Source organism: Pseudomonas sp. S60 (assembly GCF_016647865.1).
Lineage (GTDB): Bacteria > Pseudomonadota > Gammaproteobacteria > Pseudomonadales > Pseudomonadaceae > Aquipseudomonas > Aquipseudomonas parafulva.
On sequence record NZ_JACVVH010000018.1, the window covers coordinates 56,802 to 106,447 of the forward strand.

Below are 49,646 nucleotides of genomic sequence, written 5' to 3' on the forward strand. Positions count from 1 at the left end.
GCTCAGGCAGACCTGTACCAGTCCACATCCCGCTGCTCGATTGCCAGCCTGAGCGTGCACCGGTCAGCCGCCGCGTGGCACATGGCATAGCCACCAACCGGGAATAGGGACTGGAGCCCGAGCGGGTTATCGGTGCTCACAAGTGAGATATCGATTTCGTCCGTCTCGGTTGTGATGACATCCAAATGTTCGCCGGTAGCGGCAGCAATGACTGACCAGAGGGTGGGATCTTTCTGTTCGATAGGCTTGACCGCCACCAGCCCTTCCTCCGTGACGAAAACGCCCTGGCCAAAATGCGGGCCACTGCGAATGTAAAGGCGATAACCCTCGTCACTGTGGCGGAAGTACAACAACAATGGGGCCGGCGCAGCCGCTCGCTCAAAGGTAATCAGCCCCAGGTCCTGGCCGTGTTGCCAGTCCTCATCCGAGCAATTGAGCATGCCAAGCACCGATGCGCCGTCCAGGGCATGTGCAGGGCTAGCCAGTGGACTCTCCAGCACCACCTGACCACGGGTCATGCTGTCGAAAGTATTCACTGGGCAACCATTTACTTGCAGGGTTGCAATAAAGGAACGGGCTTTGTGTGTCATCAGGGGGCGCCTCCAATGTGTTCAACGGAGGCAGGAGGCTAAGGTGAACCCTGGCTGGGGCCTATCTGGAACCGATTCCGGGATGCCTGCAGGCACAAAAAAGCCCGGCATCAAACCGGGCTTCTTCAGCTCAACGCTGCGATCAGTTGCCGTAAACCGGCAGCTTCTTGCAGATGGCCTTGACCTTCTCGCGAACGGCGTCGATCACCGCGTCGTTGTTCAGGTCAGCCAGGATGTCGCAGATCCAGCCGGCCAGTTCACGGCATTCGGCTTCCTTGAAACCACGGGTGGTAACGGCCGGGGTGCCGAAACGCAGGCCCGAGGTGACGAACGGCGAGCGTGGGTCGTTCGGTACCGAGTTCTTGTTGACGGTGATGAAGGCTTTGCCCAGGGCGGCGTCTGCATCCTTGCCCGAGATATCCTGTTTGATCAGCGACAGCAGGAACAGGTGGTTCTTGGTACCGCCAGACACCACGTCGAAGCCGCGCTCGATGAACACGCTGGCCATGGCCTGGGCGTTCTTCACCACTTGCTCCTGGTAGGCCTTGAACTCAGGCTGCAGGGCTTCCTTGAAGCAGATGGCCTTGGCAGCGATGACGTGCTCCAGCGGGCCACCTTGGGCGCCCGGGAATACGGCAGAGTTGAGCTTCTTCTCGATCTCTTCGTTCTTGCGCGCGAGGATCAGGCCGCCGCGCGGGCCGCGCAGGGTTTTGTGGGTGGTAGTGGTGACCACGTCTGCGAACGGCACCGGGTTCGGGTAAACACCCGCAGCCACCAGGCCGGCCACGTGGGCCATGTCGACGAACAGGTAGGCACCGACCTTGTCGGCGATGGCGCGGAAGCGGGCGAAGTCCAGCACCTGTGAGTAGGCCGAGAAGCCGGCAACGATCATTTTCGGCTTGTGCTCGACCGCCAGGCGCTCGACTTCGTCGTAGTCGATCAGGCCGTTGCCGTCGATGCCGTACTGGATGGCGTTGTACAGCTTGCCCGAGGAGCTGACGGAAGCACCGTGGGTGAGGTGGCCGCCGTGGGCCAGGCTCATGCCCAGAATGGTGTCACCGGCCGACAGCAGCGCCAGGTAGACCGCAGCGTTGGCCTGGGAACCTGCGTGTGGCTGAACGTTGGCGTAGTCGGCGCCGAACAGCTGCTTGGCACGGTCGATGGCCAGTTGCTCGACCACGTCGACATACTCGCAACCGCCGTAGTAGCGCTTGCCTGGGTAGCCTTCGGCGTACTTGTTGGTCAGCACCGAGCCCTGGGCTTCCATGACAGCCGGGCTGGTGTAGTTTTCCGAGGCGATCAGCTCGATATGCTCTTCCTGGCGCAGTTCTTCTTGCTGCATGGCTTCGAAGAGCTCGGCGTCGTACTTGGCAATGGTCAAATCACGGCTGAACATGGCGGTCCTCAAGGATCGGGGTGAATTGGGGGGGCATTCTAACCGATTGCTCTGCAGCTGGCATATGAAGTGGCATCAAGTCGCGGACCAAAGGGCCTCATGTTGCAGGCCGCGCCGTTTGTGGGCTGGAGGTGGGCGGTAGTTGACTTGAAAGTCCGGTTTCAAGCGGTGCAGAGCATCGCGTGCCGCGCACTGGAAACGTCAGTCGAACATGAACAGCGTTTCGTTGGCGAACTGGGCTTCGAACTGGTGGGCCGGCATGGGCCGCCCGAACAGGTAACCCTGCACTTCGTCGCAACCATGCTCACGCAGAAACTCCAGCTGCTCATGGGTTTCGACACCTTCGGCGATCACTGCCAGGTTCAGGCTGTGGGCCATGGCGATGATGGCCCTGGCGATCTGCGCGTCCTGCTCGCCAGCCGGCAGGCCATCGACGAAGGTACGGTCGATCTTGAGCACGTCGATGGGGAACTGCTTGAGGTAGTTGAGCGATGAATAACCGGTACCAAAATCATCCACGGCAATGCTCAGCCCCAGGTTCTTCAGGCCGGCGAGAATCTGCAGCGCCTCGTTCACCTCGCGCATCAGGATGCTCTCGGTCAACTCCAGCTCCAGACACGCCGGTGGCAGGCCGGTTTCATCCAGGATGTTGGCGATGCGGGTGCCCAGTTGGCCGTCGGAAAACTGCCGCGCCGAGATGTTCACCGACACCTTGGGCACCCGCACCTTGGCCTTGTGCCAGGCCTTGAGCTGACGGCTGGCTTCGCGCAGCACCCAGTCGCCCACGTCCACCACCAGGCCCAGTTCCTCGATCACCGGGATAAAGTCGCCCGGCGGCACCAGGCCTCGGGTTGGGTGCCGCCAGCGCAGCAGCGCCTCGGCGCCGGTCAGGCGCTTGCCGTCGCCGCTGAACTGCGGCTGGTAGTAAAGAATGAACTCATTCTGCTCCAGCGCGTGGCGCAGGTCGCTTTCCAGCTCCAGGCGCTCCAGGGCGCTGGCGTTCATCTCGGCCTGGTAGAACTGGAAGTTGTTCTTGCCACGCTCCTTGGCGTGGTACATGGCTGTGTCGGCGTTCTTCATCAGTTGGCTAAGCTCGCTGCCATCTTGCGGGCTGAGGGCGATGCCGATACTGGCGGTAACGAAGAACTCGCGGTTTTCCAGCACGAACGGACGCACCAGGCTGCCAAGGATGTTCTCCGCCACATGAATGGCGCGGTTCAGGGCCAGTTGGCGGGTGGCCCGCGGTTGCAGCAACAAAGTGAACTCGTCGCCACCCATGCGCGCGACGGTGTCGTCGTCGTCCACGCAGGCCAGCAGGCGCTGGGCCATGTCCTTGAGCATGCGGTCGCCGGCGGCGTGGCCCAGGGAGTCGTTGATCGGCTTGAAGCGGTCCAGGTCGAGGAACATCAGCACCACCCATGCCTTCTGCCGCTCGGCTTGCTGCAGGGCGTTGTACAGGCGGTCCTGGAACAGCGTGCGGTTGGGCAGGTGGGTGAGGGCGTCGTAGTAGGCCAGGCGGTGAATGCGCTGTTCGCTGGCCTTGCGCTCGCTGATGTCGGTGAAGAAGCACACGTAGCTGGCCAGGTCGCCTTCGTCATCCAGCACGGCGGTGATGCCCACCCAGGCCGGGTAGTGATCGCCATCGCGGCGCTTGAGCCACACTTCGCCTTCCCAGCTGCCGCGCTGGTTCAGCTGCTTGAGGATGTAGCCCAGGTGCGCTTGCTGCTGCTCGTTCATCACCAGCATGCCCGGCAGTTGGTCCAGCACCTCGCTGACCGCATAGCCGCTGACGCGGCTGAACGCTTCATTGGCCTGCACGATGTAGCCAGCCGGGTCGGTGATCAGGATCGCCGACGTGGAGTGCTCGAATACCGTGGCGGCCATGCGCAGGTCTTTTTCGGCGCGGCGTTGCTGGCTGATGTCGCGGCCCACACCCAGCACCCCTTCGAAGCGCTGGTCGTCGTCCCACACCAGCACCAGGCGCAGTTCGATCGGGATCTTGCGGCCGTCGGCGCGCAGGCAGTCGAACAGGAACAGTTGCATTGGCAGATGGTTGCGCAACTCGGCCAGTTGGGCCGGGTCGTCCATGGCCTTGCTGACGCGCTCCATCAGGCCGTAAATACCCGTGAGCTGGGCCGGGTTGGCAATGATCGACTGCCAGCCGTTGGCGAAAATCCAGTCGGTCTGGTAGCCCAGCACGCTTTGCACCGAAGGGCTCACATAGTCCAGCTTGAGCTGGCTGTCCGTGGAGAAGATCACATCGCTGATGCTCTCGGCCAGCATGCGGTAGCGTTGTTCGCTGTCGCGCAGCGACTGGCTGGCTTCGATCTGCACGGTAACATCCTTGCCCACCCCGATGATGCGTGTCACCTGGCCGTCTGCGTCGCGGGCCAGCACCTGCTCACGGATGTCATAGCAGCGCCAGTTGCCGTCGCGGTGGCGGAAGCGCAACTGGCAGTGCAGCGGCTGGTCGTGCCCGGTTTCACGTTGCTGCTGGCGCAAGGCCTTGTAGTGGTCGGCATCTTCAGGGTGCAGCAGCAGTTCCCAGAAGCGGTCGCCCATCTGAGCCAGCTCGGTGCGGTCGTAACCCAGTGTCTGGCCCAGGTGACGGTTGCTGAAGATCATCCGCTGGCTGTGCACATCCTGCACGTACAGCTGGTCTGGTACGGTGCGGACCACGTCCGACCAGAAGCTTTCGCGCTCCAGCAGTGACAGTTCCACCTTCTTGCGGCTGGTGATGTCGCTGATGCTCAGGATCACGGCCTGGTAGTCCCGGCGCTGCTGCGGCAGGCGTGCCATCAGCCACAGGTGCAGCTCGCCACCGAGGGGGGAGGGCAGGCGCACTTCCAGCTCCAGCAAGGCGCGCTGCTCGATCAAGGCATCGATCAGTTGCATGCCGACGCTGTCGCGGCCATTGCCGCTTTCTTCGAACAGGCGCTGCCAGGCCCCTTCATGGCTGTCGATGTTCAGCAACTGGCGGGCCACTTGGTTGATCTCGGTGATCTTCAGTTGCTGCAGCAGAGCGCGGCGCAGGTTTGGCTCCAGGGCCAGGCTTTGCTTGAGCGCTGCGCGGTTACGCACGTGGTAGCGGTCCAGTTGCCCGGGAAGGCTGGACAGGTCCAGCACGCACAGCGCTACGCCAGTGCCTTCGAAAATTTCCTGGTAGCGCCGGCGGTCTTCCTGCAATGCGCGCTGGCGGCGGCGCATGTTGATCAGGGCCAGCAGCGGCAGCAGTGCGCAGATCAGCACCAGCACGCACTTGCCGATCAGCGCGGGCAGCAGCTTCTGCCGCGCCAGATGCGCGTCGAATTGCCCGCGCAACTGCCAGGTGCTGCTGTCGATGAACGCCAGCATCACGCTCTGCAACGGCGCCTGGCTGCTGTGTGAGGACAGGTGGCGTTGCAGTACATCGCCGCTGCGGCTGTTTTCCAGCAGCCATTGCGGGTGGCTGGCGCCGTTCAGGCGGTCGGTAAGGGTGCTGTAGTAGTCAGGTGACAGGCGCAGCAGCCAGTAGCCGCGGTCCTGCTCGGGCGCCTGGCGCAGCAGCAGGTAAAGCGTGCGGTTGTCGGCGGCGTTGGTGAAAAAGTACGGGCGGCCCTGGTTGAGCTTGAGCAATTCGTCGATCAAGGCGCGATCGCCCGCACCCGGCAGGCTGTCGATACGCGAACGGCCCGCGCTGTCCAGCCACGCCACGCTCTGCAATGCGGGTATCCGTTCGCGCAGCACGCCGACCAGCGCACTGACCGCAGCCGGGGCCGGCGCTTTGATATAGGGCTGCATCACATTGATGGCCTGCTGCGCCTTGAACGCCATGTTCAGGCTCAGGTGGTCGGCCAGTTCCGTGGTGGCATCCAGGCTCTTCTTGCGCAGCTCGGCCTGGGTATTGTTGAACTGGGCGAACAGCTGCCACAACAACAGGCCCAGCAGCAGCAAGGCCAGCAACGCCAACGCACCCTTGATCGACCCTCGCATGCTGGTAGCGGGCGCGTGGGGCGCGGAACGCGATGAAGGCGGTAGCGTGTGATTGGTCAAGCGTCGATCCTGCGATTGGGCTGGCGATGGCAGGTAGGGTCATGCGCGGCGGCTGCCGGTGCCTGGCTGCCATACCGCGGTGGCGCACTATAAGCCGGACACTCGAAACCGGCTAGCATGCCTAGCATTGTGGCAAAGTGCCAGCGCTGTTCGCCGTGTCCCGTGGGGCCCTGGTTCGGCAAGCCCCTGCAACCTGTGCGAGAATGCCGCCCGCTTCACATGACAACGCATCGGAGATGTTCGGTTTTGGTTACTCACTTTTCCACCAATGGCCTCGATTCCGCCTGTGGGCGCAGCAGTCAGACCCTTGTCAGCACTGCCGTGACCGAGGACGTATCCTGCAAGACTTGCCAGCGCTCGCTGGTAAAACCCGCCGCAGCCACCAAGGCCAAGGCGCCGTCGCTGGCCGAGTTGCGTACCAGCGCCAGGGCAGCTGCGCAACCGGCACCTGTAGCTGTGGCCAAGCCAGGCGCCAAGCCGGTCGCCACGCCTTCCGCCACGTCGGCACCTGTGGCCCCTGTACAGCCAGCGCGCAGCGGTGGTTTCAGCGTCAAGTCGGCCTGGGCTTCGCGCCTTGCCGAGCAAGGTGAGCGTTGCCGCTTGCCACGCGGCAAGGCCAGGCAGCGCCACGTCTGACCCCGCGCTGGCCGCAGCACCTGCAGGCCAGCGCCCCCTTTTTCTCGACCATTAGCCACGCCTATGCAACGCGGCGCGTTGGCGTAGAATGGTCCACTTTGTTCAACGACACCCGACCGTGACTCCCCTGGCCATCGCCGGGGCGCTCGTCGATGTCCTTACTTATCTGAATGAGAGGGCTTGGTTTTGGCTCAATACGTCTACACCATGCATCGGCTGAGCAAGGTCGTGCCGCCGAAGCGGGAAATTCTCAAGAACATTTCCCTGTCGTTCTTCCCGGGCGCCAAGATCGGTGTACTCGGCCTGAACGGCGCGGGTAAATCGACACTGCTGCGCATCATGGCGGGTGTCGACAAGGAGTTTGACGGCGAAGCCCGCCCGATGCCCGACATCAACGTGGGTTACCTGCCGCAGGAGCCGCAACTGGACCCCACCAAGTCGGTGCGCGAAGTGGTCGAAGAAGCGGTCAGCGTAATCAAGGACGCACAGGCCCGCCTGGACGAGGTCTACGCGGCCTACGCCGAGCCCGATGCCGACTTCGACAAGCTGGCCGCCGAACAGGCCAAGCTTGAAGCCATCCTGCAGGCCGCCGACGGCCATAACCTGGAGCGCCAGCTGGACGTGGCGGCCGATGCCCTGCGCCTGCCGGCCTGGGATGCGCGCATCGAACACCTGTCCGGCGGTGAAAAGCGCCGTGTAGCCCTGTGCCGCCTGCTGCTGTCGGCCCCCGACATGCTGCTGCTGGACGAACCGACCAACCACCTGGACGCCGATTCCGTCGCCTGGCTGGAGCGCTTCCTGCACGACTTCCCGGGCACCGTGGTAGCCATTACCCACGACCGGTACTTCCTCGACAACGTTGCCGGCTGGATCCTGGAACTGGACCGTGGTGCGGGTATCCCGTACGAAGGCAACTACTCTGGCTGGCTGGAAGCCAAGTCCGATCGCCTGGCGCAAGAGTCCAAGCAGCAGAGCGCCCACGAAAAGGCCATGAAGGAAGAACTGGAATGGGTGCGCAAAGGCGCCAAGGCCCGCCAGTCCAAGTCCAAGGCGCGCCTGCAGCGGTTCGAAGAAATGCAGTCGCAGGAATTCCAGAAACGCAGCGAAACCAACGAGATCTACATACCGGCTGGCCCGCGTCTGGGTGACAAGGTCATCGAGTTCAAGAACGTCACCAAGGGCTATGGTGACCGCGTACTCATCGACAACCTGTCGTTTGCCATGCCCAAGGGCGCCATTGTGGGTGTGATCGGCGGTAACGGTGCCGGTAAGTCGACCCTGTTCCGCATGCTGATGGGCAAGGAACAACCGGACTCGGGCAGCATCGAGATTGGCGAAACCGTGCAGCTGGCCTGCGTGGACCAGAGCCGCGAAGACCTGGACGGTGGCAAAACCGTGTTCCAGCAGGTTTCCGACGGCTCCGACCAGATCCGCATCGGCAACTACGAGATCCCGTCGCGTACCTATGTTGGTCGCTTCAACTTCAAGGGCGGTGACCAGCAGAAGTTCGTCAAGGACCTGTCCGGTGGTGAGCGTGGGCGCCTGCACCTGGCTCTCACCCTGAAAGAGGGCGGCAACGTGCTGCTGCTCGACGAACCGTCCAACGACCTCGACGTTGAAACCCTGCGTTCGCTGGAAGAAGCCTTGCTGGACTTCCCTGGCGCCGCCATCGTGATTTCCCACGACCGTTGGTTCCTGGACCGTGTAGCCACGCACATCCTGGCTTACGAAGACGATTCCAACGTGGTGTTCTTCGAAGGCAACTACACCGAGTACGAAGCCGACCGCAAGAAGCGCCTGGGTGATGCTGCTGCCCAGCCGCACCGTGTGCGCCACAAAAAGCTGGCCCAGTAAGCCGCTTTCAGCTGCACAACGATGGGGCCTTCAAGGCCCCATTTTTGTGCCTGTAATCGGCAAATAGCGTTTTATTTTGTATACATTTATATAAAACGCACCAAATAATTTCATTAAAACGACATCGCGCCCTGTTGCAGGGCGATTGCTTCTTGGTACATTCCAGAGAAAACCAATAAGTCCAATCCTCTTGGTGAGATGTCTACCATGATCGAATCCGTCGACGATTTCCTCGCACGCCTGCAGCAGCGTGACCCCGGCCAACCGGAATTCCACCAGGCCGTGGAAGAGGTGCTGCGCACCCTCTGGCCGTTCCTTGAAGCCAACCCCCATTACCTGCAGGCGGGCATTCTGGAGCGCATGGTGGAGCCTGAGCGCGCGGTGCTGTTCCGGGTTTCCTGGGTGGATGACCAGGGCAAGGTGCAGGTCAACCGCGGCTACCGCATCCAGATGAGCAGCGCCATCGGCCCGTACAAGGGCGGCCTGCGCTTCCACCGGTCGGTGAACCTCAGCGTGCTGAAGTTTCTGGCGTTCGAGCAGGTATTCAAGAACTCCCTGACCTCCCTGCCCATGGGCGGCGGCAAGGGCGGTTCGGACTTCGACCCCAAGGGCAAGAGCGACGCTGAAGTAATGCGCTTCTGCCAGGCGTTCATGAGTGAGCTGTATCGCCACATCGGCGCTGATTGCGATGTGCCGGCCGGCGACATTGGTGTGGGTGCCCGCGAGATTGGCTTTATGTTCGGCCAGTACAAACGCCTGGCCAACCACTTCACGTCGGTGCTCACCGGCAAGGGCATGACCTATGGCGGCAGCCTGATCCGCCCGGAGGCAACTGGCTACGGCTGCGTATATTTCGCCGAAGAGATGCTCAAGCGCCAGAACCAGCGTATTGATGGCCGTCGCGTGGCCATCTCGGGCTCGGGCAACGTTGCCCAATATGCGGCGCGCAAGGTCATGGACTTGGGCGGCAAGGTTATTTCGCTGTCTGACTCAGAAGGCACGCTGTACGCCGAAGCGGGCCTCACTGATGCCCAGTGGGATGCGCTGATGGAGCTGAAAAACGTCAAGCGTGGGCGCATCAGCGAATTGGCCGCGCAGTTTGGTCTGGAATTCCGCAAGGGCCAAACCCCGTGGAGCCTGGTGTGCGATATCGCGTTGCCTTGCGCCACCCAAAACGAGCTGGATGTGGACGATGCCAAGGCGCTGCTGGGCAATGGCTGCATCTGTGTAGCCGAGGGCGCCAACATGCCTACCACGCTTGCGGCTGTGGATATCTTCCTGGAGGCAGGCATTCTGTATGCCCCTGGCAAGGCCTCCAACGCCGGCGGTGTGGCTGTGTCGGGCCTGGAAATGTCACAGAACGCCATGCGCCTTCTGTGGACGGCCGGCGAAGTGGACAACAAGCTGCACGGCATCATGCAGTCGATTCACCATGCGTGCGTGCATTACGGCGAAGAGGCCGACGGCCGCGTCAATTACGTCAAGGGTGCAAACATCGCAGGCTTCGTGAAAGTAGCGGATGCGATGCTGGCCCAAGGCGTAGTCTGACCCGCCCGCTATCAGGGCCGCGTCGCGGCCCTAGTCTGCTTCACCGTCGATCCGCACAACCTCGATCACCCGATCACCCGCTGGTCGGTGCCACGCCACCTCGTCCCCGGGCTCAGCACCGAGCAGCGCCCGCCCCAGGGGCGAGCCCCAGTTGATCAGCCCGCGCCCCGCGTCGGCCTGGTCTTCACCCACCAACTGCACGGTCTGCTCCAGCCCATCTTCATCAGCAAACGTGACGCGGCTGCCGATGGCGACCTTGCTGGATGACTGGGCAGGGGGCATCACCTGGGCGCTCTGCACGCGCAGGGTGAAGTAACGCAGGTCACGCTCCGTGTCGGCCAACCGCTGCTTGTCACCGCGCTCACCCTGCGCCGCCAGCTCACTGCGCAAGGTGTTGAGGCTGGCCACGCGGGCCTGCAACTGGCGCAGGCCACTGGCGGTTACATAGTTGGGTTGTTCACTGACATGCCGCTCTACCGGTTGATCGGCCTGGGCAGCGGCTTGGTCTTCGTTGACGAATGCTCGGCTCATGGCGGCCTCCTTGTGCAGAAGACCATCATGGCAGGCTGAGGGTTTCAACGAATGCCCAGTAGCGACTCAGTCGGGGCGCCAGGCCCGGGCTGCGCCGCGGTCCTTTTCCTGCTGCCAGTCACGGTCGCGCTGGTCCCAGAAGCGCTGGTGGTATTGCTGCTGCTCGGCGCTGTCCTGCGTAGCCTTGCACTGGCGGAAACCATCGTCCCAGCCGGTTTCATACTGCGGCTCGTGCAGGTAGCGCGGCACGTTCTTGCGAAAGTCGCCCACCATCACACCGGCGGCCTGCCGGCCACTGCTGCACCCATCCTGAAAGCCGTCGGCATAGGCGGGGGGGTAGCCGCGCCCGACCATCTGCTCGTGGGTGCTTTCACACCCCGCCAGCAGCAACGCAACGCACAAGCCCAACCCGTACCGCCACATGGCCACCCACCCTCCAGCTGTTGATAACCAGTCTAGAGGGCGATTTGTCGCGGTGCTGTCAAAACAGTGTCAAAGAGTCGCGGGTTCTACAGCGAGAGCTAGTAGTGGTACCACTTCACTTCGAGCATCACCTCGTTCTGTGCCGTGGCCAGGTGGCTGAACCCGCGTGAGGCACTTAGACGCAGCCCCAGGTTCTGGCTGATCTCCCACTGCTGGTTCAGGCTCAGGCTGCGGCGTACTTCGCCGTTGGTGAAGTAGTCCCCCTTGGCTTCGAGCGTCATGTTGCCCAGCCCGTTGCGCCACAACAGCCCGCCGTTGAACCCCGCCGCCGGTGCAATGAACTGGGCAAAATCGTTGTGGTGCTCCACCCGCACTGTGCCCAGGGCAAAGCCCAGCAAACCGTCGGCCAGTTGCCAGGTGCCGCCGGCGCCGCCGTTCACGTGGCTGACCAGCACCTCGTCGTCATGCTTGCCCGGTACCCGCTCCAGGCCGCCGGCCACCTGCCATGACCAGGGTTTGAGCAGCTCGTTGCGCGGTGTCAGCGAGCGGATGGTGGCGAGGTCCAGGCGTTGCACCTGCCAGTCATTGCCTTCGTACTGGCGCACCTTCAACTGCAGGATCTCGATCTGGGCGCCGAGCGGGAAGCCATAGGCGTTGTCGTTGAGGTCGTGGTAGGCCATGCGCAGGCCGTACTCGGCGAAGGCGCGGTCTTCCCGGGTACCTACGCCAAGCTGCCAGGTACGCGAATCGTGGCCGTCTTCGGGGAGCCCCGGGCGTTCAATCTGCAAGGGTGGCGGCGGGTTGGTATTGATCGCGCGCAGCAGCTCGAAGCTGCGCTTGGCCTGGCCGGGGTCGCGCTCCTGGCCATTGGCCCGGTAACGCTCCAGGCGATAGGCGGCGTCCTGCACCAGTGCCTGACGCTCCCGGGGCAGTGCCTTGAACTCGGGGCTTTGCAGTTGCGCGGTGTCGGCACTCACGGCCAGCACCTGGCGTTTTTCGTCATGATCCAGCGGTGCTGCCCGCGCCAACAGTTCACGTTCGCGCGAGGGGCGGTAGATTTCGCTGGCCACCAGGCCGGACTGCTTTACCGCCTTGACCGTGTCGGTAGGGATGGCCGTAAGCGGGAACTGCGAGGTCAGGTCCAGGCCTGGGCGCGCCACCTGCAGCAATTCCAGCAGGCGGTAGGAGCAGTTCTCGTCGAAGAAGAAATAGTCGAACTGAATCTGCTTCAGTTCCCACACATGTTCCACCATGCGCCCGGTCTCTTCCGGGGTCAGGTCCAGCTGGTACTCCCACAGGTCGCGGTTTTCCAGGCTGCGGTATTCGGAGAGCTTTTCCTGGTAGGGCATCAGCGCGAACAGGCCAGGGTAGCCGCCCGCCAGGCCTTTCCAGGCATACAGGATGCTGTTGTCGCTGCCTTCGATGTACGCACCGAAGTTGATCGCGTAACTGAGCAGCGTGGTGTCGTCGCTGCGGGTGGTGGACTGGTCGATGCGCAGCAGGGTATGGCCGAACATGGACGAGGGGCTGTTCAGGTAAGCGGCCGGGAAGATCAGCGCCGCGCTGTGTGGGTCGATCGACTGGTACCAGGTCTTGAATTCCTGGCAGTCCGGCTCTGGCAGGCCTTGCAGGCCGAGCTGCTCACGCAGCCAGCGGGTGCGGGCCGGGAACACGCATTGAGCATGCTTGTCGCCAAGGCTTGCCGGTGCGTACAGGGCCTCTACGGTGGCCTTGAGTTCGCGGTCCGGGTGGTGCGCGCCGTCCTGCGCCAGGAAAAACGCATCGTCGTCCACATAGCTGCGCCAGCCACCCAGCTTGCCCGTTTCATAATGACCAAGGGCTATCCAGTAGGGGGTGTTTGCCAGTTGCTGAAGGCGAGCTTGGTCGATGTGCGGGGCGGCATGAACAGGGGCGCAGGCTAACAGCGCTAGGGAAGCGAGGCGTTTGAACATAGGGGGCAGCTACTTCCAGACGATGCCGAAGAGAAGGCGAAACCCGCCCCGGGGCCGGGGCGGGAAAAGCGGCAATTACGCCTCGGTAGCGTACTTGGCCAGGCGTGGGTCGTTCTTCAGAACGGCCAGGGTGTTGCTGTGTACGGTTTCAGCATTGACGTCGGCGCTGCTGAAGATCTGGTTGAAGTGGTCGTGGGTGACCGATGCGAAATAGCCGCGGTCTTCCGGTGCCACGCCCAGTACCACGGCGTAAGTGGTCAGAGCTTCACCCTGGCCCATGGCCATGTCTTCGGAAAGCTCGTTCATCATGCCGTTCATGGCGAACCAGGACTTGCCGCCGTAGGTCAGCGAAGCCTTGGTGGAGCAGCCGTTGGTGCCGGAGGTCATGCCGAAGGTGGCGTTACCGGAAGTGCCGTTGGTGGTGGAAGCCAGGAAGTGCGCAGGGGTGCCGCGCTGGCCTTCGAACAGCATGTTGCCCCAGCCGCAGTTCGGGCCGCCTGGCGCATCGGCCATTGCGTTGAGCGAGGCCACGGTGAACAGAGTACCCAGAAGAATCCGTTTCATAGCTTTATTCTCTATTTGACTTAAACCAAGGGTCAGGTTTCTGGCAACTCGATTGCCAGGTCGGGAAAGCATTTCACCCACCCGCGCAGCTTGGAGTTTAGGCGCGATCTAAAGGTTGCGTCACTGATTGCGAAAAATTTGCCTGCACAAGACACCGTCGCACCTGCGACATAAAGTTTTTATAGCCTTGCAACCCTCGCGCAGGCGGCGCCAGAATGCTGCCATCTGCCCCGCCGAAGTAAGGAAACCCAATGCCCGATCCTGTCGCTGCGCGCCTGCGTCTTGCGCCTGAAGCCCTGACCCGGCGTTTCTCCCCCGAGCAGTTTGCCTTTGCCAATACCGACGATCTGGAGCCGTTTCGCGGAGTCCTGGGCCAGGAACGTGCTGTCGAGGCCCTGCAGTTCGGCGTGGCCATGCCGCGCCCTGGTTACAACGTGTACGTCATGGGCGAGCCCGGTACCGGGCGTTTTTCGTTCGTCAAACGCTACCTCAAGGCCGAGGGCAAGCGTCAGCAGACGCCGGCCGACTGGGTGTACGTCAACCACTTCGACGATAACCGTGAGCCCCGCGCCCTTGAGCTGCCCTCGGGCACGGCCGGTGAATTCATCGCCGACATGGGCGGGTTGATCGACAACCTGCTGGCAACCTTCCCGGCAGTGTTCGAACACCCCTCCTACCAGCAGAAAAAAGGCGCCATCGACCGCGCCTTCAACCAGCGCTATGACCGCGCCCTGGATGTGATCGAGCGTGCATCGCTGGAAAAGGACGTGGCCCTGTACCGCGACGCCAGCAACGTCGCCTTCACCCCGATGGCCGACGGCAAGGCCCTGGACGAAGCTGAATTCGCCCAGTTGCCAGAAGAGGTGCGCGAGCAGTTCCACGAAGACATCGCCCTGCTCGAGGAGCAGCTGAACGAGGAGCTCGCCAGCTTGCCGCAGTGGAAGCGCGAGTCCAACAACCAGCTGCGCCAGCTCAACGAAGAAACCATCACCCTGGCGCTGCAGCCGCTGCTGGCGCCATTGTCGGAAAAATACGCCGAAAATGCGGCCGTGTGCGCTTACTTGCAGTCGGTGCAGCTGAACCTGCTGCGCACTGTGGTCGAGCAACTGGTCGATGACAGCAAGACCGACGCCGTGGCGCGCAAGCTCCTCGAGGAGCAATACGCGCCGAGCCTGATGGTTGGCCATCATGTCGATGGCGGTGCGCCGGTGGTGTTCGAACCGCACCCCACCTACGACAACCTGTTCGGCCGTATCGAATACAGCACCGACCAGGGCGCGCTGTACACCTCCTACCGCCAACTGCGCCCCGGCGCGTTGCACCGTGCCAATGGCGGCTTCCTGATTCTTGAAGCCGAGAAGATGTTCGGCGAGCCGTTTGTATGGGATGCCCTCAAGCGTGCCTTGCAGTCGCGCAAACTCAAGATGGAATCGCCGTTGGGCGAGCTGGGCCGTGTCGCCACCGTCAGCCTGACCCCGCAGATGATCCCGCTGAACGTGAAGCTGATCATCATCGGCTCGCGCCAGTTGTATTACGCGCTGCAAGACCACGACCCGGACTTCCAGGAGATGTTCCGGGTGCTGGTGGACTTCGACGAAGACATGCCCATGGTCGACGAAAACCTGGAGCAGTTCGCCCAGCTGTTGCGCACCCGCACCAACGAGGAGGGCATGGCCCCGCTGACCAGTGACGCCGTGGCGCGGCTGGCTACCTACAGCGCCCGGCTGGCGGAAAACCAGTCGCGCCTTTCTGCCCGTATCGGCGACCTGTTCCAGCTGGTGAGCGAAGCGGATTTCATCCGCCAGCTGGCCAGTGACGAGATGACCGATGCCGGCCACATCGAGCGTGCGCTCAAGGCCAAGGCCACGCGTACCGGGCGTGTTTCACAGCGGGTGCTGGATGACATGCTGGCCGGCATCATCCTGATCGACACACAGGGCGCAGCCATCGGCAAGTGCAACGGGCTGACCGTGCTGGAAGTGGGCGACTCGGCCTTCGGCATGCCGGCGCGTATCTCCGCCACCGTGTACCCGGGCGGCAGCGGTATCGTCGACATCGAGCGTGAGGTCAACCTGGGCCAGCCGATCCATTCCAAGGGGGTGATGATTCTCACCGGGTACCTGGGTAGCCGTTATGCCCAGGAGTTCCCACTGGCCATCTCTGCCAGTATTGCCCTGGAACAGTCTTACGGTTACGTGGACGGCGACAGCGCCTCGCTGGGCGAGGCTTGCACGCTGATTTCCGCCCTATCGCGCACGCCGCTCAAGCAATGCTTTGCCATCACCGGTTCCATCAACCAGTTTGGTGAGGTGCAGGCAGTGGGTGGGGTGAACGAGAAGATCGAAGGGTTCTTCCGCCTGTGCGAGGCACGTGGCCTGACGGGCGAGCAGGGTGTGATCATCCCGCGCGCCAACGTTGCCACGCTGATGCTCGACGAACGCGTGCTGCAGGCAGTGGAGAACGGCGTGTTCCACGTGTATGCGGTCAGCCAGGCAGACGAGGCTCTTAGCCTGCTGGTGGGCGAGGAGGCCGGGGCGCCCGACGAAAAAGGCCAGTTCACCGAAGGCAGTGTCAATGCGCGCGTGGTCGAACGGCTGCGGGAGATCGCCGAGATGATCAGCGAGGAAGACATCGAGAAGGCAGAAAAAGAACGCCTCGAAGAGGTGATCGCCCAAGCCAAGCCGGCTTGAGTCAATAAACCGGCGCTGGCGGCCATGTGCTACCGTTCGGCGCCGGTTTTCCATCTTTTCTCGCTGTTCCTCTATGCTGGAACTTAGGGACAGCATCAAGGTTCAGGATGGAAACGGCCTGGTGTTCAGGCCGATCTCGGCTCTAGGGGGACGCGGCCATGCGCAACCTCAGCCTCACTCGCCAGTGCCTGGGCCTGGTGACCCGAATTGAATGCAGCATTCGCCCGCTGGCCGGCGATACTGGTATGTGGACGTTGCTGTTCGCTGCCGGCATGGCCGGCGAGCAACCGTCGGCCATCAAGGCCCAGGGGCCGTTTCACGGGCCTGTGGTGGCAGAATCGGTGTTGAACGCCATTGTCGACAGCCTGACCTTGCACGGTTACCAGTTGAGCGAAGACCCGCAGATCTGGTGCCTGCATCTTCAGGCGCAGTTGCGGCGGATCAATGGCGAACGGTGCAGGAACCTGGGTGATTACCAGTTTCATCCTGAGAGTTGAGGCAAGGGCCTGGGCTTTTGCTGGAACAGGTGGCTGGCTATACTCGCCGTCGTTTTTCCAGTCACCTACGAGCCCCAACCCTCCATGGAACGTATTCTTGAAAATGCGATGTATGCCTCTCGCTGGCTGCTCGCTCCCATTTACTTCGGCCTGTCCCTGGGCCTGCTGGCGCTGGCGCTGAAGTTTTTCCAGGAAGTGGTTCACGTCCTGCCCAATGTCTTCGCCCTTAGCGAAGCCGACCTGATCCTGGTGATTCTGTCGCTGATCGACATGTCGCTGGTAGGCGGCCTGCTGGTGATGGTGATGATTTCCGGCTACGAGAACTTCGTCTCGCAGCTGGACATCGATGAGAGCAAGGAAAAGCTCAACTGGCTGGGCAAGATGGACTCCTCGTCGCTGAAGATGAAGGTCGCCGCCTCGATCGTGGCCATCTCGTCCATCCACCTGCTGCGCGTGTTCATGGACGCCCAGAACATCTCCACCGAATACCTGATGTGGTATGTGATCATTCACATGACCTTCGTGCTGTCGGCGTTCTGCATGGGTTACCTGGACAAGCTCACCAAGCACTGAGCCGCTTGCCGCTGGCAGCCAGCAGTGTGCTAGGCTGCTGGCCCTTTTCACCAAGGGCGCGGCTTCGCTGCGCCCTGCTGCGGAGCATGACAATGTCCGAACTCAACCTGTCTACCGACGAAACCCGCGTCAGCTACGGCATCGGCCGTCAGCTGGGTGGCCAGCTGCGTGACAACCCGCCACCGGGCGTCAGCCTGGAAGCCATTCTGGCCGGCCTGACCGACGCGTTCAACGGTGCAGACAGCCGCGTTAGCGAAGCCGATCTGTCGGCCAGCTTCAAGGTTATCCGCGAAGTGATGCAGGCCGAAGCGGCTGCCAAGGCTGAAGCCGCTGCTGGCGCTGGCAAGCAGTTCCTGGCCGACAATGCCAAACGTGATGGCATCACCACCCTGGCCTCTGGCCTGCAGTTCGAAGTGCTCACCGCAGGTGAAGGCGCCAAGCCGTCCCGCGAAGACAGCGTGCGCACCCACTACCATGGCACCCTGATCGACGGCACCGTGTTCGATAGCTCGTACGATCGTGGCCAGCCGGCTGAATTCCCGGTGGGTGGTGTGATTGCTGGCTGGACCGAAGCCTTGCAACTGATGAATGCCGGCAGCAAATGGCGCCTGTATGTACCGAGCGAGCTGGCCTACGGCGCGCAAGGTGTGGGCAGCATCCCGCCGCACAGCGTACTGGTGTTCGACGTCGAGCTGCTGGACGTTCTGTAATGCCCTGAGGGCCGCATTTGTGGGAGCGGGTTCACCCGCGAAGCAGGCAGCGCGGTGCATGGCACCGGCTTCGCCGGTATTCGCGGGTAAACCCGCTCCCACAGCGGTTGCGCCAACGCTCAGATTGTGTGGGCGACAGTGGCTCCACAGAGGTCAATTCCAGTCTGTTCCGCCTGGGCGCAAGGCCCGTGCATAACAGAACAGAAACAGGTTGCGCACCAGCTCCTTCAATACCCCGGGCTCGCTCGAGTTCAGGCCATTCATGTCCAGGTCGCCCTGGTCACGCAATTCGTCCAGTGCTTCTTCCTCGAGCACCGCGCACACCTCACCGGTTTCCCGATGAAGGATGCGCAGGTAGGGGTGAGGGCGGTCCAGCCAGGCGTCTATCAGATAAGTCATGACCATTCTCCTTGGATAGCTTTCCAATGAGAATAATTCTTATTATCAAAATAGCAAGAACCAATTGGCGGATTCTTGTGAAATCAGACCTTGCGCACGAACTCGGACTTCAGCTTCATGGCGCCGATGCCGTCGATCTTGCAGTCGATATCATGGTCGCCGTCGCACAGGCGAATGTTCTTGACCTTGGTACCCACCTTGACCACCAGGGAGGAACCCTTGACCTTGAGGTCTTTGATGACGGTGACGGTATCACCATCCTGCAGGATGTTGCCCACCGAATCCTTTTTCACCACCTCGTCGCTGGCCGCCTCGGCGTCGCCGCTGGCCGACCACTCGTGGGCGCACTCTGGGCAGATCAGCTGAGTGCCATCCTCGTAGGTGTATTCGGAGTTGCATTTCGGGCAGGGTGGCAAAGTACTCACTTCGGTTCCTCTAACAGGCGGGTGTCTAAAAACCCACATTGTAAAAGGTATTGCTGCAGAAGTGATTTTGTCCGGACAAATGCAGGCGCGGGCAAAACCCACTCCCACAACGGCACCGATGCAGGAGCGGGCTCGCCCGCGACAGAGGCGATGCGGCCTGTCAGTGAGTGCGCGCGACCGCGAACTCGCTCAGCTCCACCAGTGCGTCCCGGTACTCGCTGGCCGGCAGCACTTCGAGGCATTCGATGGCGCGTTTCACGTAGCTGCGCGCCATTTCAGCGGTGTATTTGAGGGCGCCGGATGCCTCCACCGCTGCGCGGATCTGCTCGAGGTCTTCCAGGCCGCCTTTCTGGATAGCCTTGCGCACCAGCGCAGCCTGCTCGGCGGTGCCTTCGCGCATGGTGTAGATCAGCGGCAGGGTCGGCTTGCCTTCGGCCAGGTCGTCGCCCACGTTCTTGCCCAGGGCCTCTGCATCGCCTTCGTAGTCGAGCAGGTCGTCCACCAGCTGGAAGGCCACGCCCAGGTGGTCACCGAAGGTGCGTAGCGCCTCGCGCTGGGCGTCGGTGGCCTGGGCCAGCGCGGCGGCGCTGTGGGTGGACGCTTCGAACAGCATGGCGGTCTTGCCACGGATGACGTCCATGTAGACGTCCTCGGTGGTGCTGGCATCGCGCACCCGCGACAGCTGCAGCACTTCGCCTTCGGCGATCACGCGGGTGGCCTTGGACAGGATCTGCATCACCGGCATGGAGTTCAGCTCGACCATCATTTCGAACGAGCGGGAATAAAGGAAGTCGCCTACCAGCACGCTGGGGGCGTTACCCCACAGTGCATTGGCGGTGGAGCGACCGCGGCGCATGCCGGACATGTCGACCACATCGTCGTGCAGCAGGGTGGCGGTGTGCAGAAATTCGATGGTGGCGGCCAGCAGGCGCAGGTCGTCGCCCTGGTGCCCAAAGGCCTTGCCACACAGCAGCACCAGCAGCGGGCGCAGACGCTTGCCACCGGCGGACGTGATATAGTCGCCGATCTTCGATACCAACGGCACGCGCGAGGTCAGCTGCTTCTTGATGATCTCGTCGACGGCGCTGAAATCGTCAGCCACCGCACGGTAGAAGGTTTGGGGTTGCATCGGCTGCTCCAGTGAGGTTGCGCGGCATGCTAGGTTGCGGGTCCCGGTGTGTCAAGGCACGGTGCCAGTCGGCCGGGGGCGGTACTTGCAAGCAAAACCCGGGTTGCGTACAATCGCGCACCCTAACTTCCTGGGCAGCACCTGCCTTACGCAATTGCGCCGGGCCGTTCCAGCCCTGTGCAGCCATGCCAGCCAATACTCATCATATAAAGCGCTGGGTGAGCAGGATTATCGGAGAAATACCATGTCTTACGCAGTAATCGTTACCGGCGGCAAGCAGTACAAAGTCGCTGAAGGTGAATTCCTCAAGATCGAAAAACTGGAAGTCGCCACTGGCGAATCCGTGACCTTCGATCGCGTCCTGCTGGTCGCCAACGGTGAAGAAGTCACCATCGGTGCTCCAGTTGTTGCTGGCGCTAAAGTAGTGGCCGAAGTCGTTTCGCAAGGCCGCCACGACAAGGTTCGCATCATCAAGTTCCGTCGTCGTAAGCACCACATGAAGCGTATGGGCCACCGCCAGTGGTTCACCGAGATCAAAATCACCGGCATCCAGGCTTAATCCCCTAGATCCCCTGAATTTATTTGGAGAATTGAACCATGGCTCACAAGAAGGCTGGTGGTAGTACTCGTAACGGTCGCGACTCAGAATCGAAACGCCTTGGCGTGAAGATGTATGGCGGCCAGGTTATCAAGCCCGGCAACATCATCGTCCGTCAGCGCGGCACCGAATTCCACGCTGGCTACGGCGTTGGCATGGGCAAGGACCACACCTTGTTCGCCAAGATCGAAGGCGTGATCAAGTTCGAGAAGAAAGGCGAGTTCATGCGCCGTTACGTGAGCATCGTCGCCGCTTAATCGCGACGTCGCTCCAGAAGCCCCGTCATGCGACGGGGCTTTTTCGTTTGTGGTGAGCCTCTTGCAAAGCTGTTTGTCTGGGTTGCCGGCGTTGGTTTCTACGGTCGTACGGGGCCGCCGCGCTCATTTTTGCAAGAGCCTCATGTTTTTGAGTCATTCAACTCGTCTAGCGACGAGAGGCGGTTTTAATGAAGTTTGTTGACGAAGTATCCATTCGGGTCAAGGCCGGCGACGGCGGCAACGGTTGCATGAGCTTCCGTCGCGAAAAATTCATCGAGAACGGTGGCCCCAACGGTGGTGACGGCGGTGACGGCGGCTCGGTGTACATGGTTGCCGACGAAAACCTCAACACCCTGGTCGACTATCGCTACACCCGTCACCACGAAGCCCAGCGCGGCTCCAATGGCGGCAGCACCGATTGCACCGGCAAGAAGGGTGAAGACCTGTTCCTGCGCGTGCCGGTGGGCACCACCGTGATCGACGCTTCCACCCAGGAGGTGATTGGTGACCTGGTTACCCCAGGCCAGAAACTGATGGTCGCCCAGGGCGGCTGGCACGGCCTGGGCAACACCCGCTTCAAGTCCAGCACCAACCGTGCGCCGCGCCAGACCACCCCAGGCAAGCCGGGCGACCAGCGCGACCTGAAGATGGAAATGAAAGTGCTCGCCGACGTCGGCCTGCTGGGCTTGCCCAACGCTGGCAAGAGCACCTTCATCCGCTCGGTATCGGCCGCCAAGCCGAAAGTGGCCGACTACCCGTTCACCACCCTGGTGCCAAACCTGGGTGTGGTCAGTGTCGACCGCTGGAAGAGCTTCGTCATCGCCGACATCCCCGGCCTGATCGAAGGCGCTTCCGAGGGGGCTGGCCTGGGTATTCGCTTCCTCAAGCACCTTGCGCGCACCCGTGTGCTGCTGCACCTAGTCGACATCGCGCCGCTGGACGAAAGCAGCCCGGCCGATGCCGCAGAAGTCATCGTCAACGAGTTGACCCGCTTCAGCCCGTCGCTGGCCGAACGTGAGCGTTGGCTGGTGCTGAACAAGTCGGACATGGTCATGGACGATGAGCGTGATGAACGTGTGCAGGAAGTGATCGACCGCCTGCAGTGGGAAGGCCCGGTCTACGTGATCTCGGCCATCTCCAAGCAAGGCACCGACAAGCTCAGCCACGACCTGATGCGCTACCTCGAAGACCGCGCCGACCGCCTGGCCAACGACCCGGCCTACGCCGAAGAACTGGCCGACCTCGACCAGCGCATCGAAGACGAAGCCCGTGCCCAGTTGCAGGCCCTGGACGATGCCCGCACCTTGCGCCGCACTGGCGTGAAGAGCGTGCACGATATCGGCGACGACGACGGCTGGGACGATGATTTCGAGGACGACGAAGACGGCCCGGAAATCATTTACGTGCGCGACTGACCGGTTGCAGTACACTAAACGCCGCTCTCTGGAGCGGCGTTTTTGTATCCACGGTATCTACAGATTCGACATAGGTTGGAAGAAGATGCGAAGCAAGGTGACGGGCGCCAGGCGCTGGGTCGTGAAGATTGGCAGTGCGCTGCTGACCGCCGATGGCAAAGGCCTCGACCGCGGTGCCATGGCCGTGTGGGTCGAGCAGATGGTCGCGCTGCGCGAGGCAGGGGTTGAGCTGGTACTGGTCTCTTCCGGGGCCGTGGCGGCTGGCATGAGCCAGCTGGGCTGGACGTCGCGACCGAGTGCGATGAACGAACTGCAGGCCGCCGCTTCCATTGGCCAGATGCGCTTGGTGCAGGCCTGGGAGTCCAGCTTCGGCGAGCATGGCAAGCACACCGCACAGATCCTGCTGACCCATGACGACCTGTCCGACCGCAAGCGTTACCTGAACGCCCGCAGCACCCTGCGCACCCTGGTTGAGCTGGGCGTGGTGCCGGTGATCAACGAGAACGACACCGTCGTCACCGACGAAATCCGCTTTGGCGACAACGATACCTTGGCGGCACTGGTGGCCAACCTGGTAGAGGCTGACCTGCTGGTGATCCTTACCGACCGTGACGGCATGTTCGACGCCGACCCGCGCAACAACCCAAATGCCCAGCTGATCAGCGAAGCCCGCGCCGATGACCCGGCGCTGGATGCGGTGGCGGGTGGAACCGGCGGTGCCCTAGGCCGTGGCGGCATGCAGACCAAGCTGCGCGCAGCGCGCCTGGCGGCGCGTTCCGGGGCCCATACCATCATCATCGGTGGGCGCATCGAGCGTGTGCTCGACCGCCTCAAGTCCGGCGAGCAGCTGGGTACACTGTTGTCGCCCGAGCGTGGCATGCTGGCCGCCCGCAAGCAGTGGCTGGCGGGGCATTTGCAAACCCGTGGCACCCTGGTGCTGGATGCCGGTGCCGTGCAGGCCCTGCGCCAGGCCAACAAGAGCCTGCTGCCGGTAGGCGTCAAGACCGTGCAGGGCAGCTTCCGCCGCGGCGAAATGGTGGTGTGCGTGGGCCCCGATGGCCTGGAGGTCGCACGCGGCCTGGCCAACTACAGTGCCCTGGAAGCGCAGAAAATTATTGGCCAGCCGTCCGATGCCATCGAGACGATACTGGGTTACAGCGCCGAGCCTGAGCTGGTGCATCGCGACAATCTGGTACTGGTATGACTATGCTGAAAAAGATCTTTGCCGTGGCGGCGCTGGCGCTGCCCATGCTGGCCGGCGCCGAGGAAATCGGCCAGGTATCCACTGTCTTCAAGTTCCTGGGGCCGAACGACCGCATTGTGGTCGAAGCGTTTGACGACCCCAAGGTCGAGGGCGTGACCTGCTACCTGTCTCGAGCCAAGACCGGCGGGGTGAAAGGTGGGCTGGGGTTGGCCGAGGACCGTGCGGAAGCGTCGATTGCCTGCCGTCAGGTTGGGCCGATCAGCTTCAAGGGCGACCTGAAGGATGGCGACGTGGTGTTCAAGGAGCGCACCTCGCTGGTGTTCAAGACCATGCAGGTGGTGCGCTTCCTGGACAAGAAGCGCAACACGCTGGTGTACCTGGTATACAGCGACCGCATTGTGGAAGGCAGCCCGCAAAACGCCGTGACCGCGATCCCGATTCTGCCTTGGGCACAGCAGTAACCCTGTAGCAGCACTAACCCTGCTGCTACAACATCAATCCTGTGGGAACAACTGTATTCCACAAAATCTGAATGCTGGCGCAATCCACCGTGTGGGAACGGCTTCAGCCGCGAACACCGGCGAAGCCGGTGCCATACACCGCGCTGCCTGCTTCGCGGGTGAACCCGCTCCCACAGGGAGTGGGGTTTGCTGGTTAAATCATCGCCCAGCGCGATAGCGTAGAAGCAACTGTGTGCCAAAAATCTGAATGCTGGCGCGATCCTTGTGGGAGCGGGTTCACCCGCGAATAATTGCAGCAGTGCATTATTCGCAGGTAACCCAACCCCCCAAGGTGTACCGTCAGGCCAACTCTTCGGCCTGCCCCTCGCGCACAACCGCCTTCACCTCGTCCAGCCGGCTGATGTACTTCCAGTCCGCCTCGTCGATGTAGATGCCATTGGGGCCGCTGCCCCCTTCCAGGTCAATCGCCACCCGTGCCGACACCTGCGGTTTCACGCTCGCCAGAATCGGCACGAAGCCCAGTTGCAGGCTGGTTTCCAGCAAGGCTGCCTGGTTGCGTTCATCGATGTCGGCAGCTTCGTCCAGGTAGTACGGCAGACGAATGCGGCCGGCCAGGTCGCGGTCCATCAGGTGCAGCAACAGGTACATGTTGGTCAGCGCCTTGATGGTCATGGTGGTGCCGTTGGACGCCGCGCCGTCGATGTCAGCGTGGATCACCGGCTGGCCATTGACCTTGGTGATCTCGAACGCCAGTTCGAACAGGTCCTTGAGCCCCAGTTGGTTGTGGTTGGCCGCCACCAGCCGCGCCAGGTATTCCTTGGCCTCTTCGTTCTTGTTGTCCTGCTCGGCGCTTTGCGTCAGGTCGAACACCGAGAGGGTCTCGCCTTCTTCGTACTGGCCGGCGCTGTGGATGATCTGGTCGATGTGCTTGAGGGCCTCCTTGTTGGGCGCCAGCACCACCCGGAAGCTTTCCAGGTTGGACACCTGGCGCCGGTTGATCTCGCGGTTGAACAAGGCCAGCTGGTGTTCCAGGCTGTCGTAGTCGCTGCGGATGTTGCGCAAGGTGCGGGCGATATCGGTAACCGCTGCGCGGCGAGCCTTGGCCAGGGTCAGCGCCTCGTCGGTGCGGTGGGCATAGGCGTTCACCAGCAGTTGCAGGCGGCGCTCCATGTCGTCCTCGCTGTCGAACTTGGCCACGCCCTTCAGGCGTACCTGGGCGTACAGCGCCTCGATCTGGTTGTCCACACGCTGTAAAGCCTGCCAGCTGTCCTGGTAGTCGTTGAGCAGCGGCAGCAGGTTGTCCATCGAGTCATCGACGGCTTCCATGAACGGCGTGCCGTAGGGCAGGTCGGCAGGCAGCAGCTGGCGGCGGCGCAGGGCGTCGTCGAGCGTGCGTTGCTGGGACTCCAGGTCGCCGATCTGGCGGCCGACCAGCTGCAGCTTGGCCGACAGCTGCTGGACGCGCTCGGTGAAGGCGTCGCTGGAGCGCTTGAGCTCATCCTGGGCGGCCTCCAGTTGCGACAGCTGCTCCAGCTTCTCGGGTTCCTCGGCGGCCAGGGTCTGGCTGCGGCGGAAGTCTTCCAGCGCCTTCTGGGCGTCGAGCACCTGCTGGTACAGGGCTTCTGTCTGCGCCTTGGAGGCGGAGCGGTCGGCGCTGACGGCCTGCTGGGTTTTCAGCTGCCGCAGCTCCTTGTCCAGGCGCTCTTTCTGGTCGCGCAATGCAGCGCGGTCGGCCAACGCCTGAAGCGCAGGCGGGTCGATGTGGGTGAGGTCGATGGAAAGGCCCGGGGCCTCGAAGCGCTCGCCCTTGAAACCGTCGAGTACCGCTTCCAGCGATTTGACCCACAGGTCGCTGTCGTCCAGCTCGATGCCGCGCTCGCCCAGCGGCAGGCTGAACAGGGCGCCGTTGAACAGGCGCATCAGGCGGTCGACGTCCTGCTGCGAAAACTCTTCGCGCAGGCGGGCATAGCTGTTGTTGTCGGCGTGGTCCAGCTGTTGCCTGACTTGTTTCAGGCGTTTTTCCAGGTCGCGTACGCGCTCGTCCAGGTCTTCGGCACTGAACTGGCGAGACTGGGCCAGGGCTCCGGCCAGCTCGTCGTGGGCGTCCTTGGCCGCCAGCAGTTGCTGTTCCAGCACCTTGACGTCGTCGACCAGGGCAAAGCGGTGGCGCAGCACCGACAGCTCACCCAGCCAGCGCTGGATGCCGGTGATTTCCCGCTCCAGGCGCATCAGCTCCTGGGTGCCGCCGCGCTGGTCGTTCTGCAGGCGGTCCTGCTCGCCGCGGTAGTGCTCGGCCTGGATGACCAGCTCTTCCTTGCGCGCCATGGCGTATTCCTGCCAGGTGCCCAGCAGGGTGTCGAGCACCGGCGAAATGCGGTGCAGCTTGCCGCGCAGGATGTCGCGCTGGGCCACGCCACCGGCCAGGGCTTCCACCAGGGGGCCGGCAGCGACCAGGGCGTTGTAGTCCTGCTCCATGCGGCGCACGTCGCGGAAGGCTTCCTCGCACGCGGCAATGTAGTCGACGCTGCCGGAGCGCAGGCTGTGTTCGAAGGCATCCAGGAACAGCTGCTTGAGCTTGGCGGCGGTAATCTCGCGCATGTGCAGCAGGTTGATGAACAGGGCGCGGAACGTTTTCAGGCTCTGCTCGCTGGTGGAGCGCAGCGGGATCAGGGTGAGGTCCAGCGGTATCGAGGTGTGGCCGCCGACCAGCAGCCGGCGCAGCTCGTCGGGCTTCACCTCGTAGGCCTTGATGCCCAAGCGTTCAAGGTTGGTGAACAGCTCTTTCTGGCGCAGGCAGGTGTCGTTCTTCTGGTAGTGGGCCAGGTCCAGCTCGCCTTTGTAGGCGAAGAACTGGTGACCGAAGCCGCCGCCCGGGCCACGGCCGACCACGCCGATCACGTGGGTGCCGTGGGGCAGGCTCAGCTCGCAAAGAATGTACGAGGTGTCGCTGGCGAAGTAGAAGCGGCGCGACTGCTCAAGGCTGTACTTGCCGAAGCTCATGTCCGACATGCGCGCCAGAATGGGGAACTGCAGGGCGTTGATCGACGCCGACTTGCCCAGGTTGTTGGCGCCATACACCGACAGCGGGTGTTCCAGCGGGAACAGGCCGAGGCTGTAGCCCGCCGTGTTGAGCAGTGCGAAGCGGCGGATACCGTAGCGTTCCTGGCTCATGCGTCAATCTCCTGTTGCTCTTCGCGAATGGCCCGCGCCAAGGCCTGCTCCTCGCTCTCTTCGCCCTCGAAGGGGCTGAGGTCCAGCGGGTCGTCGGTGCGGTTGAGTGCTTCGGGGCTTTCTTCCTCGACCAGGGTCGGGGTGGGCAGGGGCAGGTCGCTGTGCAGGGTGGCTGCCAGGTCACGGTCCTGCTGCACGGCCAGGCACACATCGAGAAAACGGTGCATGGGTGGCAGAAAGCGGTAGATGCCGCCTTCTTCGTGGGCAAAGCCGAGCTGGGTCATGCGCCGCAGGATCTTCTCCTCCAGCTCGTCCACCGTCTGTACTTCGGCCTGCAGAAACAGGTCGCGGTACTTGTCCAGCAGCGAGGGCAGTTCGTCACGGCCTATGCTGCCGCCGTCCAGCACGGCCATCGGGTCGCGGCCTTGGTCGGCCAGGTGCTCGACCAGGATGAAGGTGAACAGCGACAGGCGCTGGGCAGTCTTGTTCACCTGCGCCGCGGCCATGTCCGGCACGAAGTAGTAGAAGCCGCGGGTATCGCACACCAGCTCGAAGCCCAGGGCCTTGAACAGGGTGCGGTACTGGTCCTGGAAGTTCGACAATTGGGCGTACAGCTCGGGGTCGCGGCGGCTGACGTGAAAACCTTTGAACAGCTCGCGGAAGATCGGCGCGAGCTGGGACAGTTCGGAAAGATCAAGATGCATGGGCTGGGCTCGCGTTGGTGTCGGTAAGCGCTGTGGTGGCGTCTTCGCGGCTGGAGGTCAGGGCGAACGAGCGCAGGCTGACCCGGTGTTCCTGGGTGGTGTAGTCACGGCGGTCCAGGCGTTGGCGCCTGAAGCGCTTTTCCCGCGAGAGGCGCGAGAACCAGTACAGCAGCTCGTCGGTTGCGCCCTCGGGCTCCTGCTCCAGCAGCCACACCATCAGGTCGGGCAGTGGTAGCGCCTGTTCGCAGCGATCGGTCATTTCCTTGACCGTACGCGGTGCACGGGGCAGGGCGCCGGAGGAAGGCTTGTGGGCCTTGGGGAAACGCGCCGGTTTGGGCTCGAAGCGGGCCAGGGCATACACATAGGCCTCCACCTGGCTGGCACTGCCCAGGAAGGTGCTCTGCGGCCGGGTGAACAGTGGCATGGCAGCCTGCGGCAGGGCGTCCAGGCCCTTGCGGCGGATCACCGAGAGTGCCAGTGCCGCGCCCCGGGTCACGGCGTTGTGTCGGCGCGCCTCTTCACGCAGCGGCAGCAGCAGCTCGCGGGCGTGGCGCAGGGTGAGCTGGGCGCTGGTTTGCATTTCCAGGATGCGCGCGTGGGTGCGCAGCAGCATGTCGTCGTCAACCAGGTGCCCCAGGCGCGCCTGTTCGCCCAGCAGCTTCAGCAGCACGGTTTCTACCTTGCGCACGCCCTGCTCGAAGGCGCCGTCGGCGTTCACCAGCTGGATCATGGGCTCGACGTATTCGTCCCAGGTAGCCAGTACTTCGGCGTAGCGCTGACGCAGGGGGATCTGGCGGTTGCTGGTTTTGGCCCGCTCGGCCACGGCCACCAGGGCCTGCTCGTCATTGTCGAGCTTCTTCAGCACATCGCGCACTCGCATGTCGAGCAGGCGCAGCTGGCGCGCCAGGTCGTCGCTGTCACGGTTGTCGAAGGCATCCTGGATATGCCCGGCCAGGCGCTCCAGGTGGCGCAGGTAGGCTTCGATTTCCAGGCACAGGCCCAGCCGGTGCTCGCGGCGCAGGTAAGCCAGGAAGTCGTGGATCTGGGCGTTGAGCTCGAAGCGGTTGGGGCTCTTGGCCACCGGCACCAGAATATCCAGGCGGATCCACACATCGAGCAGCTGGGTGATGTCCTGCGGGGTGCTTTCGACCTGCTGGCGGGCCACGTGGTGGCGCAGCTCCACCAGGCTCAGGGTGCCCTGGTCGAAGCGCTCGCACAGCGGCTCGATCAAGGCCCAGTGTTCGGCTAGGGCGCGCAGGACGCGCTTGGGTTCGATCATTGGCTTGGGCTCGTTGCCAAGAAAAAGGGGGCGATTGTACTGCATCCGGGGCCTGGGGTTTTACCCCTTGGTCTGTAATGGGGTGTGTATGTCTCGGTTTTAGTGGCGCCTGGCAGATCGGGCGGCGCGCGGTCTGATGGGCGCTGCAAAAACGACGGCGTACACGTTAGAATGCGCAACCGCCTTCACCCCTCGGATACCCGCCCTTGCTCACCGAACCCCGTCGTCGCGCCTACCTTTCCGCCATGCAAGTGGTGCATTGGTTGCCGCGCGCCGAACTGCCGTTCGCTGCGCCGTCGCGGCCCGAACTGTTGCTGCCGGTCATGCCGGTCGAAGACATTGACTTCGACGCAAGGCCGGCCCCACCTGGTGAGCAGGCACCTGTCATCGCCCAGGCCCGTGTTGCCGAGCGGCCAAAAATAGAGGTTCCGCGCCCGGGCACCAGCAAACCCGCCGCCAAGCCCAGCGAGCCCGAGGCGCAACCCGCAGCGCCCCGCGCCGTCCCTGTGCCGCCACCACGCTTCTCGCTGCAATTGCTGCGCGCCGGCAGTTGCCTGCTGCTGGTTGAGCTTGCTACCGGGCAGCCTTTCCAGAGCCGCGACCCCTCCTACCTGCTGCTCAAGGACATGCTGCGCGCAGCTGGCCTGCCCGATGCTCCGCAGATCATCGGCGAGCCAGTACGCTGGCCGCTGCTGGTGCGCGGCAACATGGACCAGGGCCCCGAAGCCGCACGGGATTTCGTCCAGAGCTTCGTCCAGGCGCGGCTGGAAGACGCCCCCTGCACCTGCCTGTGGCTGGTCGGGCTGCCCGCGCTGCGTTTTGCCGCCAATGCCGACGAGCAGGCGTATTACCAAACCCTCCCGCTCGGCGGCCTGGGCGATGCCTGGGCCTTGCCGGGCCTTGAACTGTTGATGGACGAGCCGCAGCGCAAGGCGGACGTCTGGAAAGCCATGCGCCAGCTGATGGCGCGCTGGAAGCACGTTGAATGAGTGACTCGATCAGTTTCCGCCCCATGACCGAGGCGGATCTGGATGCCGTGCTGAAAATCGAATACGCCGCATTCAGCCACCCCTGGACCCGGGGGATTTTTCTGGATGCGCTCAAATCGTATGAAGTGTGGCTGATGTTCGATGGCCAGCAGCAGGTGGGTCATGGCGTGATCAACGTGATCATCGACGAAGCGCACCTGCTCAACATCACCGTCAAGCCGGAAAACCAGGGCCGGGGCCTGGGCTTGCGGCTGCTTGAACACCTGATGGCCCGCGCCTACCAGCTCAACGGCCGGGAGTGTTTTCTGGAGGTACGCGCCAGCAACCCGGCCTATCGGTTGTACGAGCGCTTCGGTTTCAACGAAATCGGCCGCCGGCGCGACTACTATCCAGTGGCGGGCGGTCGTGAAGATGCCCTGGTGATGGCCTGCACGCTGCTCGAAGACTGAGCCCGCGCCGGCCACTGTTGCAGGCAGGGGAGGACGGAGTGAACATACGGTTGCTGATGGTGGGCCTGCTGGCGGCGAGTGCAGCCCAGGCTGATACACGGGATGTGTGGATGTTCGCCCAGTGGGCGGGCGACCACCCGACGCGACCGTTTCGGGAAATGCTGGTAGATGCCCGCCTTTATGGGGTGGTGCCCATTCACCAGTTGCTGCGTTCTGCTTCCGACTGGCAGCCCTGCCGCGCCGCGCCCTTTGCCGTACCCCCTCCAGGCAACTGGCCTGCAGTGCGTTCAACCCTCTCCCTGCTCAAGGCCCTGAATGGTCAAGGCATCCTGCCGGCCTTCGAAGTGGTATCGGCCTATCGCGACCCAGGCCTGAACCGCTGTGCCGGCGGTGCTCCTGGCAGTGCTCACACCCGGGCCTTTGCGGTGGATATTCTGCTGCCGCCCGCGGCCAACCCCGGCCCGCTGTGCCAGTTCTGGCAGCGGCACGGTCAGGTGTGGAACATGGGCCTGGGCCGCTACCCAAGCGGGCGCATTCACCTGGACACAGCCGGCTACCGCACCTGGGGTGGGGACGGCAGTGCGGGTTCGTCGTTTTGCACCAGGCCCAGGTGAGCCAGGCAACCCCGGCATTGCTCGGTCACCCATTGGGCGAAGCGCTGGCGTTTACCGCCGTCATCGAGGCGGTGGTTGCTCAGCAGGTAATAGGCAGAGCCGTCCGGCACAAAGCCAAACGGTGACTGCAACTGCCCGCTGTCCAGTTCGTCACGCACCATCAATGCCGAGGCCATGGCCATGCCCAGCCCGGCACCCGCTGCCTGAATCGACAGGTAGAAATGCTCGAAATCGCCGCGTTCGCCGGGGCAGGGCGGTTGGCCGTTCAGGTGCAGCCAGGTAGCCCAGGCGTCGGGGCGTGTGGCGCTGTGCAGCAGGCGCTGGCCTTCCAGCTTAAACGGCGCGCCAGGGCGGCACACCGGGCCGATCCACTCATCGCAGATTTTTTGCTGGTACAGATGGCTGGGCCAGCGGAAGTCGTCGCGGCGGATCGCAAGGTCGACGCCGGTTCGTGCGAAGTCCAGCGGCCCACCAGCAGCCACCAGTTGCAGCTGCAAGTCTGGATGGGCCGCGTGCAGGCGGGGCAGCCGAGGGATCAGCCAGCGCATGGCGATAGTCGGCTCGCAGGACACGACCAACGTGACATCGTCGTGGCGGGTGAGCTGCTGCACGGCGGTTTCCAGCTGCTCGAAGACCGCCCGGGTAGTGGCGTGCAGGGCGCGGCCTGCCGGGGTCAGGAAAATAGCCCGGTTGCGGCGCTCGAACAGCGTTATGCCCAGGCTTTCCTCCAGCAGGCGTACCTGGCGGCTTACGGCGCCGTGGGTAACGTGCAGTTGTTCGGCTGCGCGCACGAAGTTCTGCGTGCGGGCCGCGATGTCGAAATAGCGCAGGGTGTTGAGGGGAGGCAGGTTCATGGCGTTGGTGCTTTAAACAAGAAATCTGTGACTTAAACTAGCAGATAACCTCAACTATAAATCGATTTTCCCCAGCCCCGGAGCCCCCGAAAATAGCGCCGTCAGTGCATTTTTGTCACTCATCTGGAGGGCTCCCATGACCGAACTCTTCGCCGTCGCCCTGTTCACCCTGCTTGCCGTCGTCAGCCCCGGGGCTGATTTCGCCATGGTCACCCGCAGCAGCTATGCCCAGGGCCGGATGGCCGGGCTGGCGGCGGCAATGGGCATTGCGCTGGGGGTGCAGGTGCACGTGCTGTATACCGTCTTCGGTATCGCAGTGCTCATCAGCCAAAGCCCCACCCTGTTTCTGATCATGAAGGCGCTAGGCGCCGGCTACCTGATCTACCTGGGTTACCGGTCATTTACCAACATACAGCGCATCAACCTCGACCAACCTGCCGCCACGGCCGGCAGCCTGTTGCAGGCGCTGCGCACAGGTTTCCTCACCAACTGCCTCAACCCCAAAACCATGCTGTTCGTGATCAGTGCCTTCAGCCAGGTTGTACAACCGGGCAGCCCACTGTGGCTGAACTTCGCCTACGGCGCCTTCATGTCGGTGGCGCATTGGGCGTGGTTCAGCCTGGTGGCAGTGTTCTTCTCAAGCCCGGTGCTGCGCAGGGCGATGATCGAGCGGCAACGGATGGCTGACCAGTTGATCGGGGTGGCGCTGATGGGTTTGGGGGTAGCTGTCGCGGTGAGTGGGGTAGCGTTGCCTCAAGCGTGAGCCCTTTGATATGAACTGGACCATGTCATCAGTCATAGGTCTTGCATATGCTTGTTGGATTTGATAGCTTGCATAGGCAAGGCATATGTAGGAGCAAACACTATGCGAACTGTCTCAATTTTCAAAAATGGTAAGAACCAAGCCATTCGCCTACCCACTGACATGGCTTACGACGGTGTTGGTGAGCTGGAGATTACGCGCAGTGGTGACACCATTACCCTGCGCCCCGTTCGCCCCAGTTGGCTTTCCTTGGCGGACCTACCCAAGGCTGACGCGGACTTTCTGCAAGAGCGCCCAAGCGTTATCAGCGATGAAGGCAGGTTCAATCTGTGACCACGTACATGCTGGATACCTGCATTTGCTCATTCATCATGCGCGAGCGGCCGGATTCTGTTCTGCAGCGATTGGCCGCAGAGGTTGCAAGGAATAACCGGATCGTGATTTCTGCGATTACCTATGCCGAGATGCGCTATGGGCAGATCGGCAAGAAGGCATCACCCAAGCACAAGACCCTCGTCGATGAATTCGTGAAACGGTTGGATGAAGTATTGCCGTGGGGGCAGGCTGCTGTAGACGCAACAGACCAGGCAAAGCAAGCACTCACCAAAGCCGGCCTGGTGATTGGTGAAAACGACACTGCTATTGCCGGCCATGCGATTGCTTCAGGCTGTGTGCTGGTCACGAATAATGTGCGTGAGTTCAGCCGAGTGCCAGGTCTGTCTTACGAGGACTGGGTCCACTGAAGAGCGATCCGCTGTGCCTGATTGGGCGGGTTGAAGCACAAGGCTGGATCTACGCTATATCGGCAGAAACAAGAAAGCCCGCACAAGGCGGGCTTTTCAGGTTGCTTCGTAAACTGTCATTGACAGGCCGAAGCAGGATTTGGTGGCTACACAGGGACTTGAACCCCGGACCCCAGCATTATGAATGCTATGCTCTAACCAACTGAGCTATGTAGCCGATGGCGCGCATTATTCTCTTGAACGCCCCCCCTGTCAACACTCCTTTCAAAAAAAATTTGCACGCTTTCAAAAACTTAGCAGCCAGTGCCGGTTCAGCGCACTATCAGCCACCCAGGGAGCCCTTGAAGCGTCAGGTGTTGCGGGCCCGCCACTTGGGCCAGGCTTTCTGCCGGGCGATCAAGGTTGAAATCGCCGCTCACCCGCCGTTGCGCCGCTTCCTCATCCAGTAGCCACAGGCGCCGGCCCTGGTAACCCGCGAGGCGCGCCAGCACTTCGTCCAGTGGTGTGTCTTTGGCGACCAGATGGCCGTTGCGCCAGCTGTCGGCGGTTTTCAGGTCAGCTTTCTGTACCTGGCCGATGTGGGTGTCATCGAAGCTCACCCGTTCACCGGCCGCGACCAGGCGTTGATCACCGCCTTGGGTAACCATGGCCTTGCCGTTGAACACCGTCAGCACATCGTGCCCGGCCAAGCGGGCGAGTTGCAGGCGGGTGCCGAGCACTTCCACACGTGCCTGGCCAACCTCCACCTGCATGGCCCGCCCGTCCAGCATCACCTCCAGCAACACCTGGCCCTGCACCAACTGCAATTGACGGGTGCGGCTGCGCAGGTCCACGTTCATCGCTGTGGCGCTGTCCAGGTGCAGGGCAGTGCCATCGGCGAGGCGTGTGCTACGGCGCTCGCCAGCTTCGGTGTGCAATTCGCTGCCAAGGCGCTGTAACAGCGGCCAGTACAGGCATGCAGCAATCGCCAGGCCCAGCAGAAACACCAGCGCCAGCCATTTGCCCAAATGCCCGTGACGCACCTGCACCAGCTGCGGGCGAGGGCGGGCTGCTGGGGGTTGCACGCGTTGCAACACCGCCTGCAACTCGGCATACGCCTGTGCGTTTTGTGGCACCTGGCACCATGCAGCGAAGGCGTGTTGAAGGGTTTGATCGCACCCAGGCTGGCGCAGCAGTGCAAACCATTGCATGGCTTCATCATGTGGGTCGGGCTGCAACTGCTGGGCGGGCATCGGGCGCATGGACAGGGCTGCTCAAGAGAGGGGCGCGGGCGCCCGACGTTGACAGGGGCAAGGGCAAAAGATGCTAATTATATTGAGAACCATTTACAAGTGCGTGGCGACGAGGGGAAAAAAAGATAGCTATGTATCTATTTGTTTCCCGATAATCGGAGCCCAGCATTCCGACGGAGATCCAGGCCATGGCCACCCCCAGCGCCACCCCGGCGTCCACCCCAGCCCCGGCGAGCAACGCCACGCCGCTGGTGATGCGCATCATCGGCTTCTGCGCCCTGGCGCACCTGATCAACGACCTGATCCAGTCGGTGCTGCCGGCCATCTACCCGATGCTCAAGGCCAATTACAACCTGAGCTTCGCCCAGATCGGCATGATTACCCTCACGTTCCAGATCACCGCGTCCCTGCTGCAGCCCTGGGTGGGCTTTTTCACTGACCGCAAACCCAACCCCAACCTGCTGCCCATGGGCACTGTGTGCACGCTGATCGGTATCGTGATGCTGGCATTCGTTGGCAGCTTCCCGATGATTCTGCTGGCCTCTGCTCTGGTGGGCATCGGGTCTTCCACCTTCCACCCGGAAACCTCGCGCATTGCGCGCCTGGCGTCCGGGGGGCGGTTTGGCCTGGCCCAGTCGACCTTCCAGGTAGGCGGTAACACGGGCTCTGCCCTGGGCCCGCTGCTGGCTGCCGCGATTGTCATACCCTTCGGGCAGACCCACGTGGCGTGGTTCGGCGTTGCCGCGCTGTTCTTCCTGGGCGTCACCCTGATGCTGCGCCGCTGGTACACCGAGCACCTCAACCAGGCCAAGGCCCGCAAGGCGGTGCAGGCCACCCATGGCATTTCCCGCGGGCGGGTGGTTGCAGCGCTGGTGGTGCTCGGCCTGCTGGTGTTCTCCAAGTACTTCTACATGGCCAGCTTCACCAGCTACTTCACCTTCTACCTGATCGAGAAGTTCGGGGTATCGGTGGCCAGCTCGCAACTGCACCTGTTCCTGTTCCTGGGCGCGGTGGCGGCGGGTACGTTCTTCGGCGGCCCTATTGGCGACCGCATCGGGCGCAAGGCCGTGATCTGGTTCTCGATCCTGGGCGTGGCGCCGTTCACCCTGGCGCTGCCTTACGCCGACCTGTTCTGGACCACCATCCTGAGTGTGGTGATCGGCTTCATCCTGGCCTCGGCATTCTCCGCCATCGTGGTGTACGCGCAGGAGCTGGTACCTGGCAGTGTGGGCATGATCGCCGGCATCTTCTTCGGCCTGATGTTCGGCTTCGGCGGCATCGGGGCGGCGCTGCTGGGGTATGTGGCTGACCTGCGCGGTATCGAGTATGTGTACGGGCTGTGCTCGTTCCTGCCGCTGTTCGGGGTACTGGCGATCCTGTTGCCCAGCACCGGCAAGCGCTGATGGTAAGGGGGCTGCGTTGCAGCCCCTTCGCTGCGGCAAGGCTTGCGGGCAATTGACGGTATTGCCTGCGGTGGCCTAGAGTGCCGCCTCTTCCTGTCACCTCTGCGTAGTAGCCCTAGCAATGCGCCGTTTCCTGTCCCTGCCCAGCACTCGTCAGCCAGCCCCTGAGGGCCTGCGCCGCGCGTGGCCGAGTGACACGGTGCTCAAGCGCCGGCGCAGCGTGCTGTTTGCCTTCACCTTCTCGCCACACCTGAACTGATCTGCGTTTGCGCATCGCCTGCCGCCTTGGTGGGCGAGCCTGTGTGTGCACGTCTTATCGGTTTGCAAGGAGTGGTACATGAACATGCGTTTGCTGGCGGGCCTGCTGTTCGCCGTTTCGGTGGTGGGTTTCAGCCTGGGGGCCACACTGCCGCTGGTGTCGTTGCGCCTGCATGAGGCCGGGGCCGGCACCCTGGAAATCGGCGTCATTTCGGCCATTCCGGCGGCGGGGATGATGCTCTCGGCGTTTCTGGTCGATGCCTGTTGCCGGCACCTCAGCCGGCGCAACCTTTACCTGCTGTGCTTCAGCCTGTGCACGGCCAGCATCGCCCTGCTCGAGCCTGCGTTCGGCTCGCTGTGGATGCTGGCGCTTCTGCGCCTGGGGCTCGGGCTTGGCATGGGGATCGCCATCATTCTGGGCGAGTCCTGGGTCAACGAGCTGTGCCCCGACCACAACCGCGGCAAGATCATGGCCCTTTACGCCACCAGTTTCACCGGCTTCCAGGTATTGGGCCCGGCCATGCTCGCAGTGCTGGGCGCTGGCAGCCCGTGGATAACCGGTGTGGTCACCGCCTGCTATGGCTTGGCACTGCTGTGCATCCTGTTCACTGTGCCCAATGATTACGTGGCCCATGAAGAGGGCGACAAGAGTTTTGGCCTGGCCGGGTTCTTCCGGGTGGCGCCGGCCTTGTGCGTGGCCGTGCTGTTCTTCTCGTTCTTCGATGCGGTGGTGTTGTCGCTGCTGCCGGTGTATGCCACCAGCCACGGCTTTGCCGTGGGCGTGGCGGCGCTGATGGTGACGGTCGTGTTTGCCGGCGACATGCTGTTCCAGCTGCCACTGGGCTGGCTGGCCGATCGCGTGGAACGTACCGGCCTGCATCTGTTGTGCGGGCTGGTGGCAATGGCCATCGGCATTGGCCTGCCCTGGTTGCTCAACATGGCCTGGCTGCTGTGGCCGTTGCTGGCGCTGCTGGGGGCGGTTGCGGGGGGCATCTACACCCTGGCGCTGGTGCTGATCGGGCAACGGTTCAAGGGGCAGGACCTGGTCACCGCCAATGCCAGCGTCGGGCTGCTGTGGGGGGTAGGCAGCCTGGTGGGGCCGTTGGTCAGTGGTGCGGCCATGGATGTGGCGCCCCATGGCCTGCCCATGGCGCTGGCGTTGATGGCCGGGTTGTTCGTGTGCTTTGCCAGGCAGGCATACCGGCGGGCAGGGCAGGTGTCGGCGGTTGCCGACTGACCTGTCCTAGCCGCACGGCCGCTGCGGTCAGAAGCTTGCGCGCAGGGTCACCGCGACGTTGCGCGGCTCACCCCAGTAGTAGCCGGTTGCGGTGGTGTTGATCTGCCGGTAGTACGCCTTGTCGAACAGGTTGTTGGCGTTGAGCTGCACCGAATAGTTACGGTCGATATCGTATTTGAGCATGGCGTTGTACACCGCATAGCCCGCCTGGGTGGCTTTGGCCTGGCCGCTGCGCGCGTAGATATCGCTCTGCGCCTGTACCCCACCGCCGATGGTCCAGGCATCCAGTGCGCCGGGCAGGCGGTAGTGGGTGAACAGGCGCAGCATGTGCTGCGGGTCGGTGGTGCGGATCGCATTGCCGTTGGTGGCAGCGGTGTTCTTCACGTACTCGGTGGTGTTGTAGGTGTAGCCGCCGGTCAACTGCCAGCCCGGCAGGATCTCGCCGGAAACCTCCAGGTCGATGCCTTCGCTGCGGCTCTTGCCCGAGGCGATCTTGCACAGGGCCGTGGTGCTGCACTGGCCTGGGACCGACGTGAGGTCGTCCACCGGGGTGCCCACCTGGTTGATGCGGAAGAACGCCAGGGATGTATTCAAGCGGCCTTCGTAGAATTCACCTTTGATGCCGGTTTCGTAGGCTTCGCCGACCACCGGGTCGAGCACCGAGTTGGTTTTGTCCACCACTGTTTGCGGGTTGAAGATTTCGGTGTAGCTGGCGTAGACGCTGAAATTGTCGTTCAGGTCGTAGATCAGCGCTGCATAGGGCACGATCTTCTGATCGACGCTGAAACGGCCGCTGGCCCCTGTGTTGTTTTCCTGCTCGTAGTCGTACCAGTTGGCCCGCGCGCCAATGATCGCGGTCAGCGGGTCGGCCAGCGAAATGCGCCAGGTGGCATGCGCTGCCTCCTGCGTGGTGCGGGTGCGCACGGGGTGGGCGGTGATGGCAATGTCCGGCTCGGCCAGGCTTGTTTTCGGGTCCCAGTAGCGGATGTCGTACAGCCCGGAGATCACCCGGTTGGTGGCCGAGGCATACGAGTCGTTGCGGATGCGCTCCACGCCCAGCATCAGTTCGTGGCTACGGCCCAGCAGGCTGAAGGGGCCGTTCAAGGTGGCGCTGAGGTTGTTTTGCAGGCTCTCACCGCCATCACCTTCGGTAACCTGGTATTGCATCAGGTAGGGGTTACCGGTTGGGTTGAGCCTGGCTGGGGCACGTTCCATGAAAGTCTGCTTGAAGCCATGGTCGTCCAGTTCGAAATGTGAGCGCAGGGCCATCAGCTTCAGCGTCCAGTCATTGTCGAAGCGGTGTTCCAGCTCGGCGAAGGTATTCAGGTTGCTGCGGTTCCAGCGGTTCCAGTCGGCGCCCAGGTAGGTGCTGCGGCCAAACGGCAACGGCGCGCCCGTGGCATCGGCGGGCAAGTTGCCCCAGGCACCGGTGGCATCCAGCTTGGTCCATTCCAGCCCGGTGGTCAGGGTGGTGCGCTCGTCCAGGTCGAAGGCCAGCGACCCCCCGAACGCCTCCTTGCGCTCGCTGCGCGAATGCTGGAACAGGTCGCGGTCGTCGTGCACGGCGATCACCCGCCCACGTACATTGCCGGTGTCGGTCAGCGGGCCCGAGATATCCGCCACGTAACGCTGGGCGTTCCAGGACCCCAGGGTGGCGGTGCCTGAAGCCTGGAAGCTGTGGGTGGGGCGTTTGCGCACCAGGTTCACCGTGCCGGAAGGGTTACCCGCCCCGCGCAGCATGCCGGTGGCCCCGCGCAGCACTTCAGCACGGTCGATGAAGGCCGCATCGGACTGGATGAACGCGCCGCCGCCGCTGCTTTGCACCACGGTGGCGCCGTCATACTGGATGGCGTCTATCTGGAAGCCACGCGAGTAGTACTGCACCCGCTCGCTGTCGGTGTAGTTCACCACCACACCGGGCGTCTGCTCCAGCAGGCTGGTGAGGTTGGTGATGTTTTGGTCCTCGATGCGCTGGCGCGTCACCACGCTCACCGACTGCGGCGTGCCGCGCAGGGTCTGGGGCATTTTGCCGATGGTCACGGCGCCAGTGGTGTAGGAACCGCTGTGTTCGGTGGTTTCGCCCAGCCGGTCGCTGGAAATACTGGTGGCGCCCAGCTCCAGGGCATTGCCAACATCCATCACGGGCATCAGCAAGAAACTGTTGTCGCCCTGTTGCTGAGCCTGCATGTCGCTGCCTTGCAACATGATCGCCAGCGCGCTGGCGCTGTCATGCCGGCCCTGAACGCCGTGGGTGGTCTTGCCTTGCAAGGCGTTGGCGTCGAAGGCAAGGTTCAGGCCGCCCTGGCGGGCCAACTGGTCCAGCGCCGGGGCCAGGGGGCCGGCTGGGATCGCCCACTCGGTTTGCGGGCTCTGGCTGGCCACCGCTGCCAGGGCGATGGCCGGGCACAGGCTGCTGGCGGCCAGGCCAAGGCCCAATACGGCGGTGCCGACTGCACGGCGCAGCGTGTGGGTGCTGGAAAAACACGGGGCAATCATGAGCGCTCCTGAAGGTTGCGAAGGCCACTTTTAAGGCTGTGTTTCTTCAGGCCGAACGAGAATGAGATTACGCCTCATTTATTTTTTGCCCGTGCAGTCAGGCTGCGTCGATATTCACCCAGTAACGGGTGCGGTGGTGCACGCGAATAGGCAGGCTGCTGGCCAGCAGCCGCAGGATCTGCTCGGTGTCGGCCAGTTGATAGGTCCCGGACACCCTCAGTTGCGCCACCTGCGGTGCGCAGCGCAGCAGACCGGGGCGGTAGCGGGCGAGCTCGGACACGAATTCGCCCAGCGCCATCTGCTGCACGCTGAGTACCCCGTCGGTCCAGCCCCAAGGGTCGTTGTGCGGCTGCACGGCCTGATGGCGACCGTTGGCCCAGACTTGCCAGGTTTCCCCTGGGGGCACCTGCAGTTGCGCGGGCGATCCGGGGAACAGCGTCACCTCGCCGCGGCGTACCGCCACCAGCAGGCCCTGGTCGTTTTCTCGGAGCACCAACTGGCCATCGAGGGTAAGCAGCGGGCCGATGCGGGTATCGATGCGAAAGGGGCGGGTGTCGTCCGGGTTGCTGGCCAGGCTCACCTCACCGCGGATCAGCGCCAATTGTCGCAGCCCGGCACTGAATCGCAGGTCGATGGCGCTAGCGGTGTTCAACTGGATGTGGCTGCCGTCGCTGCTCTGCAACTGGCGGCGCTCGCCGGTGGCGGTGCTGCTGTCGGCCAGCAGTTGCGGCAACCCCAGTGGCTCTCGTGCCGCCCAGCCCAGGCTGCCGCCCACTGCCAGTAGCGCCAGCAGCTTCAGTTGGTCGCGGCGGCTGATGCGCTGGCGTTGGCTGCCCTGCAACGTGCGCCGGCTGAGGTCTTTGGGCAATTGCGCCCATTCTTCATCCAGGTGGCTCACCCGCTGCCAGGCCAGTGGGTTGTGCGGGTGGCTGGCCAGCCACTGCCGGAACTGTTCCTGCGCATGCGGGCTGGGGCTGCCGAACCGCAGCTTCACCAGCCAGTCGATGGCCTGGTCGACCTGCGCCTGCGCAGGCTTGTGCTCATGCATCGGCATAGCGCAACCGGTAGCAAACCTGAAATGCCTTGGCCAGGTCTCGCTCGACGGTGGCACGGGACACGTGCAGGCATTGGCTGATCTGCACCAGGCTCAAACCGTCGAGCTGGGCGAGCAGAAAGGCCTGCCGTGCGCGTGGCTTGAGCTGATGCAGGGCACGGTCGAGCCGTTCAAGGCTGTCGAGAATCACCAGGCGGTGTTCCTCACTGGGTATTTCGGCCTCGGGCAGGTGCGCCAGGCTCTCCTGGTAGGCACGCTCCAGCGCCCGGCGGCGGAACTGGTCGATCATCAGGCCACGGGCAATGCTGCTCAGGTAGGCGCGGGGCTCGCGCAGCGGTGATACCTGGCGGGCCCGCAGCAGGCGCACGAACGTGTCCTGGGCCAGGTCGGCAGCGTGCTCGCTGCAACCCACCCGGCTGCTTAGCCAGGCACGTAACCAGGCGTGGTGAGATTGATACAGCAGGGCGACCTCGGTCGGTTTCAGCGTGTCGTTGAACTGCATCGTCGCCAAGGCCCGGTTCCATGATGGATGTGATTGTGAATATTTCTCAATTCTATTCGCGCGTGCCTATGGCCGGCAATGGCATACCAGGAATTACCTGCGCAAGAACCGGCGTTCGCCCGATGAACGGCTGCGCTAAGCTGGCTTTCACTAACCCCTAGGAGGCGCCATGATCCTGGCCGATCTTTCCCCTCAGGCCTACCGGGAAGCCGCCGAGCACCTTCGGGCGCTGGACGCTGACTGGGCCGCGCACATTGCCGCGGTGGGCCCGTGCCTGCACCACGCCACGCCGGGGCGCGAGCCCTATGAGGCACTGTTGCGCGCCATTGCCTACCAGCAACTGCACGCCCGCGCCGCCGAAGCGATTCTGGGGCGCCTGCTGGCACTGTTCCCGCATCAAGCATTTCCGCAGCCGCGCCAGTTGTTGGCGCTGAGCCCGGTTGCCCTGCGTGAATGCGGCTTTTCGGCCAGCAAGCTGGCGACTGTCCAGGGCATCGCGCAAGGCCGGCTGGACGGTGTAGTCCCCACCCAGGCAGAAGCCTTGGGTGTGGCCGATGAAGCATTGATCGAACGGTTGATCACATTGCGTGGGGTAGGGCGGTGGACGGTGGAGATGTTGCTGATCTACAGCCTGGCACGGTCCGACATCCTGCCGGTCGACGACTTTGGCATCAGGGAGGGGTATCGGCGCCTCAAAGGGCTGGCCAAGGCGCCGACGCCTGGGCAGATGCGCGTGCTGGGCCAGGCATGGCACCCCTACCGAACGGTAGCCGCCTGGTACCTGTGGCGGGCCTGAAGCGTAACCTGGGAACACATCATGAAACCCTACGACACCCCCGAACAGCGTTGGCAGGCCGTGGAAATCCGCGATAGCGAGGCTGACGGTCAGTTTGTCTACGCCGTGCGTACCACAGGCATCTATTGCCGCCCCGGCTGCCGTTCTCGGCTGGCCAAGCGCGGCAACGTTGAGTTCTTCGACACCCCGCTCGCCGCTGAAACTGCCGGCTATCGCCCCTGCAAACGCTGCCTGGCGGCATCAGCCAGTGCCGGGCGCACCCGCCAGCTGATTACCCGCGCCTGCCGCCTGATCGAAGCGGGTGACCCGCCCCCTGGCCTGGAGCAACTGGGCCGGGCGCTGGCAGTGAGCCCCTATCACCTGCACCGCCTGTTCAAGGCCGAAACCGGGCTGACCCCCAAGGCCTACGCCAGCGCCTTTCGCGCACAGCGCCTGCGCACTGGCCTGGGGCAGGGGCAGTGCACGGTTACCGATGCCATCTACCAGGCCGGCTACAACTCCAACAGCCGCTTCTACCAAAGTGCCGATCTGCGCCTGGGCATGCGCCCGGGGCAGTTTCGCGCCGGGGGCGCAGGCGCCAGCATTCGCTTCGCCATCGGCCAGTGTTCGCTGGGGGCGATCCTGGTGGCCCAGAGCGCCAAGGGTATCTGCGCGATTCTGCTGGGTGACGACCCGCAGGCCTTGTTGCACGCCCTCGAAGACCAGTTTCCCAAGGCTGAGCTGATCGGTGGCGACCGCGCCTACGAACGGGTGGTCGCCGAGGTGGTCGGCTTTGTCGAAGCACCGGCACTGGGCCTGGGCCTGCCGCTGGACGTGCAGGGCACGGCGTTCCAGGAACGGGTGTGGCAGGCCCTGCGCGAGGTGCCGGTGGGCGCGCGGGTCAGCTACAGCGATATCGCCGAGCGTATTGGCGCACCCAAGGCGGTGCGCGCCGTAGCCATGGCCTGCGCGGCCAACCGCATTGCGGTGGCCATCCCCTGCCACCGGGTGGTACGCCGGGATGGCGATATCAGCGGCTACCGCTGGGGGGTGGAGCGCAAGCGCCAGTTGCTGGCACGAGAAACGGCACTCTCCTGAAGGCTGCAAGCGGCGTAGAATGCCCCGCCAGATCGAATTGAAAGAGGAATATTCGATGAGGCGTGTCAGCCTTGCCCGTTTTTGCCCTGGCCTGATGACCATGCTGGCGTTGATGCTGGCCCTTGCCGGCCAGGCCTGGTCGGCCCCTGCCGCGCCTGCGCCTGCCGCCAGCCTGTCCGCCACGGACGCCCCGGCCCTGGATGAAAATGCCAGCGTCGATCAACTGAGCGACCGCCTGGACCAGATCCGCCAGGGTGTCACCAGCGACGCCAACGACGACCTGCTGGCCCAGTTGCGCATGGCCGCCGTGCAGGTTCAGCGCCAGGCCGATGCATTGAGCACCCAGCGCACCACGGATGCCGAGAAGGTCGACGACAAGCTCAAGGTGATCGGCCCGGCGCAACCGGACGAAGCCGCCACCCTGACCCAGCAGCGCAAGGCCCTGGAGGCTGAGAAAAAAGCGCTGGTTGCCGAGCGGGACCAGGCGACCAAGCTGACCCAGTCGGCCCGCGACCTGTCTACCCAGATCGTCAACCTGCGGCGCAGCCTGTTCAACTCGCAGATCACCAGCCGGGCCGCCTCACCGCTCAGCCCGGCGTTCTGGCAAAGCATCATCCGCCCCACCCAGGACGACGTGGCCCGCCTGCGCGACCTGCGCGGGGAGGCTGCTGATGCCCTGGGCAGCGCATTCAGTGCCGAACACCGCTGGCTGTTCATCACCAGCCTGGTGGCGGCGATCCTGGTGTGGACCTTGGTACGCGGGCTGCTGGAGCGCCTGCTGGCCAGGGCCATGGTCAGTGGGTTGCCTGAAGGCCGGCTACGTCGCAGTGCCCTGGCGCTGGGTGTGAGCCTGGCCACGCTGGGCACCATTGCCGGTTCCGTGTCGCTGTTGCGCTGGGGGCTGGAGAGCAGCGCCGAGCTGGGTACCGACCTGGCCAGCCTGACCAACCACGTGCTGGCCCTGGTGGTGTTCAGCGCCTTCATCACCGGCCTGGGCCGCGCCATGCTGATGCTGCAGCGCCCGTCGTGGCGGCTGCCGGCCATTCATGACGAAGTCGCCAGTGCCCTGGGCTGGTTCCCGAAAGTGCTGGCATTGTCGCTGATGGTCATGATGACCATGGAGCGTATCAACAGCGTGATTGGTGTGAGCCTGGCGCTGACCGTGGCGGTCAACGGCCTCACCGCGCTGGTGGTGGCCATGATCTTCGGCGGCGCGTTGCTTTCATACCGCCGCACCTTGCGCGAGCACGGCCTGGAGCGCCCGACCGGCCTGGCCGGGTTGATCCCGTTCGTGATGGTGGTGTGGCTGGCGTCGATCCTGCTGGCGTTGGTGGCCGGTTACCTGACCCTGGCCTACTTCCTCACCGCCAAGTTGCTGTGGGTGAGCATGGTGGTCACCTGCGCCTACCTGCTGACCACCTTCCTGGGCGACCTGTGTGAAACCCTGCTGTCCCCCCGTCAGCCGGGTGGCCTGGCGCTTGCTGCCAGCCTGGGCCTGGCGCCGCGCCACCAGGCCCAGGCCAGTACCGTGCTGGCGGGTATCGGGCGCACCGTGGTGCTGTTCCTGGCCTTGCTGCTGGCACTGATGCCGTCGGGCACCAGCCCCAGTGAGCTGCTGCTTAGCCTGGGTGACTGGGACGGCACCGGTGGCAAGCTGCTGGGCAACCTGAACATCGTGCCCCAGGACATCCTGCTGGCGCTGGCCATGCTGGTGTGCGGCATGCTGGCCATTCGCGTGGTCAAGCGCTGGCTCAGTGAGCGCCTGTTGCCGGAAACCGACATGGATGCCGGCATGCGGGCCTCGCTGGTCACGCTGGTGGGTTACCTGGGCTTCCTGTTCCTGGCCATGCTGGTGATGTCCACCCTGCACATCAACCTCACCAGCCTGACCTGGGTAGTCAGTGCGTTGTCGGTGGGGATCGGTTTCGGCCTGCAACAGATCGTGCAGAACTTCATCTCCGGCCTGATTCTGCTCACCGAACGCCCGGTGAAGGTGGGGGATTGGGTGAGCCTGGCTGGGGTCGAGGGCGACATCCGCCGTATCAATGTGCGCGCCACCGAGATCCAGATGTCTGACCGCTCGACGGTGATCGTGCCCAACTCGCAGTTCATCTCCCAGAACGTGCGCAACGTCACGATGGGCAACGCGCTGGGCGTTGTCGGCATTACCCTGACCTTGCCACTGGACACCGATGCCAACCGCGTGCGCGAGCTGCTGCTGACGGCGTACCAGGAGCACGAAGGCATTCTGGATGCACCGGCGCCGTCGGTGTCGTTCAAGGACCTGACCAGCAGCGGCATGGTGATCGGGGTGAGTGGCTACGTGGCGGGCCCGCGGCAGGTGTCCGGGGCGCGCAGTGACCTGCTGTTCACCATCCTTGGGCGGTTGCGCGATGAAGGTATCGCGCTGTCGTCACCGCAAAGCATGGTGTTGCTGCAGGAGGCTGGGCGGCAGGCGGACGAGCCGGCCTGATGGTTCACCTTGGGGCTGAACGCCGCGGTCGCTCGGCCCCAAGTGCAGCCAGCCATCAGCCCAGGCAACGCGTCACGTGCTTGACCGACTGGTACCCCGCCAGCCCCCACGGCCCGAGCTCGCGGCCGATGCCGCTGGCCTTGGTGCCGCCCCAGGACGTTTCGACGAACACCGCCTGTACCGAGTTGATCCACACGTGGCCAACCTCCAGGGCATCGGCCACACGTTCGGCCCGCGCCAGGTCCGCCGAGCACACCGTGCCCACCAGGCCGAAACGGCTGTCGTTGGCTTCTTCGATGGCCTGGGCCTCGCTGACGAAGCGGCGGGCGCACAGCACCGGGCCGAAAATCTCCTCGGTCCACAGGCGGCTTTCCACCGGCACATCGGTATACAGCGTCGGGCTGACGAACCAGCCCTCACGGCCCAGCACCTCGCCGCCGGCAAGGCAGGTCAGCCCTTCTTCCCGGGCGGTGGCAAAGTAGCCCGCTACCTTCAACCATTGCGCCTGGCTGGTCAGCGGGCCCATGTCCACGTCTTCGCCTAGCGGGTTGCCGACGCGCAGCGCTTGCAGCGCCTTCTGCAGGCGGGGCAGCAGCGTATCGGCAATGCCTTCCTGCACCAGCAAACGTGAGGTGGCTGAACACATCTGCCCGGCGTTCCAGGTGATGCCGGCGATGATCCACGCCACCGCCTGGTCCGGGTCGCAATCGTCGAACACCACGATGGCCGACTTGCCGCCCAGCTCCAGGGTCACAGGCCGGCACTGCGCTGCTGCACTGCGCATCACCTGGCTGCCCACGCCGTTGCTGCCGGTGAACGAGACTTTGTCCAGGCCAGCATGGCTGCTGAGGGCTGCACCGGTTTCTGCCTTGCCGTTGACGATGTTCAGCACGCCCGCTGGCAGGCCCAGGGCCTCGGCGATATGGCCATAGGCCTGTTCCACCAAGGGTGTCACTTCCGAGGGTTTGAGCACCACGGTGCAGCCCGCTGCCAGGGCCGGTGCGAGCTTCCATGCGCTGGTGACCAACGGGAAGTTCCACGGCACGATCAAGCCAACTACACCGACCGGCTCCAGGCGCGTGCGTGACGTAAAGCCGGCAGCTGCCAGCGGCACATCCTGTTGCCGGGCTGGCAACTGCTGCGCCAGTTCAGCGTAGTACTCGAAGGTGGCGATGGCATCATCCAGGTCGATTTCTGCCTCGTGCCGCGGCTTGCCGTTGTTGCGCATCTGCAGGCCGATGAGCGCCTCACGGCGGGTACCGAGTTCGCGGGCAAAGCCGCGCAGGTAGGCCGCGCGGGCATTTGCGTCGGTGCATTTCCAGGCGGGCAGGGCGCGGCGGGCGGCGGCAACGGCCGCGTCCACCTGTGTCACGCTGGCGGCCGTCAGTTCTTCGAACGGTTGGCCCAAGGCCGGCTCATAGACGTGCAGGCATTCACTGCCCTGGCCTGCGACCCACTGGCCGGCGATGTAGTTGGAAGCGGTCATGTTCGGTATCCAGTCAGGCCATTTTGGCGTGGGTTACAGGGGTAGGCGGGGCGGTTTTGCAACGCACCCAGCGCGGACCGTTGGGGCCGTATACGCCCGCAGGTTCAGGGAACAGGTTGAGCAGCAGCAGGTACAACACGGCTGCCAGCCCCAGCGTTACCGGCAAGCTCAGGTCGATGCCACCGGCCAGTTCACCCAGCGGCCCGACGAACTGCCCCGGCAGGTTCACAAAGCACAGGCCAACGGCAGCACTGGGCAGCCAGGCACCCATGCCGCGCCAGTTCCAGCCATGCAAAAACCAGTAGTGGCCGCCGCGTTGCCCGCGGGTGAATACCTGTAGATCGTCTGCGTGGTAGAAGCCGCGACGCGTGATCAGGCCGAGGATCATGATCACCATCCAGGGGCTGGTGCAGGTAATGATCAGCACGGCGAAAGTGGACACGCTTTGCACCAGGTTAAAGGTGAAACGGCCGACGAAGATGAAACCGATGGCCAGTACGCCGATCAGCAGCGTGGCCGCCGCACGGCTGAGCAGGCGCGGAAACACGCTGGACATGTCCAGGCCGGTGCCATACAAGGCCGTGGTGCCGGTGGACATGCCGCCGATCACCGCAATCAGGCACACCGGCAGGAAGAACCAGCCCGGCGCCACCGCCAGCAGGCCGCCCACGTAGTTGTTGGCGGTGATGTAGTCCGGCGCCTGGGTTGCCACCAGGGTGGCGGTACACAGGCCGAACAGAAACGGAATCAATGTGGCTGCCTGGGCCGCGATCACCGCCAGCATGATGCGTGCCTTGGGCGTTTGGCGGGGAATATAGCGCGACCAGTCCCCCAGAAACGCCCCGAACGACACCGGGTTGCTCATGGCCAGTATCGCCGCCCCGACGAACGCCGCCCAGAAGCCTGCCTGGCCCTGGTTGACGCTACCGGCGTAGCCCGCGTCGAACGGCCCGGCGAAGGCGACGATACCCAGCAGGAACAGCAGGCTGGAGGCCCATACCGCCACCTTGTTCACCCACAACATGAAGCGGAAGCCGAAGATGCACACCACCAGCACCAGCACGGCGAACAGGCCATAGGCCAGGCCCAGGGTCAGGTCGTTCTCGGGCAGGCCCACCAGGCGTTTGGCGCCGCCCACCAGTGCATCGCCCGAACTCCACACCGACAGCGAAAAGAACGCGACTGCGGTGACCAGCGACAGAAACGAGCCGACGATACGCCCGTGTACGCCAAAGTGCGCACCCGACGATACCGCGTTGTTGGTGCCGTTCAGCGCACCAAACAGGCCCATGGGGGCCAGGATCAGCGCACCCACCCCAACACCCAGCAAAATCGCCCATAACCCCGCCTGGAACGACAGCCCGAACAGCACCGGGAAACTGCCCAGCACGGCAGTGGCAAAGGTATTGGCGCCGCCGAAGATCAGGCGGAACAGGTCCAGCGGTGTTGCGTGGCGTTGATCGTCGGGTATCTGTTCGACACCGTTGGTTTCTATACCGGTCGAGTGGCTCATGGTGGTGCTCCAGCGCGGTTGTTGTGGGCCGGCGCCGTGCGCGGGCCTTTTTGTGGGTGCGATGGCAGTGCGGCAGCGCCGCAAAAAAAATCAGCTGGGTGTGATCACCGACAGGTGTTCGTGGCAGGCCAGCCACGCTTCGCCCTGGCGGCGAAAGACGATGGTTTCCCGTTCACTCAGGGCGTGTTCTTCGTTGGCGATGCGTATACGGGTGGCAACATCGTGCATGAAGATCGCCACCTCACCCTGCAGGCTGACTTGGGTGTTGCTCGACTCACAACGGAGGACGGCAAAACCTTCAGCCTGCCACTGGGCCCACAGCGCCTGATAGGCATGGCGGCTGAGCAGCGGGTGGGGGAGGGTATGGAACAGAAACGTGGCGTCTTCGCTGAAGCAGTCGAAGTAGCGATCAGTGTCGTTGCTGGCGAACGCGGCAACGAGGTTGGCGGCGGCTTGCCGCACTTGGGCGTTATGGTCCACGGAAGTGGCCTCACGGTTATTGTGATTGTGGTCAGGCGATTCTGGTGGGGCACAGCGAGGTGAAAAATCCCTGATGGCAAATAATCAGTTCAGAAAAGTGTGAAGTGACGGCAAGCACGCCAATGGCACAGGCCTAATTGGCTCGAAACAAACGTAGGAGCGAGCGCAGCTCGCGATGCGCCGCGCGGG

The 49,646-nt window shown here is 63.5% G+C and carries 45 protein-coding genes and 1 tRNA gene; 24 read left to right on the forward strand and 22 right to left on the reverse strand.

Features of this window, described 5'->3' with window-relative positions; all coding sequences use genetic code 11:
* Positions 1-2 precede the first annotated feature (2 nt).
* The 3 genes from IAE33_RS11285 to IAE33_RS11295 all read right to left on the reverse strand — a co-directional run bounded on the left by IAE33_RS11285 (position 3) and on the right by IAE33_RS11295 (position 5,958).
* The gene (locus IAE33_RS11285) at positions 3-590 is read right to left on the reverse strand and encodes a hypothetical protein (RefSeq protein WP_201163566.1); all 588 of its coding nucleotides are present in this window, start codon (positions 588-590) and stop codon (positions 3-5) included.
* 142 nt (positions 591-732) lie between these two features.
* Positions 733-1,986 (reverse strand): serine hydroxymethyltransferase, encoded by a 1,254-nt coding sequence (gene glyA, locus IAE33_RS11290; RefSeq protein WP_201163567.1) that lies wholly within the window; start codon positions 1,984-1,986, stop codon positions 733-735.
* A 201-nt stretch (positions 1,987-2,187) separates the two neighbouring features.
* Complete coding sequence (locus tag IAE33_RS11295; protein ID WP_328804864.1) at positions 2,188-5,958, reverse strand: sensor domain-containing protein; 3,771 nt, start codon at positions 5,956-5,958, stop codon at positions 2,188-2,190.
* 306 nt (positions 5,959-6,264) lie between these two features.
* Here IAE33_RS11295 and IAE33_RS11300 point away from each other — a divergent pair, with 306 nt between their 5' ends.
* The 3 genes from IAE33_RS11300 to gdhA all read left to right on the forward strand — a co-directional run bounded on the left by IAE33_RS11300 (position 6,265) and on the right by gdhA (position 10,056).
* Positions 6,265-6,654, forward strand: coding sequence for a hypothetical protein (locus IAE33_RS11300; protein ID WP_201163569.1), 390 nt, complete (start codon positions 6,265-6,267; stop codon positions 6,652-6,654).
* A gap of 186 nt (positions 6,655-6,840) precedes the next feature.
* Positions 6,841-8,508 (forward strand): energy-dependent translational throttle protein EttA, encoded by a 1,668-nt coding sequence (gene ettA, locus IAE33_RS11305; protein WP_028631734.1) that lies wholly within the window; start codon positions 6,841-6,843, stop codon positions 8,506-8,508.
* Between the two features lie 207 nt (positions 8,509-8,715).
* Positions 8,716-10,056: an NADP-specific glutamate dehydrogenase gene (gene gdhA, locus IAE33_RS11310; RefSeq protein WP_201163570.1), complete on the forward strand. Its 1,341-nt coding sequence runs from the start codon at positions 8,716-8,718 to the stop codon at positions 10,054-10,056.
* A gap of 30 nt (positions 10,057-10,086) precedes the next feature.
* On the opposite strand, the gene IAE33_RS11315 is transcribed toward gdhA, so the two are convergent.
* From IAE33_RS11315 to IAE33_RS11330, 4 genes are all read right to left on the reverse strand, one after another.
* The gene (locus tag IAE33_RS11315) at positions 10,087-10,587 is read right to left on the reverse strand and encodes a GreA/GreB family elongation factor (protein WP_028631732.1); all 501 of its coding nucleotides are present in this window, start codon (positions 10,585-10,587) and stop codon (positions 10,087-10,089) included.
* Positions 10,588-10,653: 66 nt separating this feature from the next.
* Positions 10,654-11,010 (reverse strand): hypothetical protein, encoded by a 357-nt coding sequence (locus IAE33_RS11320; protein WP_201163597.1) that lies wholly within the window; start codon positions 11,008-11,010, stop codon positions 10,654-10,656.
* A gap of 98 nt (positions 11,011-11,108) precedes the next feature.
* Positions 11,109-12,962 (reverse strand): Lnb N-terminal periplasmic domain-containing protein, encoded by a 1,854-nt coding sequence (locus IAE33_RS11325; RefSeq protein ID WP_201163571.1) that lies wholly within the window; start codon positions 12,960-12,962, stop codon positions 11,109-11,111.
* Between the two features lie 75 nt (positions 12,963-13,037).
* Positions 13,038-13,526: a DUF3015 domain-containing protein gene (locus IAE33_RS11330; RefSeq protein ID WP_028631729.1), complete on the reverse strand. Its 489-nt coding sequence runs from the start codon at positions 13,524-13,526 to the stop codon at positions 13,038-13,040.
* A gap of 251 nt (positions 13,527-13,777) precedes the next feature.
* On the opposite strand from IAE33_RS11330, the gene IAE33_RS11335 reads away from it, so the two are divergent.
* The 4 genes from IAE33_RS11335 (at position 13,778) to IAE33_RS11350 (ending at position 17,996) form a co-directional block, all read left to right on the forward strand.
* Positions 13,778-16,216, forward strand: a complete 2,439-nt coding sequence (locus tag IAE33_RS11335; protein WP_201163572.1) for a Lon protease family protein — start codon at positions 13,778-13,780, stop codon at positions 16,214-16,216.
* 158 nt (positions 16,217-16,374) lie between these two features.
* Positions 16,375-16,713 carry a PA4575 family protein gene (locus IAE33_RS11340; RefSeq protein WP_201163573.1) on the forward strand — a complete coding sequence of 113 codons (339 nt, stop codon included), beginning with the start codon at positions 16,375-16,377 and terminating at the stop codon, positions 16,711-16,713.
* 84 nt (positions 16,714-16,797) lie between these two features.
* A complete protein-coding gene (locus IAE33_RS11345) occupies positions 16,798-17,286 on the forward strand; it encodes a TIGR00645 family protein (RefSeq protein WP_028631726.1) in 489 nt (162 codons plus the stop codon).
* Between the two features lie 92 nt (positions 17,287-17,378).
* A complete protein-coding gene (locus tag IAE33_RS11350; RefSeq protein WP_201163574.1) occupies positions 17,379-17,996 on the forward strand; it encodes an FKBP-type peptidyl-prolyl cis-trans isomerase in 618 nt (205 codons plus the stop codon).
* A gap of 153 nt (positions 17,997-18,149) precedes the next feature.
* Here IAE33_RS11350 and IAE33_RS11355 read toward each other — a convergent pair whose 3' ends face one another.
* The 3 genes from IAE33_RS11355 to IAE33_RS11365 all read right to left on the reverse strand — a co-directional run bounded on the left by IAE33_RS11355 (position 18,150) and on the right by IAE33_RS11365 (position 19,949).
* On the reverse strand, positions 18,150-18,395 hold the full coding sequence (locus tag IAE33_RS11355; RefSeq protein ID WP_028631724.1) for a PA4570 family protein: 246 nt from the start codon (positions 18,393-18,395) through the stop codon (positions 18,150-18,152).
* A gap of 83 nt (positions 18,396-18,478) precedes the next feature.
* A complete protein-coding gene (locus IAE33_RS11360; RefSeq protein ID WP_009686103.1) occupies positions 18,479-18,820 on the reverse strand; it encodes a zinc ribbon domain-containing protein YjdM in 342 nt (113 codons plus the stop codon).
* Positions 18,821-18,980: 160 nt separating this feature from the next.
* The gene (locus tag IAE33_RS11365) at positions 18,981-19,949 is read right to left on the reverse strand and encodes a polyprenyl synthetase family protein (RefSeq protein WP_201163575.1); all 969 of its coding nucleotides are present in this window, start codon (positions 19,947-19,949) and stop codon (positions 18,981-18,983) included.
* Positions 19,950-20,193: 244 nt separating this feature from the next.
* Here IAE33_RS11365 and rplU point away from each other — a divergent pair, with 244 nt between their 5' ends.
* The 5 genes from rplU to IAE33_RS11390 all read left to right on the forward strand — a co-directional run bounded on the left by rplU (position 20,194) and on the right by IAE33_RS11390 (position 23,884).
* Positions 20,194-20,508 (forward strand): 50S ribosomal protein L21, encoded by a 315-nt coding sequence (gene rplU / locus IAE33_RS11370; RefSeq protein WP_003247466.1) that lies wholly within the window; start codon positions 20,194-20,196, stop codon positions 20,506-20,508.
* Between the two features lie 38 nt (positions 20,509-20,546).
* Positions 20,547-20,804, forward strand: coding sequence for a 50S ribosomal protein L27 (rpmA, locus tag IAE33_RS11375; RefSeq protein ID WP_003247464.1), 258 nt, complete (start codon positions 20,547-20,549; stop codon positions 20,802-20,804).
* Between the two features lie 188 nt (positions 20,805-20,992).
* Positions 20,993-22,219, forward strand: a complete 1,227-nt coding sequence (gene cgtA, locus IAE33_RS11380) for an Obg family GTPase CgtA (RefSeq protein WP_028631721.1) — start codon at positions 20,993-20,995, stop codon at positions 22,217-22,219.
* A gap of 85 nt (positions 22,220-22,304) precedes the next feature.
* Complete coding sequence (gene proB / locus IAE33_RS11385) at positions 22,305-23,423, forward strand: glutamate 5-kinase (RefSeq protein WP_201163576.1); 1,119 nt, start codon at positions 22,305-22,307, stop codon at positions 23,421-23,423.
* A gap of 2 nt (positions 23,424-23,425) precedes the next feature.
* Entirely contained in the window at positions 23,426-23,884 is a 459-nt protein-coding gene (locus IAE33_RS11390; RefSeq protein WP_442967367.1) for a CreA family protein, read from the forward strand.
* A gap of 339 nt (positions 23,885-24,223) precedes the next feature.
* On the opposite strand, the gene mksF is transcribed toward IAE33_RS11390, so the two are convergent.
* Genes mksF through mksB form a run of 3 tightly spaced genes read right to left on the reverse strand, consistent with a single transcriptional unit; the run spans position 24,224 to position 29,038 of the window.
* A complete protein-coding gene (mksF, locus tag IAE33_RS11395; protein ID WP_028631718.1) occupies positions 24,224-27,055 on the reverse strand; it encodes an Mks condensin complex protein MksF in 2,832 nt (943 codons plus the stop codon).
* Positions 27,052-27,759 carry an Mks condensin complex protein MksE gene (gene mksE, locus IAE33_RS11400; RefSeq protein WP_201163578.1) on the reverse strand — a complete coding sequence of 236 codons (708 nt, stop codon included), beginning with the start codon at positions 27,757-27,759 and terminating at the stop codon, positions 27,052-27,054. Before mksE ends, mksF begins: the two co-directional genes overlap by 4 nt.
* On the reverse strand, positions 27,749-29,038 hold the full coding sequence (gene mksB / locus IAE33_RS11405; RefSeq protein ID WP_201163579.1) for an Mks condensin complex protein MksB: 1,290 nt from the start codon (positions 29,036-29,038) through the stop codon (positions 27,749-27,751). The genes mksE and mksB overlap by 11 nt, the downstream gene beginning before the upstream one ends.
* 206 nt (positions 29,039-29,244) lie before the next feature.
* Between mksB and IAE33_RS11410 the strand changes: the two genes are divergently transcribed.
* The 3 genes from IAE33_RS11410 to IAE33_RS11420 are packed head-to-tail and all read left to right on the forward strand — an operon-like array spanning position 29,245 to position 31,090.
* On the forward strand, positions 29,245-30,027 hold the full coding sequence (locus IAE33_RS11410) for an energy transducer TonB (protein ID WP_201163580.1): 783 nt from the start codon (positions 29,245-29,247) through the stop codon (positions 30,025-30,027).
* Positions 30,024-30,476 carry a ribosomal protein S18-alanine N-acetyltransferase gene (rimI, locus tag IAE33_RS11415; RefSeq protein WP_028631714.1) on the forward strand — a complete coding sequence of 151 codons (453 nt, stop codon included), beginning with the start codon at positions 30,024-30,026 and terminating at the stop codon, positions 30,474-30,476. Before IAE33_RS11410 ends, rimI begins: the two co-directional genes overlap by 4 nt.
* A gap of 56 nt (positions 30,477-30,532) precedes the next feature.
* On the forward strand, positions 30,533-31,090 hold the full coding sequence (locus tag IAE33_RS11420; protein ID WP_201163598.1) for a D-Ala-D-Ala carboxypeptidase family metallohydrolase: 558 nt from the start codon (positions 30,533-30,535) through the stop codon (positions 31,088-31,090).
* Here the strand turns inward: IAE33_RS11420 and IAE33_RS11425 are convergent.
* Positions 31,030-31,944, reverse strand: a complete 915-nt coding sequence (locus IAE33_RS11425) for a LysR substrate-binding domain-containing protein (protein ID WP_201163581.1) — start codon at positions 31,942-31,944, stop codon at positions 31,030-31,032. The genes IAE33_RS11420 and IAE33_RS11425 overlap by 61 nt on opposite strands.
* 136 nt (positions 31,945-32,080) lie before the next feature.
* Here IAE33_RS11425 and IAE33_RS11430 point away from each other — a divergent pair, with 136 nt between their 5' ends.
* The 3 genes from IAE33_RS11430 (at position 32,081) to IAE33_RS11440 (ending at position 33,450) form a co-directional block, all read left to right on the forward strand.
* Complete coding sequence (locus tag IAE33_RS11430; RefSeq protein WP_201163582.1) at positions 32,081-32,707, forward strand: LysE family translocator; 627 nt, start codon at positions 32,081-32,083, stop codon at positions 32,705-32,707.
* A 102-nt stretch (positions 32,708-32,809) separates the two neighbouring features.
* A complete protein-coding gene (gene vapB / locus IAE33_RS11435; protein ID WP_201163583.1) occupies positions 32,810-33,040 on the forward strand; it encodes a type II toxin-antitoxin system VapB family antitoxin in 231 nt (76 codons plus the stop codon).
* Complete coding sequence (locus tag IAE33_RS11440) at positions 33,037-33,450, forward strand: type II toxin-antitoxin system VapC family toxin (RefSeq protein ID WP_201163584.1); 414 nt, start codon at positions 33,037-33,039, stop codon at positions 33,448-33,450. The genes vapB and IAE33_RS11440 overlap by 4 nt, the downstream gene beginning before the upstream one ends.
* A gap of 140 nt (positions 33,451-33,590) precedes the next feature.
* Here the strand turns inward: IAE33_RS11440 and IAE33_RS11445 are convergent.
* Positions 33,591-33,667 (reverse strand) — tRNA-Met (locus tag IAE33_RS11445).
* 94 nt (positions 33,668-33,761) lie between these two features.
* Positions 33,762-34,682, reverse strand: coding sequence for a FecR family protein (locus IAE33_RS11450; RefSeq protein ID WP_201163599.1), 921 nt, complete (start codon positions 34,680-34,682; stop codon positions 33,762-33,764).
* Between the two features lie 188 nt (positions 34,683-34,870).
* On the opposite strand from IAE33_RS11450, the gene IAE33_RS11455 reads away from it, so the two are divergent.
* The 3 genes from IAE33_RS11455 (at position 34,871) to IAE33_RS11465 (ending at position 37,580) form a co-directional block, all read left to right on the forward strand.
* Entirely contained in the window at positions 34,871-36,085 is a 1,215-nt protein-coding gene (locus tag IAE33_RS11455) for an MFS transporter (RefSeq protein WP_201163585.1), read from the forward strand.
* 121 nt (positions 36,086-36,206) lie between these two features.
* Positions 36,207-36,344: a hypothetical protein gene (locus tag IAE33_RS11460; RefSeq protein WP_201163586.1), complete on the forward strand. Its 138-nt coding sequence runs from the start codon at positions 36,207-36,209 to the stop codon at positions 36,342-36,344.
* A 78-nt stretch (positions 36,345-36,422) separates the two neighbouring features.
* Entirely contained in the window at positions 36,423-37,580 is a 1,158-nt protein-coding gene (locus tag IAE33_RS11465; RefSeq protein WP_201163587.1) for an MFS transporter, read from the forward strand.
* 27 nt (positions 37,581-37,607) lie between these two features.
* Here IAE33_RS11465 and IAE33_RS11470 read toward each other — a convergent pair whose 3' ends face one another.
* The 3 genes from IAE33_RS11470 to IAE33_RS11480 all read right to left on the reverse strand — a co-directional run bounded on the left by IAE33_RS11470 (position 37,608) and on the right by IAE33_RS11480 (position 41,632).
* Positions 37,608-40,076 carry a TonB-dependent siderophore receptor gene (locus IAE33_RS11470; RefSeq protein WP_201163588.1) on the reverse strand — a complete coding sequence of 823 codons (2,469 nt, stop codon included), beginning with the start codon at positions 40,074-40,076 and terminating at the stop codon, positions 37,608-37,610.
* Positions 40,077-40,173: 97 nt separating this feature from the next.
* Positions 40,174-41,130 carry a FecR domain-containing protein gene (locus IAE33_RS11475; RefSeq protein WP_201163589.1) on the reverse strand — a complete coding sequence of 319 codons (957 nt, stop codon included), beginning with the start codon at positions 41,128-41,130 and terminating at the stop codon, positions 40,174-40,176.
* A complete protein-coding gene (locus tag IAE33_RS11480) occupies positions 41,117-41,632 on the reverse strand; it encodes a sigma-70 family RNA polymerase sigma factor (RefSeq protein ID WP_028631703.1) in 516 nt (171 codons plus the stop codon). Before IAE33_RS11480 ends, IAE33_RS11475 begins: the two co-directional genes overlap by 14 nt.
* A gap of 169 nt (positions 41,633-41,801) precedes the next feature.
* Here IAE33_RS11480 and IAE33_RS11485 point away from each other — a divergent pair, with 169 nt between their 5' ends.
* Genes IAE33_RS11485 through IAE33_RS11495 form a run of 3 tightly spaced genes read left to right on the forward strand, consistent with a single transcriptional unit; the run spans position 41,802 to position 45,978 of the window.
* Positions 41,802-42,428 (forward strand): DNA-3-methyladenine glycosylase family protein, encoded by a 627-nt coding sequence (locus tag IAE33_RS11485; RefSeq protein ID WP_201163590.1) that lies wholly within the window; start codon positions 41,802-41,804, stop codon positions 42,426-42,428.
* 21 nt (positions 42,429-42,449) lie between these two features.
* Positions 42,450-43,505 (forward strand): bifunctional DNA-binding transcriptional regulator/O6-methylguanine-DNA methyltransferase Ada, encoded by a 1,056-nt coding sequence (ada, locus tag IAE33_RS11490; RefSeq protein ID WP_201163591.1) that lies wholly within the window; start codon positions 42,450-42,452, stop codon positions 43,503-43,505.
* 55 nt (positions 43,506-43,560) lie between these two features.
* Entirely contained in the window at positions 43,561-45,978 is a 2,418-nt protein-coding gene (locus tag IAE33_RS11495) for a DUF3772 domain-containing protein (RefSeq protein WP_201163592.1), read from the forward strand.
* Between the two features lie 55 nt (positions 45,979-46,033).
* Here IAE33_RS11495 and IAE33_RS11500 read toward each other — a convergent pair whose 3' ends face one another.
* The 3 genes from IAE33_RS11500 to IAE33_RS11510 form a co-directional block, all read right to left on the reverse strand.
* The gene (locus tag IAE33_RS11500; protein ID WP_201163593.1) at positions 46,034-47,464 is read right to left on the reverse strand and encodes an aldehyde dehydrogenase family protein; all 1,431 of its coding nucleotides are present in this window, start codon (positions 47,462-47,464) and stop codon (positions 46,034-46,036) included.
* A gap of 13 nt (positions 47,465-47,477) precedes the next feature.
* Positions 47,478-48,977 carry a purine-cytosine permease family protein gene (locus IAE33_RS11505; RefSeq protein ID WP_201163594.1) on the reverse strand — a complete coding sequence of 500 codons (1,500 nt, stop codon included), beginning with the start codon at positions 48,975-48,977 and terminating at the stop codon, positions 47,478-47,480.
* A 90-nt stretch (positions 48,978-49,067) separates the two neighbouring features.
* Entirely contained in the window at positions 49,068-49,457 is a 390-nt protein-coding gene (locus IAE33_RS11510; protein WP_201163595.1) for a YybH family protein, read from the reverse strand.
* Positions 49,458-49,646: the final 189 nt, after the last annotated feature.

Coding starts and splice junctions, on each gene's coding strand:
- IAE33_RS11495 (WP_201163592.1), top strand. CDS start 43,561: ATGAGGCGTGTCAGCCTTGCCCGTTTTTGCCCTGGCCTGATGACCATG.
- IAE33_RS11390 (WP_442967367.1), top strand. CDS start 23,426: ATGCTGAAAAAGATCTTTGCCGTGGCGGCGCTGGCGCTGCCCATGCTG.
- IAE33_RS11475 (WP_201163589.1), bottom strand. CDS start 41,130: ATGCCGATGCATGAGCACAAGCCTGCGCAGGCGCAGGTCGACCAGGCC.
- IAE33_RS11425 (WP_201163581.1), bottom strand. CDS start 31,944: ATGAACCTGCCTCCCCTCAACACCCTGCGCTATTTCGACATCGCGGCC.
- IAE33_RS11365 (WP_201163575.1), bottom strand. CDS start 19,949: ATGCAACCCCAAACCTTCTACCGTGCGGTGGCTGACGATTTCAGCGCC.
- IAE33_RS11465 (WP_201163587.1), top strand. CDS start 36,423: ATGAACATGCGTTTGCTGGCGGGCCTGCTGTTCGCCGTTTCGGTGGTG.
- glyA (WP_201163567.1), bottom strand. CDS start 1,986: ATGTTCAGCCGTGATTTGACCATTGCCAAGTACGACGCCGAGCTCTTC.
- IAE33_RS11355 (WP_028631724.1), bottom strand. CDS start 18,395: ATGACTTATCTGATAGACGCCTGGCTGGACCGCCCTCACCCCTACCTG.
- IAE33_RS11485 (WP_201163590.1), top strand. CDS start 41,802: ATGATCCTGGCCGATCTTTCCCCTCAGGCCTACCGGGAAGCCGCCGAG.
- vapB (WP_201163583.1), top strand. CDS start 32,810: ATGCGAACTGTCTCAATTTTCAAAAATGGTAAGAACCAAGCCATTCGC.
- IAE33_RS11340 (WP_201163573.1), top strand. CDS start 16,375: ATGCGCAACCTCAGCCTCACTCGCCAGTGCCTGGGCCTGGTGACCCGA.
- IAE33_RS11430 (WP_201163582.1), top strand. CDS start 32,081: ATGACCGAACTCTTCGCCGTCGCCCTGTTCACCCTGCTTGCCGTCGTC.
- IAE33_RS11315 (WP_028631732.1), bottom strand. CDS start 10,587: ATGAGCCGAGCATTCGTCAACGAAGACCAAGCCGCTGCCCAGGCCGAT.
- IAE33_RS11350 (WP_201163574.1), top strand. CDS start 17,379: ATGTCCGAACTCAACCTGTCTACCGACGAAACCCGCGTCAGCTACGGC.
- IAE33_RS11480 (WP_028631703.1), bottom strand. CDS start 41,632: ATGCAGTTCAACGACACGCTGAAACCGACCGAGGTCGCCCTGCTGTAT.
- rpmA (WP_003247464.1), top strand. CDS start 20,547: ATGGCTCACAAGAAGGCTGGTGGTAGTACTCGTAACGGTCGCGACTCA.
- rplU (WP_003247466.1), top strand. CDS start 20,194: ATGTCTTACGCAGTAATCGTTACCGGCGGCAAGCAGTACAAAGTCGCT.
- mksF (WP_028631718.1), bottom strand. CDS start 27,055: ATGAGCCAGGAACGCTACGGTATCCGCCGCTTCGCACTGCTCAACACG.
- IAE33_RS11460 (WP_201163586.1), top strand. CDS start 36,207: ATGCGCCGTTTCCTGTCCCTGCCCAGCACTCGTCAGCCAGCCCCTGAG.
- IAE33_RS11500 (WP_201163593.1), bottom strand. CDS start 47,464: ATGACCGCTTCCAACTACATCGCCGGCCAGTGGGTCGCAGGCCAGGGC.
- IAE33_RS11295 (WP_328804864.1), bottom strand. CDS start 5,958: ATGCGAGGGTCGATCAAGGGTGCGTTGGCGTTGCTGGCCTTGCTGCTG.
- proB (WP_201163576.1), top strand. CDS start 22,305: ATGCGAAGCAAGGTGACGGGCGCCAGGCGCTGGGTCGTGAAGATTGGC.
- IAE33_RS11335 (WP_201163572.1), top strand. CDS start 13,778: ATGCCCGATCCTGTCGCTGCGCGCCTGCGTCTTGCGCCTGAAGCCCTG.
- rimI (WP_028631714.1), top strand. CDS start 30,024: ATGAGTGACTCGATCAGTTTCCGCCCCATGACCGAGGCGGATCTGGAT.
- IAE33_RS11320 (WP_201163597.1), bottom strand. CDS start 11,010: ATGTGGCGGTACGGGTTGGGCTTGTGCGTTGCGTTGCTGCTGGCGGGG.
- IAE33_RS11450 (WP_201163599.1), bottom strand. CDS start 34,682: ATGCCCGCCCAGCAGTTGCAGCCCGACCCACATGATGAAGCCATGCAA.
- IAE33_RS11470 (WP_201163588.1), bottom strand. CDS start 40,076: ATGATTGCCCCGTGTTTTTCCAGCACCCACACGCTGCGCCGTGCAGTC.
- cgtA (WP_028631721.1), top strand. CDS start 20,993: ATGAAGTTTGTTGACGAAGTATCCATTCGGGTCAAGGCCGGCGACGGC.
- IAE33_RS11330 (WP_028631729.1), bottom strand. CDS start 13,526: ATGAAACGGATTCTTCTGGGTACTCTGTTCACCGTGGCCTCGCTCAAC.
- IAE33_RS11325 (WP_201163571.1), bottom strand. CDS start 12,962: ATGTTCAAACGCCTCGCTTCCCTAGCGCTGTTAGCCTGCGCCCCTGTT.
- IAE33_RS11455 (WP_201163585.1), top strand. CDS start 34,871: ATGGCCACCCCCAGCGCCACCCCGGCGTCCACCCCAGCCCCGGCGAGC.
- IAE33_RS11420 (WP_201163598.1), top strand. CDS start 30,533: ATGGTGGGCCTGCTGGCGGCGAGTGCAGCCCAGGCTGATACACGGGAT.
- mksE (WP_201163578.1), bottom strand. CDS start 27,759: ATGCATCTTGATCTTTCCGAACTGTCCCAGCTCGCGCCGATCTTCCGC.
- ada (WP_201163591.1), top strand. CDS start 42,450: ATGAAACCCTACGACACCCCCGAACAGCGTTGGCAGGCCGTGGAAATC.
- IAE33_RS11285 (WP_201163566.1), bottom strand. CDS start 590: ATGACACACAAAGCCCGTTCCTTTATTGCAACCCTGCAAGTAAATGGT.
- gdhA (WP_201163570.1), top strand. CDS start 8,716: ATGATCGAATCCGTCGACGATTTCCTCGCACGCCTGCAGCAGCGTGAC.
- mksB (WP_201163579.1), bottom strand. CDS start 29,038: ATGATCGAACCCAAGCGCGTCCTGCGCGCCCTAGCCGAACACTGGGCC.
- IAE33_RS11345 (WP_028631726.1), top strand. CDS start 16,798: ATGGAACGTATTCTTGAAAATGCGATGTATGCCTCTCGCTGGCTGCTC.
- IAE33_RS11505 (WP_201163594.1), bottom strand. CDS start 48,977: ATGAGCCACTCGACCGGTATAGAAACCAACGGTGTCGAACAGATACCC.